This window comes from Gilliamella sp. Pra-s52, assembly GCF_009795805.1.
Classification (GTDB): domain Bacteria; phylum Pseudomonadota; class Gammaproteobacteria; order Enterobacterales; family Orbaceae; genus Gilliamella.
The window spans coordinates 57,672-115,342 of record NZ_WTEY01000005.1; the positions used below are offsets into that span (position 1 = coordinate 57,672).

At 33.2% G+C, this 57,671-nt stretch carries 58 protein-coding genes and 3 tRNA genes (2 of these 61 cut by a window edge); 24 read left to right on the forward strand and 37 right to left on the reverse strand.

What is annotated here, in order from left to right:
* Nucleotides 1-916, forward strand: partial view of an RNA repair transcriptional activator RtcR gene (gene rtcR, locus GQ594_RS05655; protein WP_160411774.1) — the 3' portion only. 698 nt of this gene lie to the left of the window's left edge; only the last 916 of its 1,614 coding nucleotides appear in the window; the start codon falls outside the window, past its left edge; its stop codon occupies nt 914-916.
* 56 nt (nt 917-972) lie between these two features.
* On the opposite strand, the gene GQ594_RS05660 is transcribed toward rtcR, so the two are convergent.
* Nucleotides 973-1,761 carry a DUF6882 domain-containing protein gene (locus GQ594_RS05660; protein ID WP_160411773.1) on the reverse strand — a complete coding sequence of 263 codons (789 nt, stop codon included), beginning with the start codon at nt 1,759-1,761 and terminating at the stop codon, nt 973-975.
* Between the two features lie 219 nt (nt 1,762-1,980).
* On the opposite strand from GQ594_RS05660, the gene GQ594_RS05665 reads away from it, so the two are divergent.
* The gene (locus GQ594_RS05665; RefSeq protein WP_160411772.1) at nt 1,981-3,378 is read left to right on the forward strand and encodes an RtcB family protein; all 1,398 of its coding nucleotides are present in this window, start codon (nt 1,981-1,983) and stop codon (nt 3,376-3,378) included.
* A gap of 162 nt (nt 3,379-3,540) precedes the next feature.
* On the opposite strand, the gene GQ594_RS05670 is transcribed toward GQ594_RS05665, so the two are convergent.
* The 11 genes from GQ594_RS05670 to GQ594_RS05720 all read right to left on the reverse strand — a co-directional run bounded on the left by GQ594_RS05670 (nt 3,541) and on the right by GQ594_RS05720 (nt 16,254).
* Complete coding sequence (locus GQ594_RS05670) at nt 3,541-4,551, reverse strand: peptide ABC transporter ATP-binding protein (protein ID WP_160411771.1); 1,011 nt, start codon at nt 4,549-4,551, stop codon at nt 3,541-3,543.
* Nucleotides 4,541-5,518 (reverse strand): dipeptide ABC transporter ATP-binding protein, encoded by a 978-nt coding sequence (gene dppD, locus GQ594_RS05675; protein WP_160411770.1) that lies wholly within the window; start codon nt 5,516-5,518, stop codon nt 4,541-4,543. The genes GQ594_RS05670 and dppD overlap by 11 nt, the downstream gene beginning before the upstream one ends.
* Nucleotides 5,519-5,531: 13 nt before the next feature.
* Entirely contained in the window at nt 5,532-6,455 is a 924-nt protein-coding gene (gene dppC / locus GQ594_RS05680; protein ID WP_160411769.1) for a dipeptide ABC transporter permease DppC, read from the reverse strand.
* A gap of 14 nt (nt 6,456-6,469) precedes the next feature.
* Nucleotides 6,470-7,486 carry a dipeptide ABC transporter permease DppB gene (gene dppB / locus GQ594_RS05685; RefSeq protein ID WP_160411768.1) on the reverse strand — a complete coding sequence of 339 codons (1,017 nt, stop codon included), beginning with the start codon at nt 7,484-7,486 and terminating at the stop codon, nt 6,470-6,472.
* A 146-nt stretch (nt 7,487-7,632) separates the two neighbouring features.
* Nucleotides 7,633-9,249: an ABC transporter substrate-binding protein gene (locus GQ594_RS05690; RefSeq protein WP_160411767.1), complete on the reverse strand. Its 1,617-nt coding sequence runs from the start codon at nt 9,247-9,249 to the stop codon at nt 7,633-7,635.
* 655 nt (nt 9,250-9,904) lie between these two features.
* A complete protein-coding gene (locus tag GQ594_RS05695) occupies nt 9,905-10,375 on the reverse strand; it encodes a GNAT family N-acetyltransferase (protein WP_373408125.1) in 471 nt (156 codons plus the stop codon).
* Complete coding sequence (locus GQ594_RS05700) at nt 10,372-10,647, reverse strand: type II toxin-antitoxin system TacA family antitoxin (RefSeq protein WP_065561594.1); 276 nt, start codon at nt 10,645-10,647, stop codon at nt 10,372-10,374. The genes GQ594_RS05695 and GQ594_RS05700 overlap by 4 nt, the downstream gene beginning before the upstream one ends.
* Nucleotides 10,648-11,105: 458 nt before the next feature.
* Nucleotides 11,106-12,176, reverse strand: a complete 1,071-nt coding sequence (locus GQ594_RS05705; protein ID WP_160411766.1) for a TdeIII family type II restriction endonuclease — start codon at nt 12,174-12,176, stop codon at nt 11,106-11,108.
* A 16-nt stretch (nt 12,177-12,192) separates the two neighbouring features.
* Nucleotides 12,193-12,981 carry a TdeIII family type II restriction endonuclease gene (locus GQ594_RS05710; RefSeq protein WP_160411765.1) on the reverse strand — a complete coding sequence of 263 codons (789 nt, stop codon included), beginning with the start codon at nt 12,979-12,981 and terminating at the stop codon, nt 12,193-12,195.
* Complete coding sequence (locus tag GQ594_RS05715; protein ID WP_160411764.1) at nt 12,975-14,669, reverse strand: AIPR family protein; 1,695 nt, start codon at nt 14,667-14,669, stop codon at nt 12,975-12,977. The genes GQ594_RS05710 and GQ594_RS05715 overlap by 7 nt, the downstream gene beginning before the upstream one ends.
* Nucleotides 14,653-16,254, reverse strand: a complete 1,602-nt coding sequence (locus GQ594_RS05720) for a DNA methyltransferase (protein ID WP_160411763.1) — start codon at nt 16,252-16,254, stop codon at nt 14,653-14,655. The genes GQ594_RS05715 and GQ594_RS05720 overlap by 17 nt, the downstream gene beginning before the upstream one ends.
* A gap of 338 nt (nt 16,255-16,592) precedes the next feature.
* Between GQ594_RS05720 and GQ594_RS12025 the strand changes: the two genes are divergently transcribed.
* Nucleotides 16,593-16,796 carry a hypothetical protein gene (locus GQ594_RS12025; RefSeq protein ID WP_202112487.1) on the forward strand — a complete coding sequence of 68 codons (204 nt, stop codon included), beginning with the start codon at nt 16,593-16,595 and terminating at the stop codon, nt 16,794-16,796.
* Between the two features lie 291 nt (nt 16,797-17,087).
* Nucleotides 17,088-17,243 carry an integrase core domain-containing protein gene (locus GQ594_RS12455; RefSeq protein WP_202112486.1) on the forward strand — a complete coding sequence of 52 codons (156 nt, stop codon included), beginning with the start codon at nt 17,088-17,090 and terminating at the stop codon, nt 17,241-17,243.
* A gap of 224 nt (nt 17,244-17,467) precedes the next feature.
* Here GQ594_RS12455 and GQ594_RS05730 read toward each other — a convergent pair whose 3' ends face one another.
* From GQ594_RS05730 to GQ594_RS05770, 10 genes are all read right to left on the reverse strand, one after another.
* Nucleotides 17,468-17,932 carry an antirestriction protein ArdA gene (locus GQ594_RS05730; protein WP_202112485.1) on the reverse strand — a complete coding sequence of 155 codons (465 nt, stop codon included), beginning with the start codon at nt 17,930-17,932 and terminating at the stop codon, nt 17,468-17,470.
* Nucleotides 17,933-17,997: 65 nt separating this feature from the next.
* Nucleotides 17,998-19,245 carry a tyrosine-type recombinase/integrase gene (locus GQ594_RS05735; protein ID WP_160411762.1) on the reverse strand — a complete coding sequence of 416 codons (1,248 nt, stop codon included), beginning with the start codon at nt 19,243-19,245 and terminating at the stop codon, nt 17,998-18,000.
* 85 nt (nt 19,246-19,330) lie between these two features.
* Entirely contained in the window at nt 19,331-19,540 is a 210-nt protein-coding gene (locus GQ594_RS05740) for a helix-turn-helix transcriptional regulator (RefSeq protein ID WP_085165842.1), read from the reverse strand.
* 125 nt (nt 19,541-19,665) lie between these two features.
* On the reverse strand, nt 19,666-20,979 hold the full coding sequence (locus GQ594_RS05745) for a hypothetical protein (protein ID WP_160411761.1): 1,314 nt from the start codon (nt 20,977-20,979) through the stop codon (nt 19,666-19,668).
* Nucleotides 20,980-21,192: 213 nt separating this feature from the next.
* Entirely contained in the window at nt 21,193-21,645 is a 453-nt protein-coding gene (radC, locus tag GQ594_RS05750; protein ID WP_160411760.1) for a RadC family protein, read from the reverse strand.
* Between the two features lie 117 nt (nt 21,646-21,762).
* Complete coding sequence (locus GQ594_RS05755) at nt 21,763-22,353, reverse strand: EcsC family protein (RefSeq protein ID WP_160411759.1); 591 nt, start codon at nt 22,351-22,353, stop codon at nt 21,763-21,765.
* A gap of 347 nt (nt 22,354-22,700) precedes the next feature.
* Nucleotides 22,701-22,832, reverse strand: a complete 132-nt coding sequence (locus GQ594_RS12280) for a hypothetical protein (RefSeq protein ID WP_255471056.1) — start codon at nt 22,830-22,832, stop codon at nt 22,701-22,703.
* Nucleotides 22,833-22,878: 46 nt separating this feature from the next.
* Nucleotides 22,879-23,046 carry a hypothetical protein gene (locus GQ594_RS05760; RefSeq protein ID WP_155266141.1) on the reverse strand — a complete coding sequence of 56 codons (168 nt, stop codon included), beginning with the start codon at nt 23,044-23,046 and terminating at the stop codon, nt 22,879-22,881.
* A 119-nt stretch (nt 23,047-23,165) separates the two neighbouring features.
* Complete coding sequence (locus tag GQ594_RS05765) at nt 23,166-23,546, reverse strand: hypothetical protein (protein ID WP_160411758.1); 381 nt, start codon at nt 23,544-23,546, stop codon at nt 23,166-23,168.
* Between the two features lie 215 nt (nt 23,547-23,761).
* Nucleotides 23,762-24,361 (reverse strand): inovirus-type Gp2 protein, encoded by a 600-nt coding sequence (locus GQ594_RS05770; protein ID WP_160411757.1) that lies wholly within the window; start codon nt 24,359-24,361, stop codon nt 23,762-23,764.
* A gap of 523 nt (nt 24,362-24,884) precedes the next feature.
* Here GQ594_RS05770 and GQ594_RS05775 point away from each other — a divergent pair.
* Nucleotides 24,885-25,757, forward strand: a complete 873-nt coding sequence (locus GQ594_RS05775) for a hypothetical protein (protein ID WP_160411756.1) — start codon at nt 24,885-24,887, stop codon at nt 25,755-25,757.
* Nucleotides 25,758-25,962: 205 nt separating this feature from the next.
* On the opposite strand, the gene GQ594_RS05780 is transcribed toward GQ594_RS05775, so the two are convergent.
* Nucleotides 25,963-26,038: transfer RNA gene (locus GQ594_RS05780), tRNA-Phe, on the reverse strand.
* 159 nt (nt 26,039-26,197) lie between these two features.
* Here GQ594_RS05780 and GQ594_RS05785 point away from each other — a divergent pair.
* The 5 genes from GQ594_RS05785 to GQ594_RS05805 all read left to right on the forward strand — a co-directional run bounded on the left by GQ594_RS05785 (nt 26,198) and on the right by GQ594_RS05805 (nt 32,833).
* The gene (locus tag GQ594_RS05785) at nt 26,198-26,635 is read left to right on the forward strand and encodes an FxsA family protein (RefSeq protein WP_160411755.1); all 438 of its coding nucleotides are present in this window, start codon (nt 26,198-26,200) and stop codon (nt 26,633-26,635) included.
* A 144-nt stretch (nt 26,636-26,779) separates the two neighbouring features.
* The gene (locus tag GQ594_RS05790) at nt 26,780-27,073 is read left to right on the forward strand and encodes a co-chaperone GroES (protein WP_034915350.1); all 294 of its coding nucleotides are present in this window, start codon (nt 26,780-26,782) and stop codon (nt 27,071-27,073) included.
* A gap of 47 nt (nt 27,074-27,120) precedes the next feature.
* Nucleotides 27,121-28,767 carry a chaperonin GroEL gene (gene groL / locus GQ594_RS05795; RefSeq protein ID WP_160411754.1) on the forward strand — a complete coding sequence of 549 codons (1,647 nt, stop codon included), beginning with the start codon at nt 27,121-27,123 and terminating at the stop codon, nt 28,765-28,767.
* A 287-nt stretch (nt 28,768-29,054) separates the two neighbouring features.
* Nucleotides 29,055-30,689, forward strand: coding sequence for a hypothetical protein (locus tag GQ594_RS05800; RefSeq protein WP_160411753.1), 1,635 nt, complete (start codon nt 29,055-29,057; stop codon nt 30,687-30,689).
* 14 nt (nt 30,690-30,703) lie between these two features.
* On the forward strand, nt 30,704-32,833 hold the full coding sequence (locus GQ594_RS05805) for an AAA family ATPase (protein ID WP_160400658.1): 2,130 nt from the start codon (nt 30,704-30,706) through the stop codon (nt 32,831-32,833).
* A gap of 156 nt (nt 32,834-32,989) precedes the next feature.
* Here the strand turns inward: GQ594_RS05805 and GQ594_RS05810 are convergent, their stop codons facing one another.
* From GQ594_RS05810 to GQ594_RS05820, 3 genes are read right to left on the reverse strand one after another with little or no spacing between them, the layout of a single operon-like run.
* Nucleotides 32,990-33,562 (reverse strand): manganese efflux pump MntP, encoded by a 573-nt coding sequence (locus GQ594_RS05810; RefSeq protein ID WP_160411752.1) that lies wholly within the window; start codon nt 33,560-33,562, stop codon nt 32,990-32,992.
* A gap of 30 nt (nt 33,563-33,592) precedes the next feature.
* Nucleotides 33,593-34,210: a tetratricopeptide repeat protein gene (locus GQ594_RS05815; RefSeq protein WP_160400660.1), complete on the reverse strand. Its 618-nt coding sequence runs from the start codon at nt 34,208-34,210 to the stop codon at nt 33,593-33,595.
* A 34-nt stretch (nt 34,211-34,244) separates the two neighbouring features.
* Nucleotides 34,245-35,408, reverse strand: coding sequence for a bifunctional tRNA (adenosine(37)-C2)-methyltransferase TrmG/ribosomal RNA large subunit methyltransferase RlmN (locus GQ594_RS05820; RefSeq protein WP_160411814.1), 1,164 nt, complete (start codon nt 35,406-35,408; stop codon nt 34,245-34,247).
* 207 nt (nt 35,409-35,615) lie between these two features.
* On the opposite strand from GQ594_RS05820, the gene GQ594_RS05825 reads away from it, so the two are divergent.
* Nucleotides 35,616-36,287 carry a M15 family metallopeptidase gene (locus tag GQ594_RS05825; protein ID WP_160411751.1) on the forward strand — a complete coding sequence of 224 codons (672 nt, stop codon included), beginning with the start codon at nt 35,616-35,618 and terminating at the stop codon, nt 36,285-36,287.
* Nucleotides 36,288-36,293: 6 nt separating this feature from the next.
* Here the strand turns inward: GQ594_RS05825 and GQ594_RS05830 are convergent, their stop codons facing one another.
* Together GQ594_RS05830 and GQ594_RS05835 are read right to left on the reverse strand one after the other, a co-directional pair.
* The gene (locus GQ594_RS05830; RefSeq protein ID WP_160411750.1) at nt 36,294-37,589 is read right to left on the reverse strand and encodes an ATP-binding protein; all 1,296 of its coding nucleotides are present in this window, start codon (nt 37,587-37,589) and stop codon (nt 36,294-36,296) included.
* 18 nt (nt 37,590-37,607) lie between these two features.
* A complete protein-coding gene (locus GQ594_RS05835) occupies nt 37,608-38,288 on the reverse strand; it encodes a response regulator transcription factor (RefSeq protein WP_160411813.1) in 681 nt (226 codons plus the stop codon).
* Nucleotides 38,289-38,782: 494 nt separating this feature from the next.
* On the opposite strand from GQ594_RS05835, the gene GQ594_RS05840 reads away from it, so the two are divergent.
* Both GQ594_RS05840 and GQ594_RS05845 read left to right on the forward strand, forming a co-directional pair.
* Nucleotides 38,783-38,858: transfer RNA gene (locus GQ594_RS05840), tRNA-His, on the forward strand.
* A 22-nt stretch (nt 38,859-38,880) separates the two neighbouring features.
* A tRNA-Pro gene (locus GQ594_RS05845) sits at nt 38,881-38,957 on the forward strand.
* A 251-nt stretch (nt 38,958-39,208) separates the two neighbouring features.
* On the opposite strand, the gene GQ594_RS05850 is transcribed toward GQ594_RS05845, so the two are convergent.
* Nucleotides 39,209-39,427 carry a hypothetical protein gene (locus GQ594_RS05850; protein WP_160411749.1) on the reverse strand — a complete coding sequence of 73 codons (219 nt, stop codon included), beginning with the start codon at nt 39,425-39,427 and terminating at the stop codon, nt 39,209-39,211.
* Nucleotides 39,428-39,758: 331 nt separating this feature from the next.
* Here GQ594_RS05850 and asd point away from each other — a divergent pair, with 331 nt between their 5' ends.
* Nucleotides 39,759-40,862: an aspartate-semialdehyde dehydrogenase gene (asd, locus tag GQ594_RS05855; protein ID WP_160411748.1), complete on the forward strand. Its 1,104-nt coding sequence runs from the start codon at nt 39,759-39,761 to the stop codon at nt 40,860-40,862.
* Nucleotides 40,863-40,920: 58 nt separating this feature from the next.
* Here asd and GQ594_RS05860 read toward each other — a convergent pair whose 3' ends face one another.
* The 3 genes from GQ594_RS05860 to nagB are packed head-to-tail and all read right to left on the reverse strand — an operon-like array spanning nt 40,921 to nt 44,143.
* The gene (locus GQ594_RS05860; RefSeq protein ID WP_160411747.1) at nt 40,921-42,147 is read right to left on the reverse strand and encodes an ROK family protein; all 1,227 of its coding nucleotides are present in this window, start codon (nt 42,145-42,147) and stop codon (nt 40,921-40,923) included.
* Nucleotides 42,148-42,182: 35 nt separating this feature from the next.
* Nucleotides 42,183-43,325, reverse strand: coding sequence for an N-acetylglucosamine-6-phosphate deacetylase (gene nagA / locus GQ594_RS05865; RefSeq protein WP_160411746.1), 1,143 nt, complete (start codon nt 43,323-43,325; stop codon nt 42,183-42,185).
* Between the two features lie 11 nt (nt 43,326-43,336).
* Nucleotides 43,337-44,143, reverse strand: coding sequence for a glucosamine-6-phosphate deaminase (gene nagB / locus GQ594_RS05870; RefSeq protein ID WP_160411745.1), 807 nt, complete (start codon nt 44,141-44,143; stop codon nt 43,337-43,339).
* 249 nt (nt 44,144-44,392) lie between these two features.
* On the opposite strand from nagB, the gene nagE reads away from it, so the two are divergent.
* Entirely contained in the window at nt 44,393-45,886 is a 1,494-nt protein-coding gene (gene nagE / locus GQ594_RS05875; RefSeq protein ID WP_160411744.1) for an N-acetylglucosamine-specific PTS transporter subunit IIBC, read from the forward strand.
* Nucleotides 45,887-46,141: 255 nt separating this feature from the next.
* Here nagE and tusC read toward each other — a convergent pair whose 3' ends face one another.
* The 3 genes from tusC to fkpA are packed head-to-tail and all read right to left on the reverse strand — an operon-like array spanning nt 46,142 to nt 47,718.
* Nucleotides 46,142-46,549, reverse strand: a complete 408-nt coding sequence (gene tusC / locus GQ594_RS05880; protein WP_337189518.1) for a sulfurtransferase complex subunit TusC — start codon at nt 46,547-46,549, stop codon at nt 46,142-46,144.
* Nucleotides 46,509-46,844, reverse strand: coding sequence for a sulfurtransferase complex subunit TusD (gene tusD, locus GQ594_RS05885; RefSeq protein WP_442903578.1), 336 nt, complete (start codon nt 46,842-46,844; stop codon nt 46,509-46,511). Before tusD ends, tusC begins: the two co-directional genes overlap by 41 nt.
* A gap of 49 nt (nt 46,845-46,893) precedes the next feature.
* Complete coding sequence (gene fkpA, locus GQ594_RS05890) at nt 46,894-47,718, reverse strand: FKBP-type peptidyl-prolyl cis-trans isomerase (RefSeq protein ID WP_160411741.1); 825 nt, start codon at nt 47,716-47,718, stop codon at nt 46,894-46,896.
* A 231-nt stretch (nt 47,719-47,949) separates the two neighbouring features.
* Between fkpA and fabZ the strand changes: the two genes are divergently transcribed.
* The 4 genes from fabZ to rnhB are packed head-to-tail and all read left to right on the forward strand — an operon-like array spanning nt 47,950 to nt 50,956.
* Entirely contained in the window at nt 47,950-48,396 is a 447-nt protein-coding gene (gene fabZ / locus GQ594_RS05895; protein ID WP_160400678.1) for a 3-hydroxyacyl-ACP dehydratase FabZ, read from the forward strand.
* Nucleotides 48,397-48,441: 45 nt separating this feature from the next.
* A complete protein-coding gene (gene lpxA / locus GQ594_RS05900) occupies nt 48,442-49,221 on the forward strand; it encodes an acyl-ACP--UDP-N-acetylglucosamine O-acyltransferase (protein ID WP_160411740.1) in 780 nt (259 codons plus the stop codon).
* Nucleotides 49,221-50,372 (forward strand): lipid-A-disaccharide synthase, encoded by a 1,152-nt coding sequence (gene lpxB / locus GQ594_RS05905; RefSeq protein WP_160411739.1) that lies wholly within the window; start codon nt 49,221-49,223, stop codon nt 50,370-50,372. Before lpxA ends, lpxB begins: the two co-directional genes overlap by 1 nt.
* Nucleotides 50,366-50,956 (forward strand): ribonuclease HII, encoded by a 591-nt coding sequence (gene rnhB, locus GQ594_RS05910; RefSeq protein WP_160411738.1) that lies wholly within the window; start codon nt 50,366-50,368, stop codon nt 50,954-50,956. The genes lpxB and rnhB overlap by 7 nt, the downstream gene beginning before the upstream one ends.
* A 2-nt stretch (nt 50,957-50,958) precedes the next feature.
* Here rnhB and GQ594_RS05915 read toward each other — a convergent pair whose 3' ends face one another.
* Both GQ594_RS05915 and GQ594_RS05920 read right to left on the reverse strand, forming a co-directional pair.
* Nucleotides 50,959-51,558 carry a YiiX family permuted papain-like enzyme gene (locus tag GQ594_RS05915; RefSeq protein ID WP_160400682.1) on the reverse strand — a complete coding sequence of 200 codons (600 nt, stop codon included), beginning with the start codon at nt 51,556-51,558 and terminating at the stop codon, nt 50,959-50,961.
* A gap of 108 nt (nt 51,559-51,666) precedes the next feature.
* Entirely contained in the window at nt 51,667-52,956 is a 1,290-nt protein-coding gene (locus GQ594_RS05920; protein WP_160411737.1) for an NAD(P)/FAD-dependent oxidoreductase, read from the reverse strand.
* Nucleotides 52,957-53,308: 352 nt separating this feature from the next.
* On the opposite strand from GQ594_RS05920, the gene GQ594_RS05925 reads away from it, so the two are divergent.
* The 5 genes from GQ594_RS05925 to rraA all read left to right on the forward strand — a co-directional run.
* A complete protein-coding gene (locus GQ594_RS05925; RefSeq protein WP_160411736.1) occupies nt 53,309-54,280 on the forward strand; it encodes an HlyD family secretion protein in 972 nt (323 codons plus the stop codon).
* Nucleotides 54,262-55,401, forward strand: a complete 1,140-nt coding sequence (locus tag GQ594_RS05930; protein ID WP_160411735.1) for an ABC transporter permease — start codon at nt 54,262-54,264, stop codon at nt 55,399-55,401. Before GQ594_RS05925 ends, GQ594_RS05930 begins: the two co-directional genes overlap by 19 nt.
* A gap of 16 nt (nt 55,402-55,417) precedes the next feature.
* Nucleotides 55,418-56,566, forward strand: coding sequence for an ABC transporter permease (locus GQ594_RS05935; RefSeq protein WP_442903530.1), 1,149 nt, complete (start codon nt 55,418-55,420; stop codon nt 56,564-56,566).
* A 95-nt stretch (nt 56,567-56,661) separates the two neighbouring features.
* On the forward strand, nt 56,662-57,564 hold the full coding sequence (locus tag GQ594_RS05940) for a 1,4-dihydroxy-2-naphthoate polyprenyltransferase (RefSeq protein ID WP_160411733.1): 903 nt from the start codon (nt 56,662-56,664) through the stop codon (nt 57,562-57,564).
* An 89-nt stretch (nt 57,565-57,653) separates the two neighbouring features.
* Nucleotides 57,654-57,671, forward strand: partial view of a ribonuclease E activity regulator RraA gene (gene rraA, locus GQ594_RS05945; RefSeq protein WP_160411812.1) — the 5' portion only. It continues 474 nt past the right edge of the window; only the first 18 of its 492 coding nucleotides appear in the window; the start codon lies at nt 57,654-57,656; the stop codon falls past the right edge of the window.

Sequence of the window (57,671 nt, forward strand, 5' to 3'; positions counted from 1 at the left end):
TGGTAAATCATTTTTAGCTAAACAAATTTATTTGCTAAAACACACTAATCATCAAATTAACGGTCAATTTGTCGAAATTAACTGCGCCACCTTACGAGGTGATAGTGCAATGTCAACCTTATTTGGCCATGTGAAAGGAGCATTTACGGGTGCAAATCTTGCTCGTACTGGATTACTTAAAAATGCTGACGGGGGATTATTATTTTTAGATGAAATTGGTGAACTTGGTCTTGATGAACAAGCAATGTTATTAAAAGCGATCGAAGAAAAACAATTTTATCCATTTGGTAGTGATAAACCGATTCAGAGTGATTTTCAATTAATTGCTGGGACTAATAAAGATCTTAAATTGGCGATTGAGAATGGTGAATTTCGTGAAGATCTGTTTGCCAGAATCAATTTGTGGAGTTATCAACTGCCGAGTTTAGCCGAACGAAAAGAAGATATCGAACCGAATATTGATTATGAATTGGCGCGTTATGCTAAAGAATACGGTATTATGCCACGTTTCAATCAACAATCAAGACGCGCTTATTTAGCTTTTGCTACCTCTCAGGAAGCCTTATGGCAGGGTAACTTTCGTGAATTGAATAGCTCGATTATTCGAATGGCAACGTTAGCACCACAAGCTAATATTACATTGGAACAAGTAGAAAAAGAGATTCTACGTTTAAAACAAAATTGGGGAAAACACAAATGTGATAATCCATTAATCCCTCAAGATATAGATGAATTTGATCGCTACCAATTAGAAAAAGTGATCGAAATCTGCCAAAAAAGTAGCTGCTTATCTGAAGCTGGCAGAAGGTTGTTTGCTGTGTCTCGTATAAAAAAACAACGTCGCAATGATGCAGATCGTTTAAAAAAATATTTGGCAAAGTTTGGTTTAAGTTGGGATATGGTTAATAAAGCTTAATCAATGTATTGGTAAAATCTATTGCATAAATGAAAAGATCTTACTAATCATTGTATTTATGCATTTAAACTAATTAAACGAGATTGTTTATCAAATTTAGCAACTATTTTTTGCTCATTTTTTATGGCAACAAGCTCTATTTGATCTGTTAAATTACTTTTTTCTATTTGATAATCTTTAGCAATTAGATAGTATTTAAGTGCCTGATAATGATCCACATCAAAGTTTGAAATGAATTGAGAAAAAGTTTCAAAAATTTGGGTTTGATTATTTTTATGCTCATCGTTATTGTTTTCAGATGAAGAACGCCCAAATAAATTTGTTATAAATTTTGGCAAAATTTTAGAGATTTTATTCTGGTTATTATTTTTTGAGTTAATATGATCTTTTTTAATGGTTACCAATGCTATTCCTTCGCCAAAATTAGCGAGATAGTATCCATTTGTATCAAACATCCCTGTAGCAATTACCCCTATTTTGTATAAATCTTCTTGTGTAGTGTCAAATTGAGCAGAAGTGAATAAATTAATATCATTTTCTTCACCATAGCTTTTTAAACTCAACGCTTGTTCAATAACCGATGTGGGCAGTTGCGATGCTTCATTATTCCAAGACCAAAGCCATGTTTCAGAAGATAAAGAAAAAGTACCTAATAATTGAATAGAAAAGGTTATATTATCACCAAAATAAATAACCCCTTGATTGATATCTATTTGCCAATCACTATCACCAATTATTTCATAAAAATTGAGTTGTTTTTCAAATCCATAACAACCAAAATGCTGTAACAATTCTTTTTCAGATTTGCATGGTGTTACCATACCTTTTTGTATTTCCATATCCATAATAATTCTTTATTTTTTCTTTTAAATTTTATGTTTTGATTTAATACTGATATGTAATCCATGATATTAATATATGGTTTATCAAATCTCAATATCTTTACAGATAAAGATTTTTTGTATAAAATGTGCCCGCTTTCCTGAATAGTGCTGCTGCAGGAAAACAGTAATTATCTTCTCAATATGAGGAGACGCTATTTTATTGTTTTCTAGGTGGCTATTATGTCTACATTTACCCGTTTACAAAAACGTTTGTCCCGCCTTGGGATTGAAAGTCATTTTAATAATGATATTTATACTTTTAATAAAGAAAATACTACTGCTCAGGTATTATTGCCTAATCCTTTACCATTAGAGGAAAAAGCCGTAGAACAACTATTAAATTTTGCTTCAGTTAAAATACCTAATAGTTTAGGTAAAGTTTGTACTGCGCGTGCAACACCCGATTTTCATCCGGGTACTATTGCACCAGTAGGTAGTATTGTCGCTACCACGCAGAATTTTATTATTCCAGCTGCAATTGGCACTGATATTAATTGTGGTATGCGGCTCTTTACAACAGGCTTAAGTTATGAGCAAGTGTGTAAACAAAAGTCTTCAATTATTGAGCAATTAAAACGCGTATTGTTGCAAGATGAACGTGATGTTCCTGTTACGCCGCGATCTTTTCAGGCATTATTTGATCAAGATATTTCGGCATGGTTATCTGAATTACCTCAGCAGGGGCTATGGAATTCGGTTAATTATGAACGGTTATGGGAAGAGCTTGATAAAATATCTGGTAATCATTTAATTGTGGCAGATAGTAAATATGCGCCTGAAGCCTTTTTTGAAAAGCGAGATATTATTCGACCGGCAAGTTTAGGTACTGTAGGATCTGGAAATCATTTTGTTGAGTTACAAATTGTTGATGAGATTTTTGATCGACATTTAGCTTATCAAATGGGGCTAAAAAAAGATGCTATCGTGATAATGATTCATACAGGTTCACGTGATGTGGGATTTTATATTGGCAAGCGTTGGCAAGATAAAGCCAAAGAATTATGGCCAGTAAATGAAAAATATCCTACATCAGGATTGTTTGGTTTATCCGATGATAATGCACAAAATTATTTGCAAGCTATGGGAGTTGCTGCTCGTTATGCATGGATAAACCGAATTGTCATAACTGAATTGATACGTAAAGAATTAATAGCGATTTTTAGACATGATAACAGTCAGTTAATTGTGGATATTTCGCATAATATTATTTTATCTGAGCATGGCATGAATATTCACCGCAAAGGGGCAACACCAGCTAATCAGGATGAAGTCGTATTAATTCCAGGATCGATGGGGGACTACTCTTATGTTGCCGTTGGCAAAGGAAATCCAGATTGGTTATGGTCTTGCTCACACGGTGCAGGTAGAGCTGAAAGACGGCAGTCAATGCGTAGCAAAAAAGTGGTATCTGATAAGGTTGATTTACCATGGCAATGTATTAGCTTAAAAGAGGAACGTCTACGTGAAGAAGCGCCTGCCGCTTATAAGCCAATTACACCAGTGATTAATTCCCAACAAAATGCAGGTTTGATTCAAACCGTCGCCAAACTAAAACCTTGGATTACGTTTAAAGCATAATTAGAAAAATGTTTTATTAAGGAGGAGCATATAGAAATATCTTATTTTATAATAAAAAGTTATATTATTTGATGTCGTATTGAATGTGTAATCGTCTTTATTCTGTGCATCGGCCTCCCCTCATTTTGTTAATGATGGAGGTCGATGAGTAATAAGTGTCTGTCAGATTAAGTTTGAGCTACTACAATTTTTTTCCTCTATACAAAAACACGCAATTTTATGCTCGTTATAATCAATCAGCTTCGGTTGTTCAATTGTACAACGTGGAAACGCTAAACGGCATCGAGCATTAAACGCACAACCTAAAGGAGGGTTTAGCGGACTTGGTAATTCGCCTTCTAATTTTATTCTATCTCGTCTAAGATCGGGGTTTAATCTTGGCGTTGCTGATAATAGTGCTTGAGTGTATGGATGTTTTGGATTGCGATAGATGTCATCTTTTCGTCCTTGTTCAACGCAACGACCTAAATACATCACCATGACGTCATCAGCAATGTGTTTAACAACAGAAAGGTCATGAGAAATAAAAACATAAGATAAACCTAGATCTTGTTGTAGATCCATCATTAAATTGAGTACTTGTGCACGCACAGATACATCTAATGCTGAAACGGGTTCATCAGCAACTACTATTTCGGGATCAAGCATTAAACCTCTGGCTATGGCTATTCGTTGTCGTTGCCCTCCTGAAAACATGTGGGGATAACGATTGTAGAATTCTTCTTTTAATCCAACTTTTTTCATCATTGATAGCACTTTTGCTTTGCGATCATTGGCGGTTAGATCGGTATTGATGATTAGTGGTTCTTCTAATATGGCACCAATTTTTTTGCGTGGGTTTAATGATGAGTATGGATTTTGGAAAACAATTTGGATCTTTTGGCGTCGCAATTTTTGCGCTTGTTGATCATCATCTAATAGGTTCTGGTTTTTGAAATAGAGTTCGCCTGATGTGGGTTTTTCAATCATTGTTAATAATCTTGCTAATGATGATTTTCCACAGCCTGATTCTCCAACAATTGCAAGTGTTTTGGCTTTTTCTAATGTGAAAGATACACCGTCAACAGCTTTAACTTGTTTAGCTTCAGAAAAAAAACCACTTTTTACATGATAATATTTTGTCAGGTTTCGGGCATCAAGCAGTAATTCGTTATTTTCCATATTATTGTTCATATTGTGGTATCCCTTCGCTCGATAGTGGATAATGACATTTTACTTTTCTAGTTTCACTATAGCTAACTAGCGTTGGTTCTTGGGTATGACAACGTTCAGTAGCATAAGGACAACGAGGGTTGAGTAAACAGCCCGTTGGTCGGTCATATTTTCCTGGTACTACACCTGATAACGATGCTAATCGCTCTTTGTCTTGAGTAAACTCAGGCAGTGATCGTAATAGCGCTTGTGTGTAAGGGTGTAGTGGTTTTTTAAAGATAATTTCAGCATCACCTATTTCAACAACTTGTCCTGCATACATTACAATAATTTTTTGTGCGGCCTCTGAAACTAGCGCTAAGTCGTGCGTAATAAGAACTAATGCCATGTTATTTTTACGTTGTAATTCAAGCAGTAATTCGATAATTTGCCCTTGGATTGTGACATCAAGCGCAGTTGTTGGTTCATCAGCAATTAATAGTTTTGGATTGCATGCGATTGCTATTGCAATCATTACTCGTTGGCTCATTCCGCCAGATAATTGGTGTGGATAAACCTTTAATCGATTTTCAGCATCAGGAATTCCTACCAATTTAAGTAATTCAATTGCTCTTGCTTTGAGCGCTTTTTTACTACCGCCTTGGTGAATTTTTAATGTTTCAATGATTTGGTAACCGATGGTAAAACACGGGTTTAAGCTAGTCATCGGATCTTGAAAGATCATTGCCACATCTGCACCCACAATTTTACGGCGCATTTTGGTTGAGAGCTGTTGAAGGTCTTTGCCATCAAAGTGTAATGCATTGGCATTGACTTTTCCGGGAAAATCAATCAGTCCCATTATGGCAAGTGAGCTTACTGATTTTCCTGAACCTGATTCGCCAACAATGCCAACAACTTGTCCTTGTTCAACGTCATAACTAATGTGATCTACCGCTTTAAATCCACCGAATTGAACAGATAATTCTTTTACTTCTAATAGTGCCATGACTGTATCTCCATTACTGTTTCAATTTAGGATCAAGTGCGTCACGCAAACCGTCTCCCATTAAGTTGAAAGCTAACACTGTCATTAAAATTACTAAGCCAGGAAAGGTCACTACCCACCATGCAGATTGTGCAAATTGCAATACGTCAGCAAGCATTGTTCCCCATTCCGGTGTTGGTGGTTGTGCACCCATGCCTAAAAAACCTAATGCAGCCATGTCTAAAATTGCGTTCGAAAATCCTAATGAAGCTTGTACAATTAATGGTGCTAAGCAATTTGGTAGGATGTTGATAAACATTTGCCGTAAGGCTCCCGCGCCAGCAACTCGTGAGGCAATAACATAATCTTTATTAATTTCAGCAATCGTTGCTCCGCGTGTTAAGCGAACATAATGTGGTAATGCAACAAAAGCTAATGCTATTGAGGCGTTAATAATTGATGGGCCAAATATAGCAACTAAAACAAGGGCAAGTAGTAAACTGGGTAAGGCAAGCATGATATCGACAGCACGCATAATTATGTTGTCTAAAAAACCACCTGCATAACCAGCAATTAATCCTAATGTAATCCCTAAAATTAATGAGATAATGACTACTAAGCAACCGACTAATAAGGATAAACGGGCACCATAAATGAGTCTGGATAGGATATCTCGTCCTACATCATCAGTCCCTAAAATAAATTGCCAACTGCCATCTTTCATCCAAACAGGTGGTGCTAGTAATGCATCTCTAAATTGTTCAGAAGGGGAATGTGGTGCAACAAAATTAGCAAAGATAGCTAATAATGCAACAATAATAATGAAGGCTAGTCCAACGACTGCTCCTTTATTTTTTGAAAAATAGAACCAGAACTCACGCATAGGCGTTAATGGTTTAGGTACGACTAAACGGGTGTCTTGCGTATTGGTTGGTTCAGTAATAACCTGTTTATTCATTTGTAAAAACACTCTTATTTATGTCTAATACGTGGGTTAATAACCCCGTACAACATATCAACTAATAAATTCACTAAAATAATCATGACCGCGACAATTAAAACGCCACTTTGCACGACGGGGTAATCTCGACGTTGTAGTGCTTCAATTAACCAACGTCCTATTCCTGGCCATGAAAAGACGGTTTCGGTCAATATGGCACCGGCAAGCATTGAACCAACTTGTAAACCGATAACGGTAACAACAGGGATCATTGCATTACGCAATGCATGAACAAGAATAATACGAATTCGACTAACGCCTTTTGCGCGTGCGGTTCGGATGTAATCTTCACTCAATACTTCTAACATAGAAGATCGGGTCATGCGGACAATTACCGCTAATGGAATGGTTCCTAACACAATTGCAGGTAAGATTAAATGAGTAACAGCATCGATAAAATCTTCTGTTTCACCCCATAATAAAGTATCAATTAACATAAATCCGGTTAAAGGATTACTTTCATCTAGGAAAAGCATATCACTAACACGACCAGATACTGGGGTTAAATTTAAGTGCACTGAGACTAACATGATTAGCATCATCCCCCACCAAAAAATTGGCATGGAGTAACCTGTTAATGATAGTCCTATTGCTGTGTGATCAAATATTGAACCACGTTTCACTGCGGCAAGAACACCGATCGGGACCCCAAAACTAACAGCAAACAGCATTGCACAAAATCCAAGTTCAAATGTTGCTTTAAATCGGGGGACGAATTCATCCCATACTGGAATTTGGCTTTTAAAAGAGGTTCCTAAATCGCCATGAAGCATGTTTATAATATATTGAAAATATTGTTGATACAGTGGTTTATCTAAACCCAGTTGAGTCATTAATTCAGCATGGCGTTCTGGGGTTAAACCTCGCTCTCCTGCAAGGACCATAATGGGGTCACCCGGAATAAGGTGAACAAAAATAAAAGTAAGTAGTGTGATGCAAATAAACGTTGGAATAAGTACACCTAACCGCTTTAGAATAAATTGAAACATGTAGTAGCTCTTAAATATTGCTTTTAAACTATCGTTTATAAAATAGATAAAATTTTATTGTTATTAAAAAATAGATTTATAGCTCTAAATTTAGCAAAACCCAACGTAGCGATTAACCACACCTAGGTGGTTAATCGCAAGGAATACTATTTTTCAAGCGTGACTTGGTTAAAATTATGTAATGCTAAAGGATCCATAATATAGCCTTTAACCTCTTTACGTAATGGCATATAAACCATTGAATGTGCAATCATTAATGCTGGTGCTTGCTCACGCATCTCGACTTGTGCTTGTTTATATAGCTCAACTCTTTTTTCGTGATTTGACTCAATACGGGCTTGTTGTAATAAATCATCAAATGGTTTATAGCACCAGTGTGAATAGTTTGGACCACCAGCTTTAACCGCATCACAGCTCATTAAAACAGAATAAAAGTTATCTGGATCGCCGTTATCTCCTGACCAGCCCATTAATACAGCATCATGTTCACCATCGCGAATACGAGATAAATATTCACCCCATTCATAACTCACAATTTTAGCTGTTACACCAATTTTAGCCCAATCCGCTTGAATCATTTCGGCCATACGGCGTGCATTTGGGTTATATGGACGTTGTACTGGCATTGCCCATAAATTGATAGTAAATCCTTTCTCTAATCCCGCTGATTTTAATAATTCTTTTGCTTGCGCTGGATCATAAGGGTAATCTTTCACTTCATCGTTATACCCCCACATTGATGGTGGAATAAAGTTTTTAGCTGGTTCTGCCGCACCTTGAAAAACAGCTTTTATAATCGCATCTTTGTTCACTGCTAGATTTAATGCTTGACGAACTTGCAACTTATCAAGTGGTGGCTTATCCATATTGTAGGCTAAATAACCAATGTTGACGCCAGCCATTTCTTTAACAACAATATTATTGTCTGATTTCATTCGTTCAACATCGGCTACGTTTGGATATGGCATCGCATGACACTCGCCTTTTTGTAACTTAGCATAACGAATTGCGGCATCTGGTGTGATGGAAAACACTAAACGATCAAGCTGGGCTTTAGGGCCAAAATAATCGGGATTTGCTTTATAAAGAATTCTTGAATCTTTTTGGTATTGAACAAAAGTAAACGGACCAGTACCAACGGGGACTAAATCAACTTTTTCGGGTGTGCCATTTTTAAGCATAGTATCAGCATATTCGGCTGATAAAATAGAAGCAAATGACATTGCTAAATCGGCTAAGAAAGGAGCTTCTGGGTGATTTAACTCAAATGCGACGGTATAGTCATCAATTTTTTTAACTTCTTTAATTAAATCAGGAAATCCCATGCTTCCAAAGTATTCATATTGCCCACCAGAAACTTTGTTATAAGGATGATTTTTATCTTTTTGTCGCATAAATGTAAAAATAACATCATCAGCATTTAAGTTTCGGGTTGGTTTGAACTCTTTATTGCTATGCCATTTAACATCATCGCGTAAATGGAAAGTATAAGTTAAACCATCTTGGCTGATATCCCAAGATTTGGCTAAAGAAGGTTCAATTTCGGTAGTACCTAATTTAAATTCTACCAAACGATTATAAACAGGAACTGCACTCGCATCCATTGAAATACCACTTGTTGCTAACTGTGGATTAAATATTTCAGGTGAAGCTTCTGCACAATAAACTAACGTTCCTGCAGCATGAAGTTGTGCACTCGCAAGCATTGTTATTAGTCCTGCGCCCATCAAAAATTTACGTTTATATTTCCTTAGATTACTCATAAAACCACTCCAATTATTTAACTGTAAATCGATTTTGTAACATTTAAACAAAGGTAAGAATGTCGTATTTTTAATATTTTTTAAATATAGATTTAGTAAAACGTTCTAATTTTAATTTTTATATTAATTCGCTTTCGCTTTGTTTAAATTCGTATTCCCCATCATTTGCACACATATGGTGCAATTATGCACCATAATTAAGATTGCGACTTTTGATTGAAAATAGCTTTTAACACGAATATAACGATAGTTAAGGTTAAGTACTGTGTAACAAATAAAATATGCAAAAATAATGCCATTTTTTATTCAAAAAATCTATATTAAAGAAAATGGTAAAAAAGAATACATAAATATTTTTTTATTTAATAATTGATTTTATGCCGCCTATTATAATTAGTGTAGATGAAACAATCATCAAATTAGTAATGTGAAATTAACTTTTGAATTGATTTAGCTTTATTTTTGTTGAACATAATTGAATTGTGAAACAAAGAGAAAGGTTTTAGAATTTGGTGATTGGTGCCCGGACGCGGAATCGAAGATGTGGGTTTTAGCCTTGTGGTTACAGGATTTGAAAAATTTAAATGAAAAATGTACCCGTATTTGTATCCCTAAATTTAGCTGCTTTAAAAATGTACAATTAAGCTCAATTTTATTACCATAAAGAGATTAGCATTGTTCTTTCCTGAATCCCTGAATCAACAAATCCAAATTTAATATAAAACGCATTGGCTTCATCTGTTAAGCTATGTACCAATAGTGCTCTAGAACCAACTTGTTTAGAGACTTCTTTCGAGCGTAATATAGCATCTTTTAATAATGCCGCACCTAATCCTTTTGCTTTGTAATTTTTATCAATAGCTAAACGGCCTAAGATAATAACCGGAATAGGATCGGGCATATTGCGCTTAAATCTACTCAATGTTAGTTGTCGATGTTGGATACTGCCAGTTGATAAACAATAAAAACCGATTACTTTGTTATTGTCACAAATCACAAATGTACGAGAAGCACCACTTTTTTGATTTTTTAAGGATTTTTTCTTCAACCATTCATTCAAAGACAACTCTTCACAATCAAATGACGTAAAATCATGATGTTCATTCAATAAATGTGGCGCTTCTATTTTTCCCATGGTGACTTCCGTGACAACAAAGCTTGAATTTTTTCATTACTATCAAAAGAGGCTTCGATTGCATGATTGAAGGCATTTATCTGTTCATCGTCGATTAAAAAAAGACGCTGATCAAGCAAAACATCTTCAGCCTTTGAGCAGGCCGCTTCTAAAATAAAATCAGTGCGTGATTTAGATAGTAAATGCGCTGCAATATCAATCAATTCTTTTTGGGATGCCTTAGCTCTAATGTTAATAGGCGATTCTTTGGTTTCAGTTCTCATTTTAATTGCCGTTTTTTAATTTAGTATGAAAGTACTGTAGTATGATTGTATATCAAATTGATATACAAGTGAAGTGGTGTTTAAATATTGAAGAAATAAATAGCATAAACATTATTGAATATAAATTATTAAAATAGGATGGGTAACCTTCTACGTTAGTTGTGTACTGAGTTTGGGGTATTTACATTTTCTAATTTTTTGCTGTACTATTTTAGGGGATAGTTACACTTTTCGGAGCCTTATAAAAGCTGGCAAAGAGGCACAAATGAAAACACCAATGGCTTAATACGTTAGTTTATACCAAAGTCAGCGGCCATTTCATTAGTTGACGACGAAAAGATAATGAAAATACAATATCTATTGAACTCTCGCCCAAGAAAACGGCATAAGTTTAAAAGCCCTGCCGCTTTTTATTCTAAGGAGTTAAGAAGAATTGCACTTCATGGTGTAATCTAGGTTTATTTACTAATCAACTTACTTAGATGTTCATACCTTGACCTATTATATTCTGCTTTAGTATTAAAAATGGGTTGGTTATATATACGAATTGATTGCTCATTAGATTTAATCTTCGTTAGAAGATTTTCATCACAGTTTAATAATTCAATTTCTGACTTTAAATGCCATTTATTGAGCAAATCAAGATATTCTTGTAATGAATCGCTTTTATTAGATTTATTTTTTAAAAATTCAAGATTATTCAAAAAATCAGGTGTTGCAATATCTCTAATTATAGAAAGTATTTCCTCCATTGTTCCTTTTTTACCAGACAAAAAATCCCATAATTCACTGGATAATAGAACCTCTTTTGAAGAAAAATAATTATTCATATTAATAATTGAGCTCATAAAGCGTTTTTTATCAAAAGATGTTGGTGAAACGGCATTATTTGTTGGGTCAAAAGGGAAACCTATAAAAAACTCAATCGTTTTATTTGGATATTTTCGAAATAAAGCAGCTTTTGCTTGTAAAATTTTTGTCTTTTCTCCTCTAATTTCTCCAGCATTTGGTTTAACAGCTTTCAATTCAATACATGTAATTTTATACTGATTTTCGATAAAAACATCTACAGTAAAATCCCATGCATCAATTGATTTAGATAAATCTTTTTTATCAAATATTAATAAAGAATTTTCATAGGCTACATCAGGTTTTTTTTCCTTTCTGTTTAGTTTTGCTATTATATCTGAAATTTTATAACTTTGATTATCTGTTATTGTTAATGTATTACCTCTAGCCACAGTAAAACTTGATTTATAGCCATTGCTTAAAATATGCGCTACTGATTCAAAAAATTTTTGACCTAAGGTTGTATTTAAGCCATGAAACCAGCTTGCTAAACTAATGAAAACAGGAATATCTGAGGTTATTTTATCTTGGATTTTATCAGAAAAAGCAGCCAAAAAAGCCTCATGGAATGGGGCATTTCTATTTGAAAGTGCATTTCCTGGAAAATTTTGAAAACGGCTATTTAGTATTTGAATAATCACTTCTGCAATTTTTTGTTTTTTTTCACTTGTAAGAGTCACACCTGAAACCTCTTTATTAACTTTTTAATGGACTAAATCTAGAAAAATACTCATCAATTTCAGACCTTAATTCAATACCCACTCGCTCAAAACAATCTAATAAAATATTAAATGTATTTTCACCACCTAAAAAGTCCCAAAATTCTTCAGCAACTTTTAGTTCTTTTTCAAGATCTAACATTCCAGCCATAGTCCAACGAGAATATGGTTTCGGATCATATGGATTGTAAGGTATTGCTATATATGTATTGATATTGGCCTTTGGATTATCAGCTAATGTACAAGCAACCCATTCAAGTAGTGTTCTTTTAAACTCTTTAAATGCGCCTTTATTAGGTTTAGCAGTTTTTATATCAAAAAAATGTAAACGGCCATCTCGATCTTTCAAAGCTACATCAATTTTAGTTGGTTTTACCTTTCTCATTTTCCCTGACTGACATACATTACGTAAAATCTCAATCTCCTCTTTCTTATTAGGCTTGGCATAAGCAGCAGTTAAATTATCCATTATCCTTTGAATCTCGTATAAAGCTAATTCACTTATCTGAGTTCCGGCAACAACTTGCGTTTCAGCCTTCAAAAATCGTGATGATGCAAGAGCAACAGCTACTGGTTCAAAAATACTTGTCCCAAAGTTAGTATTTAAAGAATGTATAAATGAAAATAAAGCTAACCTATCTTGTCCTAATAACCTTGTGTGAAAAGGCATAGCGGCAGGTTCTGGTTTATAATTTTGAAATTTTTTTCTTAAAGCTGATTTCAAAACATTTTCAATATCAGTTATTTGTTTTCCACCTATTACCATTCAAATTCACCAAGTTCTTTTAAAAGTTGGGTTACTTTTGGAGCAGAATAAAAAGCTTTTCTTTCAAATAAATAATCCTTTTTATTCAAAAATTCAGTTAATTTAGTAAACAAATTAGAAGCATTTTGTTCATTCTTTAAATAAGAAATCTTATCAATTGTTGCTTTATGCACTTTATCTAACACTACATGGCAACTCATTAGAAGATGCATATCCATAGTTTTTGATTTAAACGAAATACTTTTATTTGCAACAAAATGATTTATCCAATAATGTAATACTCCACAATAATAATAATCCTCTACAGCATGATCAAAGTTGAATACATCACCTTTATTCTTATGCTCTTCTATTTTTTTAAGAGCAGAACTTTTCATTGTATTTGGAAGTTTTAAAAAAGTAGAAATATAAACACGAGCTAGAGTTTCTATATTGATTTTACTATAAGGAGGTGTAACTTGGGAATGTTGGCCTCTTAATCTTTCGAAATAAAGAAGTAAATCATTTTTATTCATTCCATTATAATATTGCTCGATTTTCTCATGATAATCATTTAGAGATTGTAAATCTTTATCTATTGAATTTTGGTTATTAGCCGCATAAACAATTTTTTTTCTTAATTCTCTATGATTTGTTGCTATAATTTTTGCAACTATATAAACATCATTTATGGAGTTTTCATCAGATTTATATTGTTCATATAACATATTAGTTGTTTGACAACCATTGATAATTCTAGGATAAGTCAAAGTAAATTCATTATGTTTCACTGGATGCCTTGATATATCATCACACATTATGACTAACCCATTATTTAAATAAGGGAAAAAATTATTATTGCTTTGATCTTTTAATGTTGTTCTTATATCTTTATTAACAACTGTTTCACCAACAAAATTCCTAACATTGTCAATAAATAATGTATCTCTCAAATAACCATCAGATTTTAATATTAACTTTTTCAACTCAGAAAATTTAATTAGTGAAAGTAGGCTGATTTTAATATCATCGACTTCAGGTAACTGAACATTGTGTTCAAAATTAATATTTACAAAATGATACTTTGCTATCTTATCATATTCACTTTTTAAATTTTCTTGTTGATACACAAAGTAGCTTTTTAAATTGCACCTATTTGACAGTTCAATTCTACCTGAAATTTTTTCTTTTTCTTTTGTTAATAATTCATCTGAAATAACATGCGTGGTTTTTCCAGATAAAAAATACAAATAAACTGATGGTGTATCAGCCAATCGGTCAAGATAATTGTCCATTAATTCATTATATATTGATGTAAATGGTTCGAGGCAAACATTACCAACAAGAAAATGAATGGCTTCGTCAGTAAAAGAACGAAGCTTTTGCTCATCAAAGCTTTTTTGTATTGTTGACTGAATAAATGCTATTTTTACATTTAATTTTCCTGTGCTCCCAAAAGTGTCAAGATCATCTAATTCTTTGATCAAAAGGTTATTAACAATGATTATAATTCCATCGATTCCTTGTGATTCCCCTGTTGATACAACATTAAGGTTTTCAAGCTCTTCTTCAAGTAAATTAGACGCAATTACAAAATTACCAAAACTTTCAAAAACATCACTATCATTAGTATCAGTCCGTTTTATACTGAAACGTTCTGAAAATTCATTAAGTTTTGCATTTAAACCTATATCAAACATTTTTTTCATTCTTTCCTCCTATATCTTTTAAATGAAATATTATTTCTGCATAAGCATTCTTATCTTTTTCTGTTCTATTTAAAACTGGCCTTTTATATCGATTAATAATAACCATTCCGGCTCGTTCCGCTATCAAAGGATATAAATTAAAATTATCATTAGAAACTAAAAAAATATCATAATCTTTAACTAGAAATTTTTTACAATTTAATAGCACATCTGAAATACCTATAACATAGTTTTCTCTAGCAACTTTACCTTTACCTTTGAAAAGAGGCCCTATTTCTTCATTATCTTTTCTCTCTAAATTAAATAGATCATAAGAATAGGCATGCTGTTCGTGATAATCAATTATTCCGACATAGGGGGGACTTGAAAAAATACCTCGAATTTTATTTTTCTCAATTTTTTTAGCAAAATCAGGGGAAATTTTCGAAACTTCTGTTTTAATATCAATATACCGACTATCTCCAACTAAACATATTTGAGTTGTATTGGTCTTTAACTTCTCGAAATCAGACAGTCTTTTTAGTGTATCTTTACTATAAGATTTCCACCATTTTAAAATCGAAAGTAATGGCTTACATATTTTAAAATGTTTAGCACAGTAATAAGTTGAAACAACAGCTTGTTTAAGTGTTGCCAAATCTGAATGAGTAGTCGCCCTACATGAGCGCATAGTACGACTTAATATTATTCTCAAAACATTCTTAATATTCGTATCATCTAATTCATCTATTTCTCTTGAAATAAATTCCAATTCATCACGAATATACTTAATAAACCATTTATCAATAAATGATTCATGACTAGTTTGAGTTAATTCAATACCATATTTTTTTATTAAAGAATTATAAGTTGTTAAAAATAGCTGTTCTTTTGCTTTACCAAAATTTTTACCATCAATTTCGCCAAGCTTAATTTGGCGCTTATATTCAGGGCTTGGAAAATATTTATTATTAAATGTATTAAGCTTTTCATTTAACTCATTTTCAAAATCTAACAAACGATGAGACTTTTCAAAATTTTCCAGTAAGTTAGTCAATTTATCAATTTCACTCTTCAATTTATTTAAGGAATGTTTCGATACTTTACATTCAGAAATCATTGCATTAAATTCTGAAATATCTATCCCTACCGCATCTAAACCTAATTCGTTAGCTTGAACTAAAGTCGTGCCACTCCCACAAAAAGGATCTAAAACAATATCCCCTTTTTTGAAATAGCTTTCTCTTTTATAATCATCCGTATGTTCATCTAAAAAATACTCAACAAGTTGAGGAATAAATTTACCTTTATAGGGATGTAAACGATGCACATGTTTAGTTGTTTCAGATTCTTTTATTGAATCAAAAGACAAATCCCAGTTTAAATCAGCCCCTAATTTTTCTTTCCATTTTTCTTTTTTATAACTTTGAGAACTATAGTATTCTTTTAATTCGGATTGAGATATATATATCTTCCTATTTTCTTTAAACTTAGCTATTTTCCCGTAGGTAACCAAATAATTAATATTTGATGGAGTAACATTTTTTTCTAAAAATTTAGATGCCCAAACACTGGCATCTTTCATACTTAAAAGATCATTTTTCATTTTTCAGTCTATGCCATTTTAACTAATATCTATTATACCCTTTTGAGTTTAAAGGTCCAATAATATTGTCATTATTTTATTAGAATGAGTTTAAATAGATTAGAACATAATACTTCAACCTAGTTAAACTAATTTACTTATTTGTAGAATTTACTAGCGCTGTTTACAGTAATTTGACAAACTACTGTAATGAATATACATAAAAAAACAAAACTAACGCCTTATCACAGACAAGAGATATGGCGCTTATATCATAAAGAAAAAATAACGGTCACTGATTTGGCAAAACGCTTTATGGTCAGTCGGTCTACCTTTATAATGTACTAAAGAAAGCCCGATTGAAGCTTTTTGTACCTTTAATCAGTAAGAATGAACGTTATAAAACCATTCGTTATGGTATTAAACGTCTGGTTAAGGTCGAAAAATCTATTGAAGATAAATTAAGACGGCAAGCTAAACGCTATAACAAAACCTATCCAGGTGAAATGTTACACGTTGATACCAAACGTTTACCTTTGCTTAAAAATGAAACGAAACAGTAAGCTAGAGACTATTTATTTGTCGGTATTGATGATTTTTCACGCGAGCTTTATGCAGGTATTTACCCTGATAAATCCCAATTTAGCTCAGCACAGTTTTTACAAAATGATGTGTTAGCCCAATGCCCTTATACCACTACATGTATTTATTCCGATAATGGACGTGAATATCAAGGCACCAGTGAACACCAATTTGTTAAAATGTGTCATAACCATCATATCAATCAAAAATTTACCAAATCCGCCTGCCCACGAATGGGAGAGCTGAAAGAGAGATACGCACTTTGAATTGCGATGCAGCATAATCAACAAATATTTAGCGACTCAAAAGATAGAAAACACAAGCTTAAACGCTTTATTAATTTTTATAATACCATTAAACCGCATAAAGCGATTTCAGAAAAAACGCCTTATGAGTTTCTAGAGGATTATTTTAACCATGAAGTGTAAACAACTCGGCGTTTTCCTATAACTTATTTATAACTAAAAACTACACAAAACTCCTCTGGTACACATTTTCCATCATAATCAAAACTAAAAATTTCACCTGTATAATAGATGTAATTACTAGAATAAAATGTGCCACTTTGTTCAAGTGCAATATCATGACTATATCGTTCGTAATCAAAGTAATTAGTTAAGTTACCGAGTTCTTTTAAACTATAACAGCCACTTTAAGCAATCCAGTAGAAACCTAAATCATATTCATTGCTGATGTTATATAGACATTGAAAGCAATCTAGATTATCTGCTAGGTTAATTAAATCAGCAATTGAATTAACGTATCCGCCAATATCAATTGCTGCTTCATAGATTTCCATTTCATCATGACTTAATTCGTCAAGTTTACAGGTTAAATAATTTAGTTCATCAAGATTGCTATTTTCAAAGATATAATTTGTTATGCCATATACAGACGATTTGTAACTACTTAGAAAAAACTTTTCATAGTTAACACCATCAATACCAATTCGTTTAAAGCATTGTTTTACTTTTTCTGGTGTCGTTGGTAGCTCTAGCCATTCGCCGATCAATTTTCCTTCGTTATATTTTTCTAAATTGGTGATAAATACTGAGATCATACCAGAACCCACCGTAGTGGATTTTGGGCATGATGATACACTAGGTAATGTTTGCATAAACAATTCCTTAATTTTTTGATATTAATTGATATTGAGAAATGAATTAAACAGTGAGGTGTTTTTTAATTTGTTTTGAACTCATAAGGCATAATAAACTCAGTGCGGATTGAATCCAAGTAATCAGCCCACCATTGAACCATTTTAGTTCGTTCGATAATGTGTTGTGCTTTGTGGATATAAGCGGCTCTAACGCCATTACGTTCTTGATGACTCATCTGGCGTTCAACTGCATCTCGTGACCAGAGATTCGATTCAACTAATGCACTACAAGCCATAGTTCTAAAACCATGTCCACAAAGTTCTGTCTTGGTGTCATAACCCATTGTTCGAAGTGCTTTATTAACCGTATTTTCGCTCATTGGTTTTCTTGCAGAATGATCACCAATAAATACCAGCTCATACATTCCACTAATTTCATGTATTTGTTTTAAAACATCAATTGCTTGATCGCTTAGAGGAACTAAATGAGGCGTTTTCATTTTTGAACCTCGGTGAGAATGAGGTACACCATCAATTTCCTCCCTTTCAGCTGGAATAGTCCAAATCTTTTTATCGAAATCAATTTCTGACCAACGAGCAAATCGTAGTTCACTAGAACGAATAAATATAAGTAGAGAAAGTTTAATTGCTAATTTGGTTAACTCTCGTCCTTTAAAATTATCAATGCGTTCTAAAAGTTCAGGTATTTGTTCGAGTTCAAGTGCAGGGCGATGATTCACTTTTACTTTACTCACTACCCCTTTTAAATCTTGAGCAGGGTTATAAGAAATATAACCATTTTGTACTGCATAGCGCATTATTGCTGAAGTACGTTGTTGTAATCGGCTAGCGACTTCAAAACGCCCCTGCTCTTCAACAGTTTTAATTGGAACAATTAACTGACGAGTAGTTAATGCTGAAATAGAATAAGCGCCAATTTTTGGGAATAAATACAATTCTAATGTTCGTAGTACTTTTGCTCTATGTGGCTCAGACCAAGTTTTATTATTGGTACACCATTTACGAGCAATTTGTTCAAAAGTAACTTGTATTTCATTTTCAAACTGTTTTGCTTTCTTTTCTACCTGCGGATCAATATTTCTAGCTAGTAATGATTTGGCTTCATCTCGTAGCCTTCTAGCTTCGCTTAATAAAACATTAGGATATTGGCCTATAGACATTAATTTTTCTTTAGCATTAAAATAATAGCGAAAGCGCCAATATTTAGAACCGTTGGAGTGAACAAGCAAAAATAAACCATCACCATCAGAAAGTTTATATTGTTTATCGTGTGGTTTGGCTGATTTTATTTTTAAATCAGTTAAGGACATAACGAAATTCCTCAATTATAGAAATTTAGACATAAAAAAAGCCACATATTTGACTATGTGGCTTTGGTTAATAGAAATTTAACTGTTAATTAGTTTTGGTATTTATCCATGCTTCAACCTCTTTCAGACGCCAACGCGAGGATCTTCCTAGTTTAATAGGGGGTGGAAATTTATTTTGTTTTATCAAGGCATAAAACCATTTATCTGTCATGCCTGTGAGTGTGGTGATATATTTCATATCAATTAGGTAATCTGGATGTGTTTGTGCATCCAAAGGGGATAAGAATGTTGACATTGTTGTACCTCTATTGAGTGATGTGGTTAATTACATTCAATAGATAGGTAACAACAATATTTTTTTACTACTTTGGAGCATAAATTGCTTGTTTTTACAAAACAGTTTATAAGCATACTAATTGATTAATTTGCAACCATATTTATAAAACTCATAATAGGTTGATTATAAATTTGATCAACATAGTTACTTTTATAAGCATTTTGAAAGCAAGATGATGACATACTTGAGTCAGATTTTACGGACGGATATCCATCGGCTTTAAACTCTAATTCACAACCCATTAATGATGGCTTTCTTTCACCTATTAGAACCCATTTTATCTTTTGTTGATAACTTTCAGTTTTTATATCTTTTGAGCGTTTTTCAAATTGATTGATTTTGTTAGTTATATTTTGATTATATGGATCAATTATTTTTTCTACAATACCTCTGACTATGCCATTTTCTACTCCCTCCAAATAGGCTAAAAGTTCCTGATAATTTTTAACAGATAATGTCGTCTTTTTACCATCCTTAGTATTTAAGGTTATATTCTTGGCTGAATTACCTTGAAGAAGATATTCGAAAACCAATCTAGAATAATCATTATACAGATGAACTGATATAGAACCATTATATCTATAAAGCGTAACTAATTTCGGATCTTCTCTTTTATAAAGATCTAAATTATGCTTGCTCAATATTTTTTTGATAGAAGTTAAATCTTCTTTAATTTGTTTTATTCTTTTAGCAAGCTCTTTATTACTAAAGTCACTGTTACTGGTTGGCGCATAATGAAAATAATCAAAATCAAAAAAAGGATCACAACTTAGAAGTCCCCTAGTTTGATCATCATTATAGCCATAGATACCAGTGGCCACATAATCACTTACTTCCATTTTTATTGTTGCTTTATTTGATAAAAGATATTTCCTATTTTCCTGATAGCGAGCTAAAGCATTGCTTTTTTCTATTTCAAGAAGTGCTTTCTTCAACTCATCATAAATAACCAGTTTAGCTTTCGCTTCAATGTAGCTTCTAGCTTTTGCATCAATGTGATTTTTATACACCGTATAATGGGGATATTTGACATTCTTATTCTTATTTCGTTCTTCCTCTTCTTTAAATTTTGCATAATCATCTAATGTAATATTGATATTTTTATCTACAAGCATAGTTTTTAAATTTCCAGCTATACCAGAAAATGTTAGGTTTAAAAATTGATTTGGACGATCCTTTTTAAATTCACAAGTATATTCAACAATATTTCGATCTCGTTCATCTTTATATGAATCCCATTTCGTTTTATTACAGATATTTCGGTTATCAAGCGCATTACCGACAGTAAGAGTTGAGTCGACATTGTCATACACATAATCTTTAACTTGCTTAACCTGTGATGAGTCTCCGCATGCAGTAAGAATCAGTACTGATAAAACAATTGTTATTTTTTTCATTGTTATTCCTTATAAAAAAAAGAATTAATTAGCTTTACTTAAATTGTATTTTTGTGTGGTAACCAAAACTTAACTTGAAACATACTAGCTATTGTTTTAATTAATTTTATATTTTCATCAATTATTTAAATGAAGTCATATCGTTTAAACAGATCAATAAGATCTTATTGATCGTCAGAAACGATCAATAAATATTAAATAAATTTTCAAAAATTACCCATTCACTTGTTCAACAAAGGAAAAATATGATTGTTGACCAATCACAATGTGATCTAATACTCGGATACCAACGATATTTAATATTTCTGTTAGCTTTTGATTTATATTACGATCTGCATTACTAGGTTGCGATTCGCCTGATGGATGATTATGAGCAAAAATAACTGCTGCTGCATTATACTTAAGCGCTTGCTTAATTATTTCTCTGGGATGGATTTCCACAGAGTTAATTGTACCCATAAAAAGTGTTTCTACTTTAATTAACTGATGTTGATTATTTAGGTACATAGCAACAAAATGCTCTCTTTCTTTTTGTTCTAATTTTAGTCTAAGGTAGTCAATGACTTGATTAGGTTTTGTGAATTGGTTATTTTCTATTTTCATCTGCTTTTCGAGCAATTTTAACGCTATTGTCACAATGCGCTTTGTTGAATAGGAAGTTTTCATTTTTTCTCCTGTTAAGACTGAGCAAAGCATAATGTCTTTCATGTAAAAACTGAAATTAATGAGATAAATGTATAAATAGGTGAATTTTTAGATAATTGAATTATTAGTGTTATTCAGCTAATAGATTTGATTAAATTGTTTTTTAGCAAATTGGCCAATGCGATAAGTAATAATGCGATCAACAACAGCTCCCATCACACCACCAAAAATCGGGATCACTTTAATTAACTTTAAGCTATGCTTTGCACTTATAATACTAATAAGCTGTTTAATGACCGATAGACTTATTTTACGAATTACTTCATTTGGCTGTTTCATCAATGTAGCTAAACAAAACTGCTGTAATCTTAACTTGCTTGCCATCACACATAATGATAAGAAAATTAAGATTTTGATTCTTTCATCATACACATCATGGCCTTGCAAGATAGCAATGGTTGTAACGAGCCTCATTTGAATAAACAAGACACTTAAGGCGTTTGTTGGCAAAGTTATAGGTAAACTTGCAATCCCGCCTAACCCTGTGATAAAACCTGTAGCTGTTGCTTTGTCTGTTTCATGTTTGATTAGTTTATCAAGATTATCTGAATGTAAAGGAAAATTGGCTTTATGTTGCTCGGCTAATGTATAAGCAGAGGAAAAACCATAACTACCGGTCAAACAAAGCTGATAGAGTTTATCAAGTAGTAAAGGTAATTTATCTGACATATCATGCTTCCTTATTTGTCGACTTAAATAAAGAATGAAAATGATTGTAAGAAGGCTCTAATAAATAAAATAAGGTGTTTTGTAATATTTGACGATTTAACATGGTACACTCCTTATAAAAATGTTAATTGAACGGACATATTGGTATGTTCGACTAATGATATCTATTTAAAATTATTTATAATAAGAGTGTTGAAACATATTGAGAAAATATGAAGCAAATCGGATAAATGAGTTTGCTTCATGAATAAGATTAGAGGAGGAGTTCAATATTTTGTGTCATTTGGGTAAACTGTGTAGCAAAAGAGGAAATGACACAGAATTATGAACAGGAGCCTCATTTATTACTAATACTTCTTGTTTTTTTCATAACGAGCTAAGCTTTTCTTAGCTTTTGCTTTTTGCTCATCTGTTGCTTTATCTGAATTTAAAATGGAGTTAGCAGAACTTACAATAACTGATGGAAGTACTTCTGTCACCGTAAAGTCTCCTACTTGGTAAAGTTTTTTACCCAGCCATCTAACACTACTCATAATAGTCATCTTTATACTCCGAACATTCTGGACATGGAAATGTAAAATTAACATCTCCACCACATACAGGGCAATTTTCGGGATGTGGTTCACCGCCATATTCTAATGAACAAGGGATGACTCCTGTACCATTGCATTCGCCACAATCAGATTTAGCCATTTTATTTATCTCCTTAAATTATTATTAAATTAAAATACATCATTATTATTAGAAATATATTGTGCTCTGTCATATCGTTTATAACGATCAGTTAGGATCTGATTGATCGTTATAAACGATCAATTAATTTGGTTGAGAGTATGCATGCTGTTAATATACAAAGTATGAAGAGGATTATGTTTCTTCCACGAAAGTTGTGCTAACTCAGATAAAGCATTCTGAGTTAGTTTTTTTTCAACATTAATACCATATCCATCAGTTTCATTCTTCCAAAGATTGGTAACGGAATTCATAATAACGTTATAATTTGCATATTGTTCTGAGCTAAAGTACAACATGGTTGGAAAATAAAAGCCGTATTGTTTATTAAAAGCCATTACCCAAACAATGCTAAGAATATGATTGGAAAGTAATGTTAAATCAGACAAGTTCAACATATCCATATACGCATCTATTCCATATTGCCTTTGATAGGCATCGTCATGATAGGCGAAATCCACTCTGACTGGATATAACTTCCCATAACTTGTAAGTAACGATATATGATGAACTTTTAGCTTATTTAGTATTAGGTCATAATGGTTGTCCATTTTTTATTCCTTTATATGAATTGTATCTATAGCAATTAGTCTGTTTTGTTGACTTATTTGTATAAACATACTTTTAAAGATTTATAGTGATTTTCCAAAATGAAGGAAATGTTTTTTTGAGGTTATTAAATACGGGAAGAAATTAAAAATTTATTCAGACCAAGTGTTCTAGGTTTTCCTCGATGACTTGGAGGTGGGACTTCACTTAAAAATAGACAATCGCTATAACACTTTTTAAAAAATGATTTCTGTTCTGTTTTAGCTAAATAACTAAGCATATAACAAACAGAACGAAATGCTTCATCATCGTGATGATTTATCACCCTTAGCCCATTAATATGATAATTATTCCGCTGACAATCATATAAATAACCTTTAGTCAGTTCATACCATGCACGTTCCAGAGCAACGTAAATAGGATAGTATTTTTGTCTTTTTTGACCATTTACATAAAAAACAGAATGAAAATGGATATGTTCATTCTGATTAAATTCCATAACAACAGCATACCCTACAATATCAAGTTCAAGTTGCATAGCTTGATAGAGAAAGTACATTATTTCTTTTTTGGTTGTTTCAATATCAGTATTGAACTCATCATCATTAGCATAATGAATGTCGATTCGAATCGGTAAAATTTTTGAGTATCTATCTTGTAGCTTATTTAGGTGTGCAATGAGTTGATCATTGAGTTGTTTATTAATAGTAAAGTTTTTATTTTGCATGTAGTTGCCATTATCAAATTAGAGTTATTTGATAAGGAGCAAGATTATTTTTTTACAGTTTTAGTAACTGATGGTTTACTCAGATAGAGGGTTATTGGTGTTATTTATCTAATAATTTTCTTTTATAGAATTAATATTAATTAACCTTAATTCACTATCTCAAACAACAGTAAGGTAACAAATTTCACTTTAAAAGCTCAATTAAGATTAAACATATAATAAAAATTACTCTAAAAGCACGAGATGAGCGTTAATGATCACCATTATAACTATATTTTCCCCTACATTTATTGATAATAATATTATTATATTTTCATAAAAATTTTATGTTAATAACACAGATTATCTTTTTGTTTTAGATTATTTATTTACATAAATATTACTTAGTGATAGTTTAATTATTAATCAAAATAAAATTTAAGAGTAATTTATGAACTATTCTGTCCCACCCCAAAATATAAAATACATATCAGAATCAAATTTAAATATATGTAAAAAATATAACCACTATATTGATAATTACATGCGAAAGTTAGGGAAACCAATCAGACGCCCTGGATATAAAATTAGAACACCATCAGAATACTGTGATTTTTTAAATCACTATATTTTATCTTTACATTATGATGAAAAAGAATTAAACAAATTTATTAATGAAATGATTGCTTCATGTAAGCAAGATATTGATGACTTTAGTTGGTTAGAAAATGATAGATTATGCTATTATTCATGGCTATCTATTATGCTAAATCAAGTAAAAATAGATGATGATATTATAAGAATAAACCCTTGCCCTCCGGCAATGCCTCCACTCGCCACAGATTTAATCAATACACCATTAAAACTTATCCCATCTAGTTCTGACATGCGAGCGAAAATCGTTAAAGAATATATTGCATCATTAAACAATGATGACATACGTTTTATAGCGATTAATAATATAAAATCAGCATGGTCAATTATTGAAAAAATCAAAGTTCCTTTTAAGTTTTCAATTGATGATGAACAACAAATTAATTGGACATGGAACTATATTTTAACAAAACTGAAAAATAAATCGCCTTGGCAATACGATCTATATATGAATTACATAGTGCCAACAAGTATTGCGGAAAAATATCATGCTATTTTTATTATCCATGATTATTTCTATGCATGTAACGAAGATACACACAAAGTATTTTGTATTGATTATAAAAAAGCCTTAAGTCAAAAAAAATTTAGAGAGAAGGAAGGTGTTAAATCAATCAACGTTCAACTTGATATAAAAATAAAAGAACAACTTGACCAACTATTAGACTATTACCAATATAGTCAACAACGTTTATTGGAAGTATTAATTAGTGAGCATTATAAATCAGTTCAGCATAAATTAGATAAAAGCAATTTCTCTTAAGCATTACAAACAAAGGCTTTAAAGCCATTTTATGGATACACGCCATTATCGAACCAAATGTATCCGGGTTTGTATCCGATTTTCCGCTTGATTTGGGGTAATTTCAGTTGAATTCGGTTGAGTAGTGAAACAAGGTGAAAGGCTTATTTGAAAAGGCTTTATGCATAAAAAAACCTGCTAGAAGCAGGTCTTAGAATTTGGTGATTGGTGCCCGGACGCGGAATCGAACCACGGACACGGGGATTTTCAATCCCCTGCTCTACCGACTGAGCTATCCGGGCAACAATGGATGCACATTAAACACGATTTACGATTATCAGTCAATCCCTTTTGTAAGATATTTTTAAAAACATGTATTGTTTGGTTGAAAATTAGCTAATCATCTTCATATTAATAGCAAGTTTTTACTAATCTGTTTTTATGCTTATAGGAATTGTTGTATGCGATTTATTGGTTTTATTATCTTTTTTGTTTACGTTTATTTTGAGATCAGTTTTTTTATAGTAGTTGCAAATTCAATCGGTGTTTTTCTTGCTTTAGTTTGTATTATTGCAACATCAATTCTTGGTTTTTCATTAGTTAAAACTCAGGGGGTAAAGAATTTTAGTATTATGAAGCAAAAGATAGCTAATAATCAAAATCCTAAAGATGAAATCATTAAAAGTGTCGCCTTGCTTTTTTCCGGTTTTTTACTACTTATTCCAGGGTTTTTGACCGATATTTTAGGTGCTGTGCTATTAATTCCTAATGTTCAAGAGCATATTGTGAGGTTTCTTGTTCGAAAAATGCCAATTAAATCAAGATTTGTATCATCACAAACATTTGACCAGAATAATGATATTATTGAAGGTGAGTTTAAATACAAAGATGACGAATAATCAATCAATTAAACTTTTTTTTATTTTATCCTCTTGAAGATTTTAAAATAACCCCCATGTAAAGTGAACTATATTATAAAATCGTAATTTTATGATTTATTTTTAATAATTATCTATTTAAAAATTAGTGCTAGGAGATAACTAATGAAAATTCGTCCATTGCATGATCGTGTGATCATTAAACGCAAAGAAGTAGAATCAAAATCAGCTGGCGGTATTGTGTTAACTGGTTCGGCTGCAGGTAAATCAACTCGTGGTGAGGTTTTAGCTGTAGGTAATGGTCGCATTTTAGAAAATGGCCAAGTTCAACCATTAGATGTTAAAGTTGGTGATATCGTGATTTTTAATGAAGGATATGGCGTTAAAACAGAAAAAATCGATAATGAAGAAGTGCTTATCTTATCAGAAAGCGATATTTTAGCCATTGTTCAAGCATAATTAGTAAATAGTTTAACTTATATACAGAATTTAGGAGAAAGACGAAAATGGCAGCTAAAGATGTAAAATTTGGTAATGACGCTCGTGTTAAAATGCTTCAAGGCGTTAATGTGTTAGCTGATGCAGTTAAAGTGACTTTAGGTCCAAAAGGTCGTAATGTAGTATTAGATAAGTCATTTGGTGCACCAACCATTACTAAAGATGGTGTTTCTGTTGCTCGTGAAATCGAATTAGAAGATAAATTCGAAAACATGGGTGCACAAATGGTTAAAGAAGTTGCATCTAAAGCAAATGATGCAGCAGGTGACGGTACAACTACTGCAACAGTACTTGCTCAAGCAATTGTTAATGAAGGTTTGAAAGCGGTTGCTGCAGGTATGAATCCAATGGATTTAAAGCGTGGTATTGATAAAGCAGTTGTTGCAGCTGTTGAAGAGCTTAAAAAATTATCTTCTCCTTGCGCTGATTCTAAAGCTATCGCTCAAGTAGGTACTATTTCTGCTAACTCTGATGAAACAGTTGGTACTTTAATCGCTCAAGCAATGGAAAAAGTGGGTAAAGAAGGTGTTATCACTGTTGAAGATGGTACTGGTTTACAAGATGAACTTGATGTTGTTGAAGGTATGCAATTTGACCGTGGTTACTTATCTCCATATTTCATTAATAAACCAGAAACAGCAACAGTTGAATTAGACAATCCATATATTTTATTAGCTGATAAAAAAGTTTCTAATATCCGTGAATTATTACCAGTTCTAGAAGCTGTTGCTAAAGCAGGTAAATCATTATTAATTATTGCCGAAGATGTTGAAGGTGAAGCGTTAGCAACATTAGTAGTTAACACTATGCGTGGTATTGTTAAAGTTGCTGCGGTTAAAGCACCTGGTTTTGGTGATCGTCGTAAAGCAATGTTACAAGATATTGCAATTTTAACTGCGGGTACTGTGATTTCAGAAGAAATTGGTTTAGAGCTTGAAAAAACAACACTTGAAGATTTAGGTCAAGCAAAACGTGTTGTTATCAATAAAGACAATACGACTATCATTGACGGTGTTGGTGAAGAGTCTTTAATTGCTGCTCGTGTTGAACAAATTCGTAAACAAATTGAAGAGTCAACTTCTGATTACGATAAAGAAAAACTTCAAGAACGCGTTGCTAAACTTGCTGGTGGTGTTGCTGTTATTAAAGTTGGTGCGGCAACTGAAGTTGAAATGAAAGAGAAAAAAGCACGCGTTGAAGATGCGTTACACGCAACTCGTGCTGCGGTTGAAGAAGGTGTTGTTGCTGGTGGTGGTGTTGCTTTAGTTCGTGCAGCATCAGCAATTTTAGACCTTAAGGGCGCTAACGAAGATCAGAACGTAGGTATTAAAGTTGCACTACGCGCTATGGAAGCTCCATTACGTCAAATCGTTACTAACTGTGGTGAAGAAGCGTCAGTTGTAGTTAATGCTGTTAAAGGCGGTAAAGGTAACTATGGTTATAATGCTGCTACTGAAGAATATGGCGATATGATTGCAATGGGTATTTTAGATCCAACTAAAGTAACTCGTGGCGCATTACAATATGCTGCGTCTGTTGCTGGTCTTATGATTACAACTGAATGTATGGTAACTGACCTACCTAAAGATGATAAAGCTGATTTAGGTGCTGCTGGTGGTATGGGCGGCATGGGTGGTATGGGTGGAATGATGTAATTCTACCGTTAATACAACAGATACATTTCAATATAAACCACTCGTTATGCGAGTGGTTTTTTTATAAACTCCTTTCTTTTATTTTGTATTTATTTGTTATTTTCTAGTATTAATTGCTGTTTTTACTTGTCAAAATAAAATGTTAAATAGATAATAAAATGATAAAAAAACGTAACTTATCTTGTGGTAAGAGTAGATTAGTTTTACAAACTTTATCCCTTTTATTGAAAATAGGGGTAAAAATAGGTAAGTAATAATTAAATATAGAAATAATAAGGAAAGAAATAATGAGTGTATCTTCAAGAAAAAAAGTGGCTAGTATAGAACAAAATGATTACGCGGCTAGACAACGACAAAAAACAACTAAAACAGAAAGCCCACTAGATAACATTAAAGATAATACTTTTTTTAAAGTTATTTTTTCAGATAGCCTTTCACTTGAACAAAAAGTAGAAGAAGTCACTCATATTTTAGAATTTACTGATAATAAAGAGGCTGATCGTGCTAAAATTCAGGAATTTGATACCTTTAAAGAATATTTGCAATCCATTTCAGAAGAGATGTCTAAGCAACGTATCGAAATGACCGATACCGAAGTGTTTGCTGAGTTACAAAGAGTTTATGCGGATTTTAATAATGATCTTAATGACTTTATCGAAAAAATCAAACCTCTTACCGAACTTACCGATGCGCTGTATAACTTACGCCAAAATGGTGAAACTCGCAATGCTTTAGCTCAAATCAAAGCCGATCAAGAATGGGATGAAGAAAAAGCGGCACAAAAAATCAATGTTCAAAGCGAAATTACCAATATAGAAAAACAAATATCTGACTTACAAAAAGAAATAGTGTTATTGCAGCAGGATAAAAAATTCTTTGGTCTTGGACAAATTAAAGCGGCATCAAAAGAAAAAATTGATATTAATGAAGAAAAAATAGCCAAGTTAAGAGATCAAATACAAAATAAACATAAAGAGTTAAATGATATCCAAACAGAAATTACTCAGCGCCATGAGCAACGTACCGAATCAATGGATGTTGAAAAATTAAAAGAGTTACTGAATTTAACCTCAGAACAGCATACATTGCGTCAGGCCGATATGGTTGAATCAGCGTTAAAATTTGTTAATCAAGGTAAAGAGCGTTTTGGTGCGATTCGTAATCACCTTGAGAAAATGGTTAAACAAATTGAAGGGCTTAGCGACAATAATGGCAATATGATACAAATTTATGCCATTATGAATGAAGCCACTAAAAAAGTTGAAAAAGTACATCGGGAACGTAGAGAGGAACTTGAAAATAAAGATGTTGGCGATAATCTATTAGAGTCAATGAAGCTTGATGAAGCAAGACGTAATTTAGATGAACATATTGACACAGTGTCAACTGCAACAGTTGATACCATGCAAACTTATGGTGAATTAACAACTGAAGCCATCAAAATTCGCAATATGCAAGCAGCAACCAAAAAACAAGTTGAAAGCGCAAGAGCAATGCATTCACGAGGTATTGCATCTGTAGCCTCTCAACTTAGTGTTGTGGTAACAGCTGTTAATTCCGCTGCAATTAATGAAGCACAATCAATGGCGAGTAATACTTTAGCCGAAATGACACGAGTCACAAACGATATTGCAAAAAATGAAGCAATACGAATTGCAACTGGGCGTGATGAAATTAATAATGATTTAGAAGCTATGTTACAAAACTTAGCAGAATTTGGTGATACCCAAAGAGAGGCGACTGAAATTACTCGCTCAGCACTAGAAACAATGCGTGCGAATTTAGATGAAATTGAAAAAATGTCTAAAGACGTTCAAAACGATACGCGTGAATTTATTGCGGTGACAGGTGATGTTTTATCAGAAAAATCTGAAACCAAAAATGAAAGCACTAGTGGCACAACGTCCCCCTTTAAACTGTAATAAAGGAATGCATAATGTTATTAGTTAGAGGGCGTGAATATTTAGCGCAGTATCCTAATTTTACTTTAGTTGGCAGGGAGCATGATTTAGAACGAATATCGTCTATTCTTATTCGAAAATCATCCAACTCACTTTTATTAACAGGACCTGCAGGGGTAGGTGTTTCAATGCTTACCCTTGGTTTACAAGCTATTAAAAGTAGCCCCGATACACCGTTTGATTTGATTGTAAAAAAGCTATTTTGGTTGAATTGTGATGCACTATTTTCGAGTGGTGACAGCGCTAAGATTAATAATGAGTTTCAAAGTATCTTAAAAAAGTTAAAGCAAACGCCTGAATCTGTGCTAATTATTACCGATACGGCTAATTTTTTAGAGGGAGCACATAATACAGGTAATGCTCATTTTATCAATGCGTTAAATAACGCCGATAAATCAAGTAATTTTCAAGTTATTTTAGAAGTGCGAGACGATAAGCTTAGTAGTGTATTAAAAGCTAGTACCAAAATGCCAGAACTTTACACACTTTACGATGTTAAAGAACCGGTGGGAGATGATTTGAAAGCGATTGTCTCAGTGGTAGCAAAAGACCTTTCTGAACATCATAAAATTCAAATTACTGAAGATGCTATTGATGAAGCTATACACTTAACCAGTAAGTATCGTGATAGTTTAGGTTTGGGAGGAGCACAACCTCAAAGAGCAATTTCATTGCTAGATCGCGCACTGGCTAGTTACCGACAACTTACGCATAAACAGCATCCTAAAATTGTTGAATTAATGGATAAGATTGCAAAAAGTACTAATGAAGTGGAACAACAAGATTTGCAACAACAACTTGAGCAATGGCAAAAAGATTGGCAAGAATTAAAGTCAGAAATTAATAAAACTTATCAATATCAACGTGATGCTGAAACATTACGTTTCCAATTGCAAGATGAAATCACTCAATTGCAAGAAGAAGAGGATAACAGCAATAATTCACAACCAACTACCATAAAGACATTTGCTCAATTTACTGCTGGTGGATTTGATTCGCCTGCAGTGGCTAAATTAAAAGAAAAGATTCGACAAATCGATACAGAAATTGCTCAGAATAACAATCAACATCAAAAATTGGTGATGTTAGCCAATAAAGATTTGAGGCTTAATCGTCAAGAGGTGATTACTGAATTTAGTAAAGTTTCAGGAATTCCTGCAAATAAACTTGATGAAAATGAAGTTGAAAATTTGATTAATTTGGAAGCAAATTTATTATCACGAATCTTTGGTCAAGATAGTATTGTTAAACATGTTGCTAATTCAGTAAAAGTTGCTAAAGTCGATGAACTAGAAGAATCAGGTCCTGCGATGTCCTACTTGTTTTTAGGGCCATCAGGGGTGGGTAAAACCGAAATGGCTAAAGCATTAGCGAAGTATGTCTATGGTGATGAAAAGTCATTAGTTCGTTTTGATATGTCTGAATACATGGAAAAACACGCTGTCGCTAAATTGATTGGTGCACCACCAGGATATGAAGGATTTGAAGCTGGCGGTATATTAACTAACTCAGTTAGAGCAAAACCCGTTGGTATCTATCTATTTGATGAGATAGAAAAGGCTCATCCTGATGTATTTAATATCTTTTTGCAGATTTTGTCAGATGGTCGGTTAACCGATAATGTTGGTCGAACAGTCGATTTTTCTGATATTATGATTATTATGACTTCAAATATCGGACAACCTTACTATTTAGATCCTAACCTTACAGATGAAGAAGCTCGTGGATTGGCGACAAATGAACTCAATAATACTTATCGTTCGGAATTACTTAATCGGTTTAATGGTCGTGAAAATATTCTCCATTTTAAACGTTTGCCTATGGAAGTAATTGAGCAGATTATTTGTCGCGAAATTAATAAGTTGAATCAAGCATATCAGCATCGAGGTTTTACTATAGAAATATCTGATTCTAGTATAAGTGCATTTTGCCATGATCATTACGATTTAATTCGTGGTGCTAGGGGATTACCTGGTTATATTAAAACGAATATTAGGCCATTTATCGTAAATCATATTTTACAAAACCCTAATGATAAAGGTATATTCAGTGCAGTTTATAATCAACAAACCCATAGCTTTGATATGACATTTTGTAAAATTTAAAAAAGTATGAAATAGATTTTTTTATAAACTGTTACCAATAAGGTAACAGTTTATTTCTAAATTAGTATGGTTTACTTTAATTTTATCTTTTAACTAGTTGAAAAATTATAATACTTTTTAAGATAAAAGGTGTCATTAGATAAAGAGAGAAAAAGGCTAATTAATTAGATGTTGATAAAGAGTGATTACACCGATCGAAATAAGCACTATCCCACCCAAAAACTCAGCCCGTTTACCAATTAAACAGCCCATTTTTTTCCCTAGCAATAATCCAATCGTCACCATAATACACGTTGCTATCCCAATCATTCCTGCTGCAAAATAAATATTAACACTTGCTAATGCTAACCCTACGCCGACAGCAAATGCGTCGATACTGGTTGATATTGCCGTAAAAATTAACATCAAAAACGATTTTTTAGATGATACACTTTCATCATCTTGGCAATCATCTGGCTTTTTAAAGCTGTTATAGATCATGTTAGTACCTAAAAATAGCATAACAGCAAAAACAACCCAATGATCCCATTGCTCAACATATTGAAGTGCGATATAACCAACTAACCAACCAAGTAATGGTGTAATAGCCTCGACAATACCAAATAAGATACCAACTTTTAAAGCACCTAAAAACGGCATTGATTTAAGTGATATTCCCCGACATACAGCGACAGCAAAGGCATCGGTTGACATAGCCAGTGCCAGTAATAAAATAGCAAAAAAACTCATGACATATACTCTTGCTTTAAATTATTGTGATTATTTATTTTTTATTATAGAAAATAAATAATTTGCGATTTTTATATCGCCTTTATTTTGATAAAGTTCAGCTGTTTTTTTTACATTTTCTCGACGGTTTGCATCGTATTGAAAAAGTTGCTTAAACATCAAATCAGCTGTTTTTCGATCATTGTTTTGGATTGCACAATAGCCATACTGTTCATAAGCATCGGCTTTCCAACGGTGGCGATCTAAATCAAGACTTTGTTGAAATTGTTTTTTAGCCTCTTGATAACGCTCTCGTCCGCATAAAAAAGATCCGTAATGAACATGATATAATCCGTTACCTGGTTGCATTAGTGTAATGCGTTCGTAAATCATTTCGGCTTCGTTATATTCACCCACATGTTGATCAAACATAGCCATCGCCAACATGACTTGAGGATTGTTTGGTGAGTATTGCGCTGCTAATTTTAGATTATAATGTGCTGCTTTAACGTTTTCTTCTGATTCATTTGCTTTAGCAAGATAACCCAACCCAAGTCGCATTCTTGCTAAAGCGGCTTTTTCTGGGTCAAATTCATCACTATTTTTCATTTGACAGCCCGATAGTATGATTATCAAAAAACAGCTAAATATAATTAACAGTTTTTTCATTTATCCTTCCTTTTTTCTTTATACAAATGTAGTCTTATGTAGTTTGTTGAATAATGTTTTGTTTTTTATAAAGAGTTCTTTTTGTACGATCAACAACCTCACCAGCTAATTGACCGCATGCGGCATCGATATCATCTCCACGTGTTTTACGGACAATGACTGTAAATCCATATCCCATTAATGTTTTCATAAAACGATCAATACGAGTATTTGAACAACGTGAATAAGGTGCGCCAGGAAACGGGTTCCAAGGAATTAAATTAATTTTACTAGGTACATTTTTTAGAAATGTAGCAAGTTCATGAGCATGCTCAACGCTATCGTTAATTTGATTAAGTAGTACATATTCAATCGTTACCTTACCGTGATTTGCATTTGAAGTAGAAAGATAACGCAAAATAGAATCACGTAACATTGCCATGTTATATTTTTGATTTATTGGCATAATTTCACTACGAATCTTATCATTTGGTGCATGAAGTGAGATAGCTAATGCAACATCAATCATACCTGCCAATTTATCCAAAGCTGGAACAACACCAGATGTAGAAAGGGTTACTCGCCTTTTGGATAAACCATAGCCAAAATCATCTAACATAATTTCCATGGCGGGGGCAACATTAGATAGATTGAGTAATGGTTCACCCATTCCCATCATAACTACATTGGTAATAGGTCTATCGGCTAATTTTCCCGTTACACCAATCGCATTTGATGCACGCCATACTTGACCAATAATTTCAGAGACCGTTAAATTTCGATTAAACCCTTGTTGAGCTGTTGAGCAAAATTTACACTCTAATGCACAACCTACTTGTGACGAAACACACAACGTTGCTCGATCTCGTTCAGGTATATAAACAGACTCGATCATCTGGTTATTACCCACATCAAGAGCCCATTTTATTGTGCCGTCAGATGAACGTTGTTCTATGGCAATTTTTGGAGCTTTAATTTCTGTCAAAGTTTTTAATTGTTCTCGTAGTTTTTTGTTGATATCGGTCATTTGATCGAAATCATCTATTCCAAAGTGATAAATCCATTTCATCACTTGATCGGCTCTAAATGGCTTTTCGCCTAGTGAAATAAAAAATTCTCTTAATTGCTTGCGCGTAAAATTGAGTAAATTTATTTTTTCGTTACTTGGATTCATTGTTGTTAGGTTCATTGTGTTTGGAGAGTCTGAACAAGCAGACATGTTGGATGTACATGATGTTGACATAAGGCCTCGTTTTTACACATTATGGCTATTTCAATTTTTAGGGAAAAGATTATACTGGTTTTTACCTTATCTTGCTATTAAAGAATCGATGTAATATTTAAGATGAAAATAATACCAACAAAATTAAATATATTTTTTATTTTAATTCAGACAGTAACATTACTTTTCTATTCGAGTTTTACTATGGCACAAACAATTCCATTAAATAAACTAACCGGGCAATTTGATGAAAAAAAGGACAGTGATTTTGTTGCATTGGACTCGACCGAATTACTTGTTAATAAAAAAGGAATGTACCTGCAAAGAGAAGCAACTGAGCAGTTAATAAAGGCTTTTAAAGACTTTAGAAGTACGCATCCAAATATTCCTTTTATAGTGGTAAGTGCAACGCGTAATTACACTTACCAAAATGGAATTTGGCAACGAAAATGGGATACTTTATCAGCTAAATTCAACGATCCCCAAAAAATTGCCGAGGAAATTTTAAAATATTCATCAATGCCTGGTACATCAAGGCATCATTGGGGGACTGATGTTGATATTACTAGCGTTTCTTCGGAATATTTTAGAAATGATAAAAAAGGAATTATTCTTTATAAATGGCTTCAAGAGAATCTACCAAAATATGGTTTTTGCCAAGCATTTAATAGTGGTAGAAAAGGCGGATACCAACTTGAAGAATGGCACTGGTCATATCAGCCCATTGCTAGCCAATATATTACGCAATATAAAGCCATATTAGAGAGTGATCCAAACGCTATCATGAAAACATTAAACTTTATTGGTCACGATAAAATCAGACTAGAAAGCTTAGTTAAAGAGTATGTATTAACTGTTAATAACGATTGTTACTAACTCTTATTAAAGCTTTCTCCAATAAGGTAAACATATTGTTACAATAAGTCCTCCACCATCACGATTTGTTGCTTGAATAGTACCGTTATGCATAATAACGGTCTTTCTTGCTATCGCAAGTCCTAATCCATAACCTTTACCCAATTGAGGAGACTGAATACGGACAAATGGTTCAAAGATACTGGATAATTTATTTTCTTCAACACCAGGACCACGATCTTTAACTTCAATTTGTAAATATTTACCTGTTTCTTTTAACGAAACGTCTACAGCTTGTCCAGATGTTGAAAAACGAATAGCATTACGAATAATGTTTTCAACTGCACGCCGAATTTGCTCTGAATTCCCTTTAACAATAGAATGAGTTATCGGTGATAAATTGAAATGTACATCAATTAACTGATGATTAGCTTCATAATTAGCATCATTTATCACCACGCTAATTAAGTCTTTTAAATCAAAATACTCATCGGTACGATTATTCATTTCTGCACGAGAATAATTTAGAATCTCTCCAATCAACTGATCTAACCGTTCTGATTCTAATTCAATTCTAGCTAAAGCTGTATCAATATTTTGTTTATTCTGTTGAGCAAGTCCAATTGCTAACTGCAAACGAGCTAGTGGAGTTCTAAGTTCATGAGAAACGTCATGAAGAAGGGATTGACGATCAGAGAGCAAAATATTGAGTTGTTCAACCATCATATCAAAATCTTTACCAAGCTCACTTAATTCGTCGCGACGAGGTTTTAATTTATTGAACAATCTAACAGAAAGATCACCTTGGGATACTCTAAAAAAACCTTGCCTTAATAGTCTCATTGGTCTGGTTAAGTTCCAAGCTAAAAAAAGGCTAAAAACAAGGCCAACACATATTCCAAGTAATACAATTGTCATTGGCATATTGAATAATGCTTTTGTATCATGATTATCCTTATCCTCTTTAAATGAAACTGAATAAAGCGTTCCGTCTGGCGCTGCGGCCATGCGTTGATAAGCATATGTTGGAGTTTCTAATTCATCGTTCAGAATATTGACTTGCTCATTAAATGGGGAAACTAATTTTATTGACAGTAAAGTTTTTTCTCGCTCAGGTAAGTGTGCTATAAAATTAAGTGTTTCATCTTCACCTGCCACATGTAATAACTGAGCAATCATATCGACTTTTGTCGGCATATGATTGAGGAATCTTTGATTTTTATTTCCTACATAAATAGAAAATGCAATCCAAGTTAACTGGAAGGTAAGATAAAAAATAACCCCAAATATAATAAGTATTTTCCAAAATAATCGACGATTCATATCAAGCCTATTAGGTCATTAACGGATACGGTAACCGACAGCTCGAATAGTCTCTATCGCTACATCATTTTGTGCAATTTGGTGTAGTTTTTGACGAATATTACTAATGTGCACATCGACACTCCGATCGTAAAGCTCACGAGCTCTACCTAATCCGACTTCAGATAGCTCTTCTTTCGTAACGACTCGTTCGTTATGTTTTACAAGTAATACTAACAAATTAAACTCGGTTGACGTTAAGTCAATAACTTGTCCATTCCAAGTACATAATCGTTGTGGTAAATCTAATGTTAAACCGTTAAAATGGTATTTTTTATCATCGACCGTTTCTACTGCACGTTCATCAAATCGGCGTAGAACAGCACGTAGTCTTGCTAATAATTCACGAGGATAACATGGTTTAGGGATATAATCGTCAGCACCTAATTCTAATCCTAAAACGCGATCGATATTATCGCCTTTAGCCGTTAGCATAATAACAGGCATATTACATTGTTGACGTATACTTTTAAGAACATCAATTCCATTAATATCAGGTAACATTACATCTAAAATTGCAGCACGATATTTTCCTGATAATGCTTCATTAATGCCATCTTTACCCAAATAAACACTTTTGATGTTAAAACCTTCATTAGTCAAATATTCGCTAAGCATTTGTGATAATTCGACATCATCATCAATTAATAAAATATTTATCATAATTGCCACCATAATTTAATTTAGGTCTTTACATTATTGCAATAATAAAAAAAAGTCAGGTATTTTTACTAAAATATTACATATTTTAAACTATTCCTGATTATTTAATTTACTATCTAAGTATATAAGGAAGTTTAAGATTAATTTTATGTTTTAGTATATATTTCCAATTTTTTTAAAAAAATTGCCACTATCAGCTTATTTTATTTTACAAAAAATGCCATTCAGTCTTGAACAAAAATAAACTAAAAATCTATATCATTTGAAAAATAGTCTTACTATCTAGCACTATTATTAATAGTATGGAGATAAAAAATAAAACAACAAGTAGCATGAAATTTAATATTTACAAAATTTGATTGCAATTTAGCGTATTTCATTTATCAAATTTTATACCCTTAACGCTTTTTATGTAATCAATCAGTGTGTTTTTTTAAAATTGTGCTGGACAATATCATTTTTTATGCGTAATATTTCGTCCTGATTCTATGGTGGCTATAGCTCAGTTGGTAGAGCCCTGGATTGTGATTCCAGTTGTCGTGGGTTCGAATCCCATTAGCCACCCCATTTAGTAGAGAAAAAAATCTAACGGCGAGTAGCGCAGCTTGGTAGCGCAACTGGTTTGGGACCAGTGGGTCGGAGGTTCGAATCCTCTCTCGCCGACCATTACCACCTTTCAAAAACTTTTTTAACATCATTAAAAAATACTAAGTTATAGAATTCATCGAGACTAAAAGGGCGTGTTTAGACGCTATAAGATCGCTTTTTTGTATATTTTAAAAATAAAGAAACAAAAAATGATGTAGAAGAAAAGTTAAAAATGCTATTAATTGTAGGATTTACTATTAATAATGTTTACATCTTTGTCATATATCCATATGCGCTAAATTAACAACCATTTGAATTTTATGATTAAGTTATTTATTTGAGTTCTTTTCAAGTTTTTTTATTCTTTTTCTTTCTTGTTTCTTTATTGCTCTTCTGTGTTTTTTATTATGTTCTTTATTATTTAATCGTTTTATATTTTGTTCATCTTCACAATTATACATTTGATTATTTTGAATAATAATAAATAAAACATCTGGCAAAATATATAAAATAGACAACTTTTTTACTCTGTATGTGCCAACATGCACGAAGAAGTATTCCAACTAACAAAAATGTTAGACACATATAACCTGCTTATAAATAAGTCGGCTAATAATCTGATCATTATGAAAAAATAAAATAGATAAAATGAATCAAAATTTTAGCATAATAAATAAAATTATTCAGAAAAAGCATTTGGTACAGATGATGATTCTTTTTTTGTTCGTTATTGTCGTTGTTTTGTGTTTCAATATATAACACCACGTTATTATTTACTCCTATCTAAAAATAATTCTTATCTTACTTGTTTTATGGTGATATTTTGTTTTAATAGATAAAATATTGCTTTATATAACCTCTACTTATTGGAAATAAATTATGAAAAATGTTGGTTTTGTCGGTTGGCGTGGAATGGTGGGCTCTGTGCTTATGCAACGTATGGTTGAAGATCATGATTTTGATTATATCAATCCTGTTTTCTTTTCTACTTCTCAAGCGGGTCAAGCAGCCCCAACTTTTGGTGGAAAAACAGGTATATTACAAAGCGCAGATAATATTGATGCTTTAAAGGCATTAGATATTATTGTCACTTGCCAAGGTGGTGATTATACCTCAGAGATTTATGCAAAATTACGCGCAACAGGTTGGCAGGGGTATTGGATTGATGCAGCTTCAACGTTACGAATGGAAGATGATGCAATTATCGTTCTTGATCCTGTAAACAAAACTAACATTTATACAGCTTTAGATAGCGGTATTAAAACTTTTGTAGGTGGTAACTGTACGGTTAGCTTGATGTTAATGTCATTAGGTGGGTTATTTGCTGAAAATCTTATTGATTGGGTTTCTGTTTCGACTTATCAAGCGGCATCTGGTGGTGGTGCTCGCCATATGCGTGAACTATTAACGCAAATGGGTATGCTAAATGCCGAAGTAGCAAAAGAGTTACAAGATCCGTATTCCTCTATTTTGGATATTGAACGTAAAGTGACGCAAAAGATGCGCGATGGTAGCTTGCCTACAGATAATTTTTGCGTACCGCTTGCAGGAAGTTTAATTCCTTGGATCGATAAAGCGCTAGATAATGGACAAAGTAAAGAAGAGTGGAAAGGACAGGCTGAAACCAATAAAATTTTGGGAACAAGTCAGATTATTCCTGTTGATGGACTTTGTGTCCGTATTGGAGCTTTGCGTTGTCATAGTCAATCGTTTACGATTAAATTGAAAAAAGATATTAGTGTGCCAGAAATTGAAAAACTTCTGGCTACGCACAATGATTGGGTAAAAGTTGTTCCTAATGATCGCGAAATTTCAATGCGTGAATTAACCCCAGCCGCTGTTACTGGTACGTTAACTACACCTGTCGGGCGTTTACGTAAATTGAATATGGGGAAAGATTATTTGTCTGCCTTTACTGTAGGTGATCAACTATTATGGGGTGCTGCAGAACCGCTGCGTAGAATGTTACGCATTTTGGCTTGATTAAAAAAGCCCAAATTGTCGGGCTTTTTTATAGTTTACATATGATAAGGTATACTAACTATAGATTATCTTCAAGTAGTGTCATCAGTAGCGAACCATTAAATAAAGCTTGTTGTACTAATGCAAATGCGCCAATTGCTGACTTATCATCTAGCTGTGAGCAAGTGATGGTAAGATTTTTTCGTAGCCCCTCTAAACTTTGCGCATTTAGAGCACTATTTACTGCATTTAATAGAATTTCGGGCGATTTGATGATTTCACCAGCTAATACAATTCGTTGTGGGTTGAAAATATTAACCATAATGGCAACTGCTCTGCCAAGATTTTCGCCAGCATCTTTGACGAGTTTTATAGCTAGTTCATCTCCTTGGTTTGCATATTGACAGATATGATTGATATTGCACTGCTCGGCATTAAGTTTTGAAATATAACCTTGTTCAATCATCTGCTTAGCACGGTGTTCAATGGCTTTATTAACGACACGATTTTCTAAGCAGCCGAAGTTACCGCAATGGCAACGTTCACCTAATGCATCAACTTGAATATGTCCCACTTCACAAGCACTTTGATTATGATTTGTCAGTAATTGCTGATTAACAATAACACCAGAGCCTACTCCCCGATGAACACGAATTAATATAGAATCATCAACATTTTGAGTTGATCCAAAATAACTTTCAGCTAATGCTAAGCTTTGAATATCATTCCCAACAAAAATAGAAACATTAAAATGTTTTTGTAGTACGTCAGCTAAAGCCCAGTCTTTTACTTGAATATGTGGTGTATAACGGACAATACCATTAACTGAATCAATTAAGCCTGGTAAAACAATGGATATTGCTACTAAAGATTTTATTTTTTTACTATTTTCTTGAATAAAACCTTCAATTAATGCAATTAAATAGTCTTGTACCTGTTGCTCGGTAAAGTTAGTAAGTGAATATCTTTTTGATACTAAACATTTTGCCCCTAAATCAAATAGCTCAATTGTGATATGTGAACGGCTTAATTGCACCGCAATAGCTTGATATTGTCCATATTTTGCTTCAATTGAAACAGCTGGGCGCCCGCCCGTTGATTGCTGAGCATCGACTTCTTTAATTAATTTCTTTTTAATCAGTTGACGGGTTATTTTGGTAATGCTTGCTGGCGCTAATTGACTGATTTCAGCTAATTGAATTCGAGAGAGTGGTGCTTGCTGAACAATCAAGCGATAAATCATTGCATAATTTAGTTGCTTGATTAATTCAGTATTACCCACTAAGTTCAGATAATTAAATGTCATATACTACTCAATATTTTTAACAATTATCTGATATTTTAGCGACTCATCTCTCCGTTAACAACTGTTTTAACGATCGAAAAATCACGGTTAAAAATAACAAGATTTGCAATTTTTCCTTCACTAATACTACCAAGCTCTTTATTTACACCGATTGCTTTGGCAGGGTAAAGTGTTGCCATTCTTAACGCTTCGTCTAATGCAATACCGACATATTCAACTGCATTCTTTACGGCTTCAATCATGGTTAACGATGAACCACCCAATGTGCCATTTTCATCAACACAGCGACCATCTTTATAATAAATGGTTTTACCGGCAAATATACCTGACTCTAAATTAGAAGCGGCAAGTAACATCGCATCAGTAATTAAAATTAAGTGATCTTGTTTGATTTTATGACTATTGCGAATATTTGCCCAACTAACATGTTGACCATCAGCAATAATACCGACATAAACGTCTGGCTCATCATAAATTGCACCAACCACACCAGGTTCTCGCCCAGAAATATAAGGCATAGCATTAAATAAATGTGTTCCTAAACGAATACCATCATTAAACCCTCGACGGCAGTCATCATAATGACCATTGGAATGACCAACCGAAACGTGAATACCTGCGTTAACCAATTGCTTGATGAAATGGCTTTCAACTCTTTCTGGTGCTAAGGTAATGATTTTAATCACATCAGCATTTTCGCAAAGGAAATCAATCATTTCTTGTGATGGTTGTCGAATAATATTTTCATCATGAATTCCCTTTTTTTCAGGGCTGATATAAGGTCCTTCAAGATGCAAACCAAGAGCTTGATTAGGGTGCTTAGTTAAGTATTCACGCATCACGTTAACTGCCTTTATCATAAACTCATCAGTTGATGTAATTAATGTAGGCAAATAGCTAGTACAACCAGAAATGATATTTGTGGCTTGCATCGTTTCTAATGTTTCAACGCTCAGTGCATCAAGCGTTTCATTAAATTGCACACCACCACAACCATTAACTTGGATATCAATAAACCCAGGCGCAACGATTGCGCCTTGTAGATTTTCAATCTTGATATCTGTAGGTAATTCGTTTTGTTTACAGACTTTTGTAATTTTATCACCGTCAATAATAACAGCGTGGTTATCAAGGATTTCATAACCTGTATAAAAACGGCAATTTGTTAATGCATACATTGAATTATCCTTTATAAAACAGTCACTTTAAGATTATCAGCTTCCATTTGTTTAAAATATTTTAGTGTTTTCACTTTAAGATCATCAGTACTTGGTTCATCACAAACAATAATTGATGCTGGATGCATTTGTAGTGCAGTGACAGTCCAAAGGTGATTAACAGACCCTTCAACTCCAGCTTGTAATGCTAAACTTTTGTTATGACCACAAACTAATAAAATAACTTCCTGTGCATCCATTAAGGTTGCAACACCAATGGTTAACGCATGTTTTGGTACTTGATTCACGTCATTATCAAAAAAGCGTGAATTAGCAATGCGTGTATCTTCAGTTAATGTCTTGATGCGTGTACGTGAACAAAGTGAAGATCCTGGTTCATTAAAAGCAATATGCCCATCTTGACCTACACCTCCAACAAAGATATTTATTTTACCGTAAGCTTTGATCTTTGCTTCATATTGACGGCACTCTTGATCAATATCTGGCGCATTACCATTTAATATATGGATATTGTTTTTATCAATATCAATATGATTGAAAAAATTTTCGTACATAAATGTGTGGTAGCTTTGCGGATGATTTTCTGGAATGCCAACATATTCATCCATATTAAAGGTTACAACATGCTTAAAGCTGACGTTACCAGCTTTATATTGTTTAATCAATTGTTGATACATAACTAATGGTGAACTACCTGTTGGTAGCCCCAATAAAAAAGGACGATCTGCAGTAGGCTTAAACTCATTAATTTTATTAACAATGCGTTGTGCAACCCAAGCACCGACTTCTTGTGCATTTTCTAAAGGAATAAGTCTCATGTGGTGTTACCTCTTATGATATAATTAAAAACTTTTTTCTTAAAATAAAATATGTTGGCTTTATTTTACTATATTAAACCAATTAATCAAAAAAAATGGTGATTTAAATCACAAAAAAAGAACTATTAATTTGCGAAGTAAAATAAATAATATAGAGTGAAATAATAAGACTTAATTATCATCGCTTAACGATGTAAAATTTCATTACTTTTTATTATAACCCCCTAATAACTATATGAGGTTAAACTTATGGGAATTTTAGCTTATATGCAACGTATCGGGCGTTCATTGATGGTGCCTGTAGCAGTTCTACCTGCTGCAGCAATACTACTGGGGATCGGGTATTGGATCGATCCTGATGGATGGGGGCAAAATAGTATTGTTGCTGCCTTTTTAATTAAATCGGGTGGGGCTATTATTGATAATATGCCAATTTTGTTTGCTATTGGTGTTGCTTATGGCATGTCTAAAGATAAAGATGGTGCTGCTGCACTTTCTGGTTTGGTTGGATTTTTAGTCGTAACCACCTTGCTTTCTCCAAACTCTATTGCATTATTTAATGGTATTGACACAAAAGCAGATGATTGGTTAAAGCATGTTCCAGCGGCATATGGTAAGATAAATAACCAATTTATTGGTATTCTTGTTGGTATTATTGCAGCCGAACTTTATAATCGCTTTAGCCGGGTTGAATTACATAAAGCGCTATCTTTCTTTAGTGGAAAAAGACTAGTACCAATTGTTGTTTCAGTTGTGATGCTGTTAGTTTCAGCTGTTTTATATTTTATTTGGCCAACGATTTATGACGCACTAGTTGCTTTTGGTAAATATATTAAAGAATTAGGATCAGTGGGGGCTGGCATTTATGGATTTTTTAACCGCTTACTTATTCCAGTTGGTTTACACCATGCTTTAAATTCTGTATTTTGGTTCGATGTGGCTGGAATTAACGATATTCCTAACTTCCTAGGCGGACAAAAATCAATTGAAGATGGTCTAGCAACAGTTGGAATCACTGGTCGCTACCAAGCTGGATTCTTCCCTGTCATGATGTTTGGTCTGCCTGGTGCAGCGCTAGCTATGTACCATACAGCTAAAAAAGGCAATAAAGATAAAACAGCTTCAATTATGTTAGCGGCTTCCTTTGCTGCATTCTTTACTGGTGTAACTGAACCACTTGAATTTGCTTTTATGTTTGTTGCACCTGTACTTTATGTTTTACATGCAGTTTTAGCAGGTATCTCACTTTATATTGCAGCTGCAATGCAATGGATAGCAGGATTTGGCTTTAGTGCTGGCTTAGTCGATATGTTACTTTCAAGTCGTAATCCGCTTGCTGTCCATTGGTATATGTTAATCCTTCAAGGTCTAGTATTCTTTGTGGTCTACTATGTAGTATTCCGTTTTGTAATTGTAAAATTCAACCTTAAAACGCCGGGTCGAGAAGATGAAGATACGACTGTTTCGTCAACTGAAAGTACCCAGAAAAAACAAGTAATTGGCGATACATCTAAACTTGCTGAACAATATCTAGTGGTTGTTGGTGGGAAAGGAAACTTAACTAACATTGACTCTTGTATTACTCGCTTGCGTTTAGGTGTAAATGATTCAGAATTGGTTGATGAGCAAGCTGCTAAAGCACTTGGCGCTATGGCTGTAATTAAACTCGGTAAAACAGGTGTACAAATTATTGTTGGTACTCAGGCTGAAAAAATTGCCGATGAGATGAAAAAACTTGTTTAGTCAATCAGTAAAATAAGAACCAAGTTAAATAAAACTAACACAATAATCCACTTTATTTAAATAAGCAAAAATAGAGTGGATTGTTTATTTGATTTAACTTTATAGATCTTTTGCTCTATTTATAAACGCTACAATATATATTTTGATAAAAAACAACAAAATAAAAAATTCAATAAAATCAATAGCTTTCCTGACGAATTTTTGCTTAGATATAAGCTTGTTGTTGTGGTTTAAGATTTTTCTTTTGGCATAAAACTAGAATCGCAAAATTACATCTTTAGTCGTTAATAGTTGATTTAATAACTGGGTATTAATGATTTTACTCGGGATATTTCTGGCTATCTGGGTTAAGTTTCTTGATTTAAGTGAAGATTCACAGACATACACATCATCAATATCATAAAGTTCAAGCATATTTAATGTTGCAATATAATCCCGCATTAAAATGCTATCAGGTTGTTGATTTGGTAATAAATGAAAAACACCATCATCGACAAAAAAAACTGAAACTTGATTAATAGCTGATGTGGCCAATGCAATATCAAGAGCTTCTCGACCTTTGGCATTTCCATGAGGTGGAGAGTAGATAAGAATTGCTAATTTTTTCATTTCAGCCTTAATGTTAAAATTGAATGGTTCGATCGGTTGTTGCAATTGATTCACTAAGTTCACCAAGACCGGTTAATTGAAAATAATCTGCAAGATTGTTTTTGATAACACCGCGTCGTTGCGCAGCTGCAACACAAATAGTTAATGTTAAGTTGTGTGTTTTTGCTAGTTCTTGCCAAGCTGAAACTAAATTAAACTCATCATTAGCAGGATCGGTATAGCTATTGCCATTATAAACGCCATCAGCATAAAAAAAGATATTTTTAATCATGTGAGAAGAGCTGGACAGTAAAGCTTGTGCAAATTGATATGCACAATAAGCAGATTGGGTCCCATAAGCAGGACCCATAATAATAAGCGTATAACTTAAAGAATCAATTAAGTGAGTGACCTGATTGTTATTCTGCTTTATCTGATTTTGATGATGATTTTTCTGTTGGTTCTTTATTTGTATCATTTTTATCGCCATCAATACCTAGTAATTCAACTTCAAATACTAATGTTGATGCAGGTTGAATTCCTGCTTTGCCTTCTTGACCAGGAATATTTTGATCGCCATAAGCTAGCTCTGGTGGTACAACAAGTTTGATTTTACCACCAACGCCAACTAATTGAATGCCTTCTGTCCAACCTTTTATTACACCACCAAGAGGAAATTTAGCAGGCTCTCCACGATCATAAGAACTATCAAATTTACGTCCATCAGTTAAAGTACCTGTATAATGAACAATAACTACGTCATCTTCGGTTGGGTGTCGATCTGAACCATTTTCTAAAATTTGATAAAGCAAGCCAGATTTAGTTTTTTTAACGCCGTCTTGTTTAGCAAATTCTTCACGGAACTTGTCCCCAGCAGTTGTGTTTTCGATTTTTTGTTTTTCAAAACGCGCTTGGCTTTCTTCTTGAATTCGTTTACCAAATGCATCTAAAACTGTTTTAACTTCATCTTTACTTAGTTGTGATGCACCGCTGAATGTTTCATTAAAACCGCTGATTAGATATTCTTGATCTGGTTTAATTTCATTTTGCTCTAAATTTTCTTTCATATATGTTGCAAACGAAGAACCTAATGCATAGGCTTCTTTTTGCGCATCAGTTGAAATTGTAATTTTATTTGTTTCAATAGTTGAACTACTTGTGTCGGATGATTTTTTATCATCACAACCAGCTAATGTTAATATAATTGCACTACTTATTAAGGTCATTTTAATTAATGATTTCATTCTACTTCTCCAAGTTAGAAATTCTTTTAGATAGTCAATTTGATTATTATATCTTATTTAGCAAAAGATAACATAGGGTTTGTAACTCATTTATTTTAGAAATTATATCACTGTATTGGTAATAAAATAAAATAAGCAATATTTTGCAATTGAAATCATCCTTGAGTGAAAGTGGTATCCTCAGTTATAATGCATAAAATTTATAGTAAATAATGTATAAGGATAGCTATTTTGACTACCGAACTTAATACCCTTGATGTTGAAGAAATCATCAGTTTGTTACCTCATCGTTATCCATTTTTAATGGTTGATCGCGTACTTAGTTATGAAAAAGGTAAAACATTAAAAGCCATCAAAAATGTCACGGTTAATGAGCCTTTCTTCCAAGGGCACTTTCCTAATAAACCCATTTTCCCTGGGGTATTAATTCTAGAAGCTATGGCGCAAGCAACAGGGATTTTGGCATTTAAGAGCATTGAAGAACTCTCACCTGGGCAGCTTTATTATTTTGCATCAATCGATAAAGCACGCTTTAAGCGTCCAGTTGTACCTGGCGATCAAATTGTGTTAGATGTTGAATATATCAAAGAACGTCGAGGCATTGCGCTATTCCATGGTGTTGCAACCGTTGATGGTAAGTTAGTTTGCGAAGCAGAAATGATGTGTGCTCGCAAATAACATCAATTTTTTAGAGTATATCCAAAGCAGTATTAAGGAACGGCTATGGCAACAGAAATACACCCTAGTTCAGTAATTGAAAAAGGGGCAAAGATTGGTGAAAACGTTAAAATTGGACCTTTTTGTTTTATTGGTGAACATGTTGAAATTGGTGATGGAACTTTTTTAAAATCGCATGTCGTCGTCAATGGGCATACCAAAATTGGTAAAGATAACCAAATTTATCAATTTGTTTCAATTGGCGAAGTAAACCAAGATTTAAAATATCGTGGAGAACCAACTCGCACAGAAATTGGCGATCGCAATATGATTCGCGAAAGTGTGACAATTCATCGTGGCACAGTTCAAGGAGGCGAGCTAACACGTATTGGTAGCGATAACCTATTGATGATTAATGCTCACGTTGCTCATGATTGTCATATTGGGAATCGCTGTATTTTAGCCAATAATGCGACGTTAGGCGGACATGTTCAATTAGATGATTATGTCATTATTGGTGGCATGACTGCTGTTCATCAATTTTGTGTGATTGGATCGCATGTTATGGTTGGTGGCTGTTCGGGCATTGCGCAGGATGTTCCGCCTTATGTTATAGCGCAAGGTAATCATGCCACTCCACATGGCGTCAATTACGAAGGTTTAAAACGTCGAGGGTTTAGTAAAGATGCTCTACAGGCGATTCGTAATACTTATAAAATCCTTTATCGAAATGGTTTGACGTTAGATGAAGCTAAAATTGAAATCGAAACCATTGCAAAGCAATATCCTGAAGTTCAACTGTTTGTTGACTTTTTTACGCGTTCTACGCGAGGCATTATCCGTTAATGACCAATAAACCATTAACTGTAGCTTTAGTCGCTGGTGAACCCTCTGGCGACATTCTTGGCGCAGGTCTAATTCGTTCACTCAAACATCATCATCCTAACATTTATTTTGTTGGTATTGCTGGTCCTAAAATGCAAGCCGAAGGCTGTGAAGCTTGGTATGAAATGGATGAGTTATCAGTGATGGGTATTGTTGAAGTCTTGGGGCGATTACGCCGCATTTTGGCAATTCGCAAAGATATTACTAGGCGTTTAATCGTACTTAAGCCAGATATATTTATTGGCATTGATGCACCTGACTTTAATCTTTCTTTAGAAGGCAAGTTAAAACAAGCAGGCATTAAAACAATCCATTATGTGAGTCCATCGGTTTGGGCTTGGAAACAAAAACGTGTATTCAAGATCAAACGTAATACCAACCTCATTTTAGCTTTTTTACCGTTTGAAAAAGCCTTTTATGATAAGTTTGATGTACCTTGTCGTTTTATTGGGCATAAAATGGCAGACGATATTCCACTTAATCCAGATCAAACAGCAATGCGTCAACAATTAGGTATCCCACTACATTGTCGTTGCTTAGCTTTATTGCCAGGTAGCCGTCATGCTGAAGTGACATTATTATCGGCTCCCTTTTTAAGAGCAGCACAGTTATTACGCCAACGCTACCCTGATTTACATATTTTAGTACCTTTAGTTAACGAAAAAAGGCGACAAGAGTTTGAGCAGATTAAAACAGACATTGCTCCCCAACTTGAAATGCAGTTATTAGATGGTCATGCTCGGGAAGCAATGATTGCAAGTAATGCGTCAATTTTGGCTTCGGGTACTGTGGCATTAGAATGCATGCTAGCTAAATGCCCAATGGTTGTTGGCTACAAAATGAAGCCTTTTACCTTTTGGCTTGCAAAAAAATTGATTAAAACACCTTATGTCTCATTACCGAATATTTTAGCGGGTAAAGAGATTGTGCCAGAATTATTACAACAAGATTGCACTCCTGAAAATATTGTTAATCACATTATCCCTTTTTTAGAAGGTGATAATTCAGAGCTAAAGCAGACATTTTTATCTTTGCATAATCAAATTCGTTGTAATGCTGATGAACAAGCCGCTAAAGCTGTACTTGATGTATTAAAGGAGCCACATTGCTAGAGTTTACCTATCCAGATGCCACATTAATTGCAGGGGTTGATGAAGTTGGACGAGGTCCACTTTGTGGTGATGTAGTTACCGCAGCGGTTATTTTAGATCCTAATAAATCAATAAAAGGGTTAACTGACTCCAAAAAACTGACTGAAAAAAAACGTGAACAACTGTTTGATATTATTAAACAAGATGCATTAGCTTGGTGTATTGCAAGAGCCTCGGTTGATGAAATTGATAAATTAAATATATTACATGCCACCATGCTTGCTATGCAGCGGGCAGTATCTGGATTACCCATAAAACCCAATTTTGTATTAGTTGATGGCAACCGTTGTCCTGATTTTGGTATTCAAACTCAAGCGGTTATTAAAGGGGATTTGTTGGTTGCAGAAATCAGCGCTGCTTCAATCCTAGCTAAAGTTACTCGTGATCGTGAAATGATTGAGTTAGATAAATTATATCCAAAATATGGCCTTGCTAAACATAAAGGCTACCCAACTAAAGCACATTTAGAGGCAATTGAGCAACATGGTGTTAATCATTTGTACCGAAAAAGTTTTGCACCAGTCAAAAATCTAACGTTATTTTAATATTACCATTGCTTATCAACTGTTGTTAGTAGTGGTGAATTAAACATAGAAACGGGTGAAATAACCGTTTCTTGATAGGGGATCCTATTTCCATAACGTTCTTTTATTTTTTGTTTAACTGCAGGCGATGAAAGATTGAACTCTTTGATAGTTTGCAATTGACCTATTTTTAATTTTAGGGCTCTATTATAGATTTTCCAAACTAATTCTGAGCAATAAATATAACGATCATCCCATCCGAACCAAATATCATATGGTTTATTTTCAAACGTTTGTGCAATTTTTTTTAAATTTCTAACATCATTATTCGACAGATTATGATCTTTTAAACGCTTAACTACATATTTTTTATTTTTACCACGAGCAATCCAACTATTTAGTGGCGTATAAACGACTTTGTTAGCTGCTTCAAAAACATATGGTTTGCCATTTTTAATTAAAATGATACCCATATGGCTATATGGCGAATTTGTTGCTTGTTCAACAGCCAGACTTTGTCTTGATTGTGAAGATTGAAAAATAATATCTCCATCTTTGGGTGTATAGCTAGCAATACTTATAAAACTAGCACTCAATAAGGTAAGCATAAAAATAAAACGCATTAGGTTTACCAAGAAAATTTACAATATATCGGAGTATAAAATAAGATAGCTACTTATAAAAGTGCATTTATAAGTAGCTATTGAAGAAAAAAAGAGGGAGAGAGTAAATTAGTCTTGATGAGTAAATATAGAAGCAAATTTATTTTTATATATTTCTTTACTCGCTTTAGCAAAGCGGATTGTTTTGACAATACCTAACAAACTTGCTTGATGCATACGATACAACAGACGATGGATCATTAAAGCAAAGAATCCTTTAACGTTCATTTCTCCTTTACCGGCAATTTTAACCACTCCTTGTGCGGTGTCGTGTAAAGAAATAATAGTACCATTATCTGTATATTTAAATGATTTCATTGGTTTATTATTTAATTTGTTAATAATGTTTTCATAACATATTTTTGCCATCTGATGCGCTGCTTGTGCCGTAGCGGGAGAAGCTTTACCGCTATCTTGCATTGCGTAAGCACAATCACCAATTACAAAAATATTATCATCACGTGTGGTTTGTAATGTTGGTTTAACAACAAGTTGATTAGAACGGCTTGATTCTAAACCTGCAATCTCCTTTAAAAAATCGGGTGCTTTTACCCCTGCGGTCCAGATCATAATATCTGCATTAATAGTATCGCCTTCTTTTGGATAAAAACCATCGCTTTCCGCTTTAGTTATCATGGTTTTAGTTAACACATGAATTCCACGTTTTTGTAAGGTTTTAGTAATACTTAGTGCTGTTTTTTCTGGTAATGCAGGTAAAATACGATCAGTTGCTTCAATAACCGATACATCCAGTAAGTCCGAACACATTTTATTACGCCCACAAGCACCAAATGTTTCAACCATGTGGGGTAATTCTGAAGCTAATTCAATACCAGTTGCTCCACCACCAACAATAGCAATACGGATTTTATCTTCATCTTTTGTTTGATTTTCATCAATAATTGAACAAAAACTTGCAAATTTTGCAATGAGAGTCTCACGTAAACGAATTGCAGCATTTTGGTCATCTAAAAAAATACAATGTTCTTTTACTCCTGGTGTTCCAAAATCGTTTGAAGTACTACCAATTGCTACAACTAAAATATCATATGGAACCGAAACAAATTCATCATTTGAGTTGTTAATAATAACTTGTTTTTCTTCACGATTAAGAGTGGTAAAAGCACCTTGAATAAATTGAAAAGCGTGTTGTTGACCTTGTGCAGTATAATTAATTCTATCTGCTTGTTCGTTTAAAACACCTGTGGCAACTTCATGTAATAAAGGTTTCCAAATATGATAGCTATTTTTATCTATTAGTGTAATTTCAGCTTGGTTTCCTTTTCCTAGTTTATCACCAAGGTCAGTTGCTAATTCTAATCCTCCTGCACCACCACCAATAATAATTATTCTTATCATATTTAATCCTTTTTAATACTTTATATTTTAAATTTGTTAATATCTTACTAAATAAGTAGGTTTTTATCTATGTCTTTTAACTAATATCATTTATATGTAAAACCTATTAAAATGATGGTTTACAATTGTTAAAAACCATCTATAGTTATTTATAGTATAAAAACAAAAATTATTTACTATGATAGTATTAATTATATTGATTTAAAATAATTTTTTGTTTTATTTAACATTTATAAAGCACTTTTCGTATAATATTAGAATAAAAATAGTCATATATTTATAGAATATAGCGTATGATCATTTTCATTCTTTATGCCTTACGTCTTTACCATCACTCTATACACAAAATTTTATGAATAAAAAAATTTTTATTATGATTACATTGATCGTTATTTTGATATCAATGACGATTTTAATTCGCTCACACAATAGCCCGCTTATATTACAAGGTGAAGTAGATGCGCCGAATATTAATGTTGTGTCTAAAGCCAAGGGGCGAGTGCAAGTCATTCATATTAATCGTGGGGATGATGTTAGGCCTAACGATGTTTTAATTACGCTTGATAGCCCAGAGTTATTGGCGCAGGTTAAAGCTGCCGAAGCGGTTTGTGAACAAGCAAAAGCTCAAGTTGAGCTTTCTAAACATGGTACACGTGAAGAAAGCATTCGTTACTATGAAGCGTTACTTCAACAAGCCAAAGTAGCTTATGATAATGCATCTAAAGAGTATGAGCGCAACAAAGCTATTTCAGTAAAGGGGTTTGTGTCACAATCAATATTAGATAATGCACTAAAAACTCGTGATGCAGCCTTTCAACAAGTGCAGTCAGCGCAGGCAAATTTAGATCAAGCTAAAAATGGTGATCGTGCTGAACAACGACAAATTTATGATGCGCAATTAAAACAAGCAGAAGAACAACTTAAACAATTACAAATTCAATATGACGATTTACAAGTAAAAGCTCCTGTAGGTGGCGAAGTTGGCTCAGTACCTGCCGAAGTCGGTGAACTGTTTAACGCCAATAGTCCATTATTGACTATTATTCAACTTCCTCAAGCTTACTTTATATTTAATCTTCGTGAAAATATTATGCCCAATATTCATAAAGGCGATCATGTTAAGCTTGATGTTCCTGCACTTGGTGGTAAAGAAATTGAGACCGAGATTCGTTACATTGCTCCAATGGGGGATTATGCGACAAAGCGTGCAACACGAGCAACAGGGGATTTTGATTTAAAAACCTTTGAAGTTCGGCTTTATCCAATTAAACCTGTTGAGGGTTTACGTGCAGGTATGAGTGCATTATGGAAATTAGACAACTAATTTGGGATTTTTGGTGTCGTTTTAAACAAGCATTTAATGCAGAAATACTTGTTATATTTAAGCGGTTTACGTTTCACTGGTTAATGTGGATTTTACCTCTTATTATTTTTGTATTAATCAGTAGTATCTTCTATCGTGGTGTTTTATTCGATCTTCCTGTTGGTTATATTGATAATGATAAAAGTGTTTTATCACGCGAAATAGTACGTGATCTTAATGCCGGTGCGCATGCTAATCTTATCAACTACGGCAATCAGCTTTCTTTGGCCAAAGGTGATTTACAAAAAGCAAAAATTTATGCCATTTTATATATCCCCCCTAATTTTGAATCAGATGTATTAGCTGGTCATCAACCAACCCCAATGCTGTATTATAATGCGTTATATTACAGTGCTGGGTTGTATTCCATTATGGATTATTCGGGTTTAATTGCATCATTAAATACCCAATATCGCACCACATTGGCAACCAGTATTGGGCTACCAGTTCCCCCACTTGCAAAAGTCAATTTTAATTATGATGGGTTATTTAATGCTAGCGGTAACTCAATGTACTTTCAACAGTTTTCAGCAGTAGTTCATTTGTTACAATTATTTGTGGTAACAACCACAATACATATTTTATCGCAACTACCCAAAAGAACACGGCCTACTTACCCATTTGTCCTTGGTAAGTTAGCCCCCTATACCATTTGGTATACAATGTTACTTATTTTTGAAATTGCGATGTTAGTTCTGTTCTCTGATGCACGTGCATCAGGCTCGCCATTTGCCATGATTATTGTTGTATTTTTCTATGTCATTGCAGCGCAAAGTATTGGTATTTTGCTTTATAGTTTTACCAAAACAGCTATTGATGCTTATACCTATATAGGAATATTAGTCGGGCTTGCATTAACTTATTCTGGCATTGTTGTTCCAGAACTTTCAATGCCTTGGATTGCAAGATTTATTTCATCACTTGAGCCTTTAACTTATGCGCTTAATAAGTTGTTTGATCTGTTTTTACGCCATTCTAGTTATCTTTCTGTGTTAAAAACCTGTGGTATTTTGATGATCTACCCAATAATTATTACAGTCTTAGTAAGAAAACGCCTAGTAAGACGGTTACATTCACAGTAGGAGGAATACTAGGATGATTAAAATATTTTGTTCTGCATTCGTAAAAATATTTTTATTTATGTTAGTAAGACCAATGTGGTTATTATTACTATTATCTGTTTCATTAATGAGCTTAGTTTATAGTAATGGTACTATCACTAGTTTACCGGTTGCTATTGTTGATCAAGATCATACATCAACAAGTCGGAGTTTAATTCGTTCTTTAAATACCAGCTCTAAAATTGAAACAGTTATGTATGATAGTTCATTACAGGCTTATGATGATATTAATGATCATAAACTTTTTGCAGTATTTACTATTCCTAATGATTTTGAAAAACATTTATTAAGTGGTCAGGAAGTCACTATACCTGCCTATGGTGATGCCTCAAGTCGTTTAGCTAATGGGCTAATACAAGTTGATATAAAAGGGATCTATCAGCAGATATTAACTGAATATAATACTCGAATAATGCGTAATAATGGATTTTCAGATAAACAGATTAATATCATTTTATCGCCAATCAAAGGGCAAACAGAACCACTTTATAACCCGGGTATCAGTTTTGCTGCTATTACGTTTCCTGGCTTATTAGTTATGTTATTGCAACACTCTTTCTTAATTGCGACAACACGTACCAATATTACATTAAGTTCTCTACCTCAAGGTAAGCCACCTAAAATAGTTATATTGGGTAGCTTAAGTGGATTAATTCCTATCTGGTTATTTTTATCTATTGTACTATTTGGCTTATGGCCTTGGATTCTTGGCTATCGACAGCTTGCTAATATTCCAGAAATTTTAATTATGACATTTCCCTTATTGCTTGGTGTTTTAGGACTCAGTAAATTACTAACAGAATGCTTACGAAAAACCGAAATGATTTATTTAACGCTAGCATTTTTGACAACTCCGGTCTTTTATTTATCAGGCACAATTTGGCCACTTGATGCGATGCCATTTTGGGTGCAAGTTGTTTCTAAAATGTTACCATCAACTTGGGCAACGAATATGATTGCAGGTGTAAATCAAATGGGATTAGGTCTAAAAGATAATTTATTTAATGTGTTTATGATTTTATTACTCGGAATTATATATGGTTCACTGGGTATTTTTATTGCTGCATTACGAGATGGTCGAATAAGACGATTATTTAAAAACTACAAAATGCAAACAAAAAAATAAAATACTAACAAGCTCATTATTAGCTGTTAAAATGTAACACATCTTGATGTCTATTATGTAAACACTTATTTTGCTAGTTATAAATGATATATTAAATGCACATGAAATTTTATCCATGGATTATCAGTTTTCGTCCTAAAACTTTAGCACTTTCTTTTTCTTCTATTTTATTGGGTAATGCATTGGCCTATTGGCAACAATCTTTCGATGTACTTATATTGTTACTTTCACTCATTACTGCCAGCTTATTACAGATATTATCTAATTTAGCCAATGATTATGGTGATGCAGTTAAAGGGAGTGATAGGAAAAATGTGCTTGCTCATACTCGAGGGATTCAATTAGGGCTTATTACTCTTGAGCAGTTAAAAATAGCCCTGTATATTAACATTTTCTTATGTATTGTATCAGGCTTGAGTTTGATCATCATTGCCTGCCATAATACTTATCAATTTTTGATTTTTATATTACTAGGGTTACTATCTATTATTGCCGCAATTACTTATACGATAGGAAAAAAACCTTATGGTTATATTGGATTAGGTGATTTATCTGTATTGATATTTTTTGGTCTAGTGGGTGTAATAGGTAGTTATTTTTTACAAGTAAAATTATTACCTGTATCAATTATATTACCTGCGGTTAGTAGTGGATTGCTTGCTGTTGCTGTTTTAAATATTAACAATCTTCGTGATATTGATAGCGATAGCACAAATAATAAAAGAACATTGGTTGTATTAATGGGGAAAACTTTAGGAAAATATTACCATCTATTGTTATTGCTAAGTTCATTTATTTTATTTAGCCTATTTGCTTATTACTATTTACACACAATTTATAGTGGATTATTTCTTTTAATCTTACCGTTATATGTCAAACATATTAATGATTTGTTTAAATTTAATAGTATAAAAACGGCCGTGCCTTTATTAATACAAATGGTTAAGCTTGCTTTATTCACTAATTTACTTTATTGTTTGGGTATTATTTTGAGCTAGCTCACGTTTATTTAAATTTAATATCGTTTTACTTAATGTTAGCGTTATACTAAATATCATTAAACATGACAGCAAAAGGAGATTTGATGATGGGGTTTGATACTTCA

Excerpts from the sequence above, each read along its gene's own strand:
- GQ594_RS05930 (WP_160411735.1), top strand. The coding sequence starts at position 54,262 with ATGGAAATTAGACAACTAATTTGGGATTTTTGGTGTCGTTTTAAACAA.
- GQ594_RS05735 (WP_160411762.1), bottom strand. The coding sequence starts at position 19,245 with ATGTCCTTAACTGATTTAAAAATAAAATCAGCCAAACCACACGATAAA.
- GQ594_RS05690 (WP_160411767.1), bottom strand. The coding sequence starts at position 9,249 with ATGAGTAATCTAAGGAAATATAAACGTAAATTTTTGATGGGCGCAGGA.
- GQ594_RS05860 (WP_160411747.1), bottom strand. The coding sequence starts at position 42,147 with ATGACATTTAATTATCTGAACTTAGTGGGTAATACTGAATTAATCAAG.
- lpxA (WP_160411740.1), top strand. The coding sequence starts at position 48,442 with ATGGCAACAGAAATACACCCTAGTTCAGTAATTGAAAAAGGGGCAAAG.
- GQ594_RS05785 (WP_160411755.1), top strand. The coding sequence starts at position 26,198 with ATGCGATTTATTGGTTTTATTATCTTTTTTGTTTACGTTTATTTTGAG.
- GQ594_RS05830 (WP_160411750.1), bottom strand. The coding sequence starts at position 37,589 with ATGAATCGTCGATTATTTTGGAAAATACTTATTATATTTGGGGTTATT.
- GQ594_RS05800 (WP_160411753.1), top strand. The coding sequence starts at position 29,055 with ATGAGTGTATCTTCAAGAAAAAAAGTGGCTAGTATAGAACAAAATGAT.
- nagA (WP_160411746.1), bottom strand. The coding sequence starts at position 43,325 with ATGTATGCATTAACAAATTGCCGTTTTTATACAGGTTATGAAATCCTT.
- GQ594_RS05710 (WP_160411765.1), bottom strand. The coding sequence starts at position 12,981 with ATGGTAATAGGTGGAAAACAAATAACTGATATTGAAAATGTTTTGAAA.
- GQ594_RS12455 (WP_202112486.1), top strand. The coding sequence starts at position 17,088 with ATGCAGCATAATCAACAAATATTTAGCGACTCAAAAGATAGAAAACAC.
- lpxB (WP_160411739.1), top strand. The coding sequence starts at position 49,221 with ATGACCAATAAACCATTAACTGTAGCTTTAGTCGCTGGTGAACCCTCT.
- GQ594_RS05745 (WP_160411761.1), bottom strand. The coding sequence starts at position 20,979 with ATGAAAAAAATAACAATTGTTTTATCAGTACTGATTCTTACTGCATGC.
- GQ594_RS05660 (WP_160411773.1), bottom strand. The coding sequence starts at position 1,761 with ATGGATATGGAAATACAAAAAGGTATGGTAACACCATGCAAATCTGAA.
- GQ594_RS05670 (WP_160411771.1), bottom strand. The coding sequence starts at position 4,551 with ATGAACAATAATATGGAAAATAACGAATTACTGCTTGATGCCCGAAAC.
- GQ594_RS05755 (WP_160411759.1), bottom strand. The coding sequence starts at position 22,353 with ATGTCAGATAAATTACCTTTACTACTTGATAAACTCTATCAGCTTTGT.
- GQ594_RS05790 (WP_034915350.1), top strand. The coding sequence starts at position 26,780 with ATGAAAATTCGTCCATTGCATGATCGTGTGATCATTAAACGCAAAGAA.
- GQ594_RS05820 (WP_160411814.1), bottom strand. The coding sequence starts at position 35,408 with ATGTCTGCTTGTTCAGACTCTCCAAACACAATGAACCTAACAACAATG.
- fkpA (WP_160411741.1), bottom strand. The coding sequence starts at position 47,718 with ATGAAATCATTAATTAAAATGACCTTAATAAGTAGTGCAATTATATTA.
- asd (WP_160411748.1), top strand. The coding sequence starts at position 39,759 with ATGAAAAATGTTGGTTTTGTCGGTTGGCGTGGAATGGTGGGCTCTGTG.
- GQ594_RS05810 (WP_160411752.1), bottom strand. The coding sequence starts at position 33,562 with ATGAGTTTTTTTGCTATTTTATTACTGGCACTGGCTATGTCAACCGAT.
- GQ594_RS05815 (WP_160400660.1), bottom strand. The coding sequence starts at position 34,210 with ATGAAAAAACTGTTAATTATATTTAGCTGTTTTTTGATAATCATACTA.
- groL (WP_160411754.1), top strand. The coding sequence starts at position 27,121 with ATGGCAGCTAAAGATGTAAAATTTGGTAATGACGCTCGTGTTAAAATG.
- GQ594_RS05920 (WP_160411737.1), bottom strand. The coding sequence starts at position 52,956 with ATGATAAGAATAATTATTATTGGTGGTGGTGCAGGAGGATTAGAATTA.
- tusD (WP_442903578.1), bottom strand. The coding sequence starts at position 46,844 with ATGGGTCCTGCTTATGGGACCCAATCTGCTTATTGTGCATATCAATTT.
- GQ594_RS05805 (WP_160400658.1), top strand. The coding sequence starts at position 30,704 with ATGTTATTAGTTAGAGGGCGTGAATATTTAGCGCAGTATCCTAATTTT.
- GQ594_RS05700 (WP_065561594.1), bottom strand. The coding sequence starts at position 10,647 with ATGAGAACTGAAACCAAAGAATCGCCTATTAACATTAGAGCTAAGGCA.
- nagB (WP_160411745.1), bottom strand. The coding sequence starts at position 44,143 with ATGAGACTTATTCCTTTAGAAAATGCACAAGAAGTCGGTGCTTGGGTT.
- GQ594_RS05740 (WP_085165842.1), bottom strand. The coding sequence starts at position 19,540 with ATGTCAACATTCTTATCCCCTTTGGATGCACAAACACATCCAGATTAC.
- GQ594_RS05770 (WP_160411757.1), bottom strand. The coding sequence starts at position 24,361 with ATGCAAAATAAAAACTTTACTATTAATAAACAACTCAATGATCAACTC.
- GQ594_RS05665 (WP_160411772.1), top strand. The coding sequence starts at position 1,981 with ATGTCTACATTTACCCGTTTACAAAAACGTTTGTCCCGCCTTGGGATT.
- nagE (WP_160411744.1), top strand. The coding sequence starts at position 44,393 with ATGGGAATTTTAGCTTATATGCAACGTATCGGGCGTTCATTGATGGTG.
- radC (WP_160411760.1), bottom strand. The coding sequence starts at position 21,645 with ATGAAAACTTCCTATTCAACAAAGCGCATTGTGACAATAGCGTTAAAA.
- GQ594_RS05925 (WP_160411736.1), top strand. The coding sequence starts at position 53,309 with ATGAATAAAAAAATTTTTATTATGATTACATTGATCGTTATTTTGATA.
- GQ594_RS05720 (WP_160411763.1), bottom strand. The coding sequence starts at position 16,254 with ATGAAAAATGATCTTTTAAGTATGAAAGATGCCAGTGTTTGGGCATCT.
- GQ594_RS05940 (WP_160411733.1), top strand. The coding sequence starts at position 56,662 with ATGCACATGAAATTTTATCCATGGATTATCAGTTTTCGTCCTAAAACT.
- GQ594_RS05715 (WP_160411764.1), bottom strand. The coding sequence starts at position 14,669 with ATGAAAAAAATGTTTGATATAGGTTTAAATGCAAAACTTAATGAATTT.
- dppC (WP_160411769.1), bottom strand. The coding sequence starts at position 6,455 with ATGAATAAACAGGTTATTACTGAACCAACCAATACGCAAGACACCCGT.
- dppB (WP_160411768.1), bottom strand. The coding sequence starts at position 7,486 with ATGTTTCAATTTATTCTAAAGCGGTTAGGTGTACTTATTCCAACGTTT.
- GQ594_RS05915 (WP_160400682.1), bottom strand. The coding sequence starts at position 51,558 with ATGCGTTTTATTTTTATGCTTACCTTATTGAGTGCTAGTTTTATAAGT.
- GQ594_RS05730 (WP_202112485.1), bottom strand. The coding sequence starts at position 17,932 with ATGCAAACATTACCTAGTGTATCATCATGCCCAAAATCCACTACGGTG.
- GQ594_RS05825 (WP_160411751.1), top strand. The coding sequence starts at position 35,616 with ATGGCACAAACAATTCCATTAAATAAACTAACCGGGCAATTTGATGAA.
- GQ594_RS05775 (WP_160411756.1), top strand. The coding sequence starts at position 24,885 with ATGCGAAAGTTAGGGAAACCAATCAGACGCCCTGGATATAAAATTAGA.
- dppD (WP_160411770.1), bottom strand. The coding sequence starts at position 5,518 with ATGGCACTATTAGAAGTAAAAGAATTATCTGTTCAATTCGGTGGATTT.
- GQ594_RS05760 (WP_155266141.1), bottom strand. The coding sequence starts at position 23,046 with ATGGCTAAATCTGATTGTGGCGAATGCAATGGTACAGGAGTCATCCCT.